This is a genomic window from Rhodococcus sp. NPDC004095, assembly GCF_053604015.1.
Genome location: NZ_JBSGGS010000018.1, coordinates 1 through 55709 on the forward strand (window position 1 = coordinate 1; position 55709 = coordinate 55709).

Below are 55709 nucleotides of genomic sequence, written 5' to 3' on the forward strand. Positions count from 1 at the left end.
TTTGAATCATCTGGTGTTTCATGCGCCGGGTCATGATCAGCGGCGGTTCCTGGAGTTGTTCGAGCGGGATCTGGCGCCGCGGCTGCGCGCCCTCGGCTGACCGGCCCGAAATCACGGTCGAAGGCGCCCATCCGGACGCGTAACCCTCACGAACGAAAGGATTTTCACCGATGGCAATGGCTCGGCTCGGTGTGGTGAGTGCGCTGCCCACGGCAACCGTCGAGGCATGGGACTGGCAGTTGCGTGCCCGATGCCGGGGTATGGACAGCGCGATGTTCTTCCATCCGGAGGGGGAGCGCGGTCCGGCTCGCGCCTGGCGCGTGCGAACCGCCAAGGCGCTGTGCGCGGAGTGCCCGGTGGTCCAGGAGTGCCGGCAGCACGCGCTGGGCATCGGTGAGCAGTACGGAATCTGGGGCGGGCTCTCGGAATCCGAGCGATACCGCGATGGAAGACCCGTCAGCCGAATGGCGCGGTGACCGATCCCTTCTCTCGGCGCCGGTATTGACAGCATGCTGTCGTCATGACGGTCTTCTGTCATGACTGAGACGGTGCACGTGGCAATCTATGACACGTTCGTCGACTGGGAGATCGGTTTCGCGATCGACCACATCAACAAGCCGATGCGGCACCGGGAGCCGGGCCGGTTCACCGTCGCCACCGTCGGTGCCGACGACCGCGCGACCCGGACGATGGGCGGCCTGCGCGTCCTCCCTGACGCGGCGTTGGGCGAGCTCCGGCCGCAGGAGAGTGCGATGCTCATCCTGGCGGGCAACGACATCTGGCACACCGAGCAGTTCACCCCCTTCGCGGCCAAGGCTCGCGAGTTCCTCGACGCCGGAGTGCCGGTGGCCGCCATCTGCGGTGCCACCGGCGGCCTGGCGATGGCCGGCCTGCTCGACGATCGACAGCACACGAGCAACGCCGCCGAGTTCCTCGCCGGCGTCGGCTACGCGGGCGGGCACCTGTACCGCGACGAGCCTGCCGTCACCGACCGAGACCTGATCACCGGGGCGGCCAACGCCCCGGTCCACTTCGCCCGCGAGATCCTCGAACGTCTCGACGTCTACGAACCGCACGTCCTGGCGTCGTGGTTCAAGCTGTACGGGCAGCGCGATCCGCAGGGCTTATACGAACTGATGGCGGAGTGAGCGTGCGCGACGACCAGGACCTGCTCAGCGGTCTGGCGCTGGGGACGTTCCGGCTCAACGGGCAGTTCCTCGCCGTCGCAGAGGATCTCGCCCGACCGGTCGGGTTGACCGCTGCGTGGTGGCAGGTTCTCGGTGCCGTCCTGACGCGGCCACTGTCCGTGGCCGACATCGCCCGCGAGATGGGTATCACCCGGCAGAGCGTCCAGCGGATCGCCGATCTGCTCGTCACCCGTGGACTCGCGGAATACCAGGAGAACCCGGCCCACCGGCCGGCGAAGCTCGTCTCGCCGACCCCGGACGGACGTCGGGCGGTGTCCGCGATCGATCCGGCGCACGCCGACTTCGCCGGCCGGCTCGTCGAGGCCTTCGGGCGTGAGGAACTGGCCGATGCGCTTGCCGCGCTGCGGAGGCTGTCGGCGGTCCTCGACGACCTCGCCGACGGCGACTGACCGGTTCGCGTGTCGGGGTGCCCCGTGCCCGCCCTCACCGAGCGGAGATCAGCACCTGGTGATAACTGTGCGCGATGCGCCTTCACCTGTTCGGCGTGCTGGGCTGCGTCGTTCGTGTGTGGCGCTGCCCTCGGCGCCGTACAGGTGGCCGGATGAACCGCCGGCCGCGGTGTGTGCTCGCTTCTCCGATCGGCTACCTGCTCCCGACGCTGTGCTCAGTCGAGCAGTTCGACCTCCCAGTTGGTTTGCTGGATCCGGGTGTCGACCTCGCGGATCGCGCGGGCCAGATCGTCCGCGGTGGCGCGCAGTTCGGACACCGGCACGGCGGCGATGTGGACCAGTTCCGAGCGCAACTGGCGGCCGTAGCCGCGATCCTCACGACCGGACGCGGCGTCGGCGGCCGCGGTCACGGCAGAGTGGCGCAGCCGCAACACATCTCGGCGGGCCAGTGCATCGGTGACGGTGCCGTCGCCGAGCGTGGCCCGGGCGTTCGTCCGATTGATGCGGCGGATGAGCTGCTCGAGTTCGTCGAGAGTCCGGTCGAGTTCGGCGAGGAGGGCGCCCGCGTCCTCCGCCGGTTGCTCGCCCTCCTGGTACCGGGCGTTGGCGACGATGCGCTCGCGCAGCTGGGCAACCTTGCGGACGACGTCGCCGCGCAGCGCCAACGCCTCTGCCAACTTCATCGAAAACAACTCCCGCCCGGTCGACAGCAACAGGTCTTCGACTCTATCGACCGGCACGTCGTCGGCCCGGGATGATTCACGGCGCGGCGACCGGAATGCCGGGAACGGGCCGGCGGTAGCCGTCGCTGTCCGTCACACACCGCCCGGCTGTTTCGTCAGAGATGCAGGGGAGACGTAATCCGGAATCGGGAAGGTGATGGTCATGCGGGTCTTCGTGGCAGGCGGGGCCGGGGTCCTCGGACGGCGGCTGGTGCCGCAACTGGTGGCGCGCGGGCACCACGTGACGGCGACGACGACGAGCCCGGACAAACTGGAGTTGGTGGAGCGGTTGGGCGCCGAGGCGCTCGTGATGGACGGGCTCGACGCCGGGTCGGTCGGTGCGGCGGTGGCACAGGCCAAACCCGATGCGATCGTGCACCAGATGACCGCGATCTCCCTCACGCACGGCGGCAAGCCCGACATGAAGCACATCGACCGCTGGTTCGCCACCACCAATCGGCTGCGCACGGAGGGGACCGATCATCTGCTGGCCGCCGCCGAGGCGAACGAGGTGTCCCACGTGGTCGCGCAGAGCTACGCCAGCTGGAACGGCATTCGCCGGGGCGGATGGGTGAAGACGGAGGAGGATCCGTTGGATCCCGAGACGGGGACGAAGGCGCGGCCGGGGATGGAGGCGATCCGCCACGTCGAGGAGGTGGTGGTCGCGGCCGGTGGCGCCGCCCTGCGGTACGGCGGGCTGTACGGGCCCGGTGCCAGCGACGATCAGGTCGAACTCATCCGCAAGCGGCAGTTCCCGCTCGTAGGGGGCGGCACCGGTTACAGCTCGTGGGTGCATCTCGACGACGCGGCGAGCGCCACCGTGCTGGCCGTCGAGCAGCAGGCGAAGGGGGTGTTCAACATCGTCGACGACGAGCCCGCCCCGGCGAGCGAGTGGCTGCCGTACCTGGCCGAGTGCGCGGGAGCGAAGCCGCCGATGCGGGTCCCGAAGTGGCTGGCGCGGCTGCTGGCAGGGGAGGTGGCGGTGACGATGATGACCGAGGGACGCGGGTTCTCCAACGCCAAGGCCAAACGGGAGCTCGGCTGGCAGTTGCGCTACCCGTCGTGGCGTCAGGGCTTCGAGGAAGGTTTGGCCTGAGTGGATTCTCTGCTCGACCGTGATGCGACGCAGCCGAGGGCCGCGACGATTCCGGTTGCGCCCAGTCCGATCCAGGCCAAGGCCCGGCGGGTGTCGAGCTCCTCGCCGCATGCCTCGAACCGATCCGCACCGATCACGCCCTGGGCATGGGGTGATGCCGGACTTCCACAGTTGACGCCGTCGGTCCGGAAGTCGGCGACCAGCAGAATCGCGCAGACAACGAGGCCGACCAGCGCCAGCGCGACCGTCACCCTCGCGGCCACGGACCGGCCGGAGGTCCCCGCGCCGACAGCGGCCCGCGGCCCATCCGGGACTCGGCCGCTGTCGGTGGCCGGAGTGCTCGGATCGGCATGCCGGCCCGCCTGCATGTCGGTCGTCATACTGTCGCATCCAACCAGACGGACCACGAATTTGCTGAATCGTTACCAGATCGACGGCGGCGCGAGGTGGGGGATCGACGCGTTCGTCCTGCGTCGGGGTGCGACGGCGACGCGGACGGAATACGGGCCGATCCGGTGCTTGCCTGTCGGTAGCTGAATGGGGAGAGGGGTCCGCGGCGGGATCGTCGAGCGGGCACGTCGGGTCGGCCGCACCGAAGGCGGTAGCCTGCATCGATGGCATCGGATGCGAGCCCCCGAATCGATCGGTTGCGAACGCTGATCGACCACCCGCGCACCGGCGACAGCGAACGGGCGGTGGCGCAACGGATGCTCGACCGGATCCTCGGGAGGACCGGCATTCGCGATCACTCCGGCGGACCCGACCGCGGTGCCGGGCACGGCCGGGTCGGGCGGCATGCGGGCCTGGCGCACATCGCGGACCTGATCCGTGGCGACATCGCGCTCGCCCGGTCGGTGTTCACGGCGAACACGCCGGACGGACTTCCGGCGGTCGCGGACCCCATCGGCAACGCCCCACCGGGAATCACCTTGGCCGTCGAGACGCCGCACGATGCGGGCATCGTCATCACGATCGACGGCGTTCCCGAGCACTGGGGCTGGGTGAACGACGGCGGCATCGAGACGGTCACGCCGGCGCTGCGCACCCTCGCCGACGAGCTGGCGTCGGTCATGAACGCGTACAACCGCGACGATGCGGAGGGCGGCAGGCGATTCTTCGGGAGGGTGCGGGTTCGGGACACCACCTTGGTGTGGTGACCGCGACCCAGTCGATCACGGCCGCGACAGATGGCTGTCCGGCGCGCGGGTGCGGGCTACGATGGCAGGGAGGTTTGCCCAGCTGGTGCCGCGCAGCCGGTGCGGCGCTCGGACTCTGGTGCCGAGGCGGTGTGACCGACGATGAGCGATCTGCGCGCGGGGTTCCTGCCGGCCCGGACCGCTCGCCTCGCCGTACTCGCGGCGTCCGGCGCACTCGTGATCGCGGGCTGCTCGACGAATTCCGAGCCGACGGTCGCTCCGACATCGGACGCAGCGATCGGCTCGACCACCGGGACCGTCTCCGCCCCAATGTCTTCCGCGCTCAAGTCCATCGATCCTGCGGCGTTCCAGGCGGCGGTCGACGCGGCCGCGAAGGAGTTGCTCGCTCCCGGGGCGGTGGTACGGCTGCGCACCCCGCAGGGGAGCTTCGAGGCGCTCGTGGGCACCACCGAGCGGGGCACGCAGGCGCCGCCGGCCATTGATACGCATTTCCGGATCGCCTCGAACACCAAGACGATGACGGCGGCGCTGACCGTCCTCCTCGTGCAGGACGGGAAGCTCCGCTTCGACGACCCGGTGTCCGCCTACGTCCCGGGCGTGCCGGGCGGCGAGAACATCACCATCGCTCAACTGCTGACGATGCGCAGCGGGCTCTACAACTACACGAATGCGCCCGAGCTGTCGGCCACCATGGACGCCGACCCGACGAAGTCATGGACACCCCAGGAGGTTCTGGACCTCGCGTTCGCGCACCCGCCGAATTTCCCGCCCGGAACGGAATACGAGTACAACAACACGAACTATGCACTGCTGGGGCTGGTCGCCGAGGCCGTCGGCGGGCGCCCGTTGGCGCAACAGTTCGAGGACCGGCTGCTCGGTCCGCACGGCCTGCGGCAGACCTCGCTTCCCGCCGCGGACGACACCACCCTGCCCGAGCCCTACTCGCACGGCTACATGTACGGCGGATCGGCGTACGCGATGGGTGACCAGGAGTACCCCGCCGACATGCAGGCCGCCGCCCGGAACGGCACCCTCCAGCCCCACGACTACACCAACCAGAACCCCTCCTACGCCACCGCCGCCGGCAGTGCCGTCTCCACGGCCGACGACATGGCGACGTGGATCCGGGCGCTGGTGTCGGGCAAGGTCTTCGATCCCACCTTTCAGCAGCAGTGGCTCGACAGTCCGCAACCCGAGGACCCGGGCAACCCAGACGGGCAGCGGTACGGCTACGGCATCAGCCATCAGCGATTCGGCCCGAACGCCGCGATGTATTACCACGGCGGTGAACTGCCCGGCTTCAACTCCTTCATCGGCTACGACCCGGACAACGACGTGACGCTCGTGGTCTGGACGAACCTGACCCTGTCGCCCGACGGCAAGACCACGGCAAACGCCCTGCTGCCGACGATCCTCGACCAGATCTACGCCGGGCTGTCCCTGGCGCCGGCGCCGACCCCGAGCCCCACCGGATAGCGGCACCACGTCACTCGCTTCCCTCCCGGCATGACCCGGGGCCCAGCCGTACCGTGTTGAGCTGCAACGTCTTCCCGAGTGAACGGATCGTCAGCGTGATTTCTGGGTGCCGGGACATGTCGGTTCCATGCTGTCCTGGCAGCTGAGCCGGGTCGAGTCGGCGATTGTCATCGTCTGCTGCTCGTTGCGTCGTCTCCGCGGGAACCCGGACCGCGGAGTGATGGCTGTCACATTTGTCCGGGTCGTCGTAAAGGTGTTCGCCGGCATCTCGGAGAATTAGCGGGTGAATCGCTGACTGGATGAATGCGTGGGCGAACGACGGTCGGCCCCGCATGTTCGGATTGGCGGCGGACGGGGCTCTGGGTGTTGGTGTACCGGCTGGGAGGCCGGTCGGCCCGGCGACCGGGATGAAGAGCGGGGTTGGGTTCAGTGCTTGATCTGTTCGGAGGTTGTCGGGCTGCGCTACCGAGTTCCCTGGTGTGGCGATGATGATGCATGACCACCTGTTCGGTCGACTGGACCGGGACGTGCGGCTGGTGGTGCTGCGAGCACCCCTCGGGTTCGGCAAGTCGGCATTGGTCGGCAACTGGCTACAGAGCCGCGAATCGGTGACCGAGTCGGTCGTCTGGATGGACAGGCCGACCCGTGACATCGATCCCGACGCATACTGGGCCTCGGTCCGGGCCAGGGCCGCGTGCCCGGAATGCGGGACGGCCGACGCGGGCTCCCGGCGCCGACGAGGGGGCCCGGTGCCGGACCGTCCCGCCTCGCCCCGGATACTTCTGATCCTCGATCGAGTCGACCTGCTGGGCAGCGACGAGGTCGAGGCCGGGATATTGCGGGCGCTCGGCGGATGCAGGCACCTGAAGGTCGTGGCGACGGTGTGCGACGGTGGCTGCCTCGCGGATCTCGCGGCACTCGGATGCAGTCACGACCTGATCACCGCGGACGATCTGCGGCTGAGTCCGGCCGCAGCCAGGTCGTTGGCCGAAGAGGCGTCGGTCCACCTGGAACCGGGTGAACTCGAGCAACTGCACGAGAAGGCGCGGGGGATGCCCGCCCTGCTGAGGGTCGCCGTGGCAGCCGCGCGGGGCATCCCGCGCGGCGCCGGGCGCGGAGCCCGTCTCGACTACGCGGTGGAACGCGCGCTTCGGCGACGGGTGCGAGACCTTTTCCTCGAACGTCCGGACATCGTCGATGTCGCACCCGAGGTGCTGCTTCGGTTGGCAACGGCACGCGAACTCACGCCGGCCGTCGCGTCGTTCCTGGTCGACGAGGGGAACCCGCAGGACCACCTGGAGCGGCTGGAGGCGGCCGGGGTACTGGGCCGCCACACGCAGTCCGAACACGAATGCTGGGAGTTCGCCCCCGCGGTCCGCTACGTGCTGCTCGGCATCGCGCAGGACAACGGGGTGGCCACAGCCCACAACATCGGGAGGCTCGCCCGGTTCCACGTCGACCGCGGTGAACCCTTCACCGCCCTGCGGCTGGCCCTCGATGCGCGGGACTGGGATCTGGCCGTCGATCTCGTCGAAGCCCACTGGGCGGACATGATCGCCGAGCAGATGAGCCTGCTGCGGGCAGCGCTGGAGTTGCTCCCCGCGGAGATGCTCGTGGACAAGCCCGCGATTCGCGCCGGACGCGAATTGTTCGTGTTCGCAGGCGGACAGGTGCCGGTGAACACGACGGTCCTGCCGTACGACGATCAGGCACTCCAGCAGCTCACGGCGCCCGACGCCACGGATCTCCTGACCGCCGGGTGCGTCCAGTCGCTGATGCTGCGGGTGTCCGGCGAGTTCCGGGCAGCTGCCGAATTCAGCCGCCGATTGGCGCACCTGAGCCGCAGTGTGGCCGAGACGCTGCCGGACGAGGTGACCGCACAGCTTCCGATCATGCGCCTGCAGTGGGGGATCACCTACCAACTCGCCGGGGATCTCGCCGAATCCAATGTCGAACTCACGGCGGCATACCGGGCCGCGGTCGCGGACGGGGTCGCGTTCATCGCCCGGAACGCCGCGGGCAGCTCGGCGTTGAACTGGGCCCTCGTGGGTGAGCCGCGACGCGCTCTCGAGTGGCTCGCGGACGAGCACACCCATGCCGAGCCCGTCGGCTGGCTGGAGCCCAAGGTGCGGGTGGCGGGCATGGTGGCGCGTGCCCTGATCTCACTGGACCAGCTCGACATTGCCGCGGCAGGCCGGACCCTGGGCGAACTGGGCGAGGTTGATCCGACCGAGGAACTGTGGGCGCTGGTGGCGTACGCGCGGTGCAGGCACGCGTTGCTCAGCGGCGATGCACACCGCGGTCTGGTCGACCTCCACCGGACCCTGCCGCTGCATCACGCGACCTTCCGGGACGGTATCGCGGTGCCGCTGCTGACCGCGGCCGAGATCGAGTTGCGGCTCGCCCTCGGCCAGGGCAACCGCGCGCTGGCGATCGTGGACACAGCCGACACCGACGACCCGTGGATCGCGGTGTCGGCCGCGCGGGCCCGGCTCCTGACCGGAGATCCGGCCGGTGCGCTGGCACTGTGCCGGCGGCTCGACGAGCCGGGTCGGCACCACCCGCGTGCGCATCTGGGATGCCGACTCGTCGAGGCCGCCGCGCACCTGGACCTCGATGAGCCCGGTGCGGCCGTCGTCGCATGGCAGCACGCGGGCAAGCTCGCGGAACTGACGGGACTTCGCGCACCGCTGGCCACCATTCCTCGCCGGGCGATCGACCGCCTCGTGACTCTCGGCGGCGCGCACGTCGGCGCGCAGTTGCAGGGCACGGACGTCCCCGCAGTTTTTCCGGGGCCGGTCGAGGTGGTGCGGCTCACCGAAAGGGAGCAGGCGGTCCTCACCGAACTCGCACACGGAAGTTCGGTGCGGGAAGCGGCGGCGAACCTGTTCGTTTCGGTGAACACCGTCAAGACGCAGCAGCGGACCCTGTATCGGAAGCTCGGGGCCCATTCGAAGGACGAGGCGCTCGGCGCCGCAACAAGACTGGGGCTCCTCGCCGAGGCCTACCCGGTCGGCGGGGACTGAGTCGGCGCCGGCCGCTGTCGCGCACCACCGCGCACACGCGGGCAGGCACTGCCCGCGGATCTATCTGACGTAGTGCAGCGTGTTGCCTCGTGGGACGTGGCTCAGGGTCAGCTCCTGCTCGGTGACCGAGAGCAGCACATACCGAACGGACAGATGGTCGGCGTCGTCGACGATCTCGAGGATCGTCGTGTCCGGTGCGGTCGACGGCGGAAGGTCGGGGGCGTCGTCCCGTCCCACGATCGCCCAGGTGCCGCTACGGGGCGGGACTCCGGTGTAGTCGCGGCTCGTTGTTCCATCCGGATTGAACGTCACGGATTCTGCAGGGTCGACCGCCGAGGTCCAACGGCCCGCGAGTTCGGCCGGTCGGTCGCCCGCCCGCAGCTGGAGGACGGCCCCGGATGCGGTCGCGGGGGACGGTGCCGACGCCGCGGTGACGGATGGCTGCGACGAGGACTCGGCGCAGCCCGACACACCCAGGGCCGCGACGGCCAGCGCCGCCGCAGCCGACGCCCTGTACCTGTCTGCCGTCATCCGGAAGGTCCCCTCGCGTGGTTCGACTACACGGTGACAGTAGGCCATCCGTTCGGTGAGGGCGGTGCCGGCCACTCGTCGCGCGCGGAGCCCGGTGTCGCACGCGTCGACGACGGTGTGGACAGGGTTGCCGGCGCCGGTGCGAGTTCGGCTGCCCGGGTGGGCCCGTCCGCGCGGTCGGCCACAGCAGCGGCGCGGGAATGGTTGTGGATTCCGAACGGGTCCAACAGATTCGGTCGATGCGCTCCGCCCGTGCTATTCCTCGGGCAGCGCGCGCAGTTCGTCGAACGCGGCCTCGAGGAGGTGTGCGTATGCGTCCGGGTCCCGCATCATCGCCGCGTCGGACGTGAACTCCACACTCAGCACGTCCCCGATCGACACCACACTGTGTGACAGACCGGCTCCCGGGTGGATCGGGGGGACATAGAACCCGTCCACGACGGGACTGCCGCCGAACATCAGGTCCGCGGCACCGCGCGGCATACTGGTGACCAGGGTGTTCGCCCATGTGACCGTGCTCTCCGTGCTTCTCGCTGCCGCGGCGGACTTTCGCTGGGAGAGGCGGAGGGCGATCCGGAGGTAGATCGCCGGCGCATGGTCGATCGGCGACTCGATGTCGATGGCCGATTGATGTTGCACCCGAGCCTTTTCGGCGATTGCCGATTCGTGGATGCGCCGCAGTCGTTCGATCGGTGTCGGTTCGTCGGTGTGAAGATCGACGAACATGGTGGTGATCTTGTTCGACGCGGCGACATGGGACCTGTCCCGGATCGAACGGGGGACCTGCGCGGCGAGGGCGCCATCGGGCGCTTCTCCGAGGCCGTCGAGATATGCGCCCAACCCGCCGCCGACGATCGCCAGGACGACGTCGTTGACCGACGTCCCGGTCGCTCTGGCGACCTCCCGGACATCCGACAGCGCGAACTTCGCTCGACCGAACGTCCGCTGCCCGCTCTGGTTGCCGTTGAACCGGGTGCGCGGGCGACGATGTCGGGGCGTGGACAGCGCGCCGGACTCGACCAGCGCGGTGAGGTCGCGCCGGGCCGCGGCGGACCTCACCAGGGACCTGCCCAAGCCGATGAACTGCGCCGGCAGGCGAAGCAGCGACGACACCGGACCGCGGATAGGTCCCCTCCTCCCTTCGAGGCAGGAGACGGCTTCCGGGTCGTCGAACAGTGCTCGGGCAACCTTGACGGCGCCCAGCCCGTCCGTGGCGCAGTGGTGAAACCTCAGCACGACCAAGGTCGCGTCGTCGGGGATCCCGGCAACACCGCGGATCTCCGTGAGCAGGTGCAATTCCCAGGGGCTGTGAGCGAGGTCAACCGGCTGCTTCGTCGTTTCGGCAAGATGATCGGACAGGGCCCGCCATGACGTTTCGCCGATGCGCTGAACGCGGATGTGGTGGTCCAGATCGACGTCGGGCGCGAAGCTCCAGTACGGGTGGTCGAGATCGCCGGGTACCCGGACCAGTCGTCGGCGGAGCACCTCGGCCCGATCCAGACGATCTCGCATCCAGGACGCGGCTGAGGCGTGGGTCCGAATGGGGTGAGGATCGTGACGGGTGTCGAAAACGTAGACCGTCGTGATGACGTCCGGCGAGTGCTGCCGATCTGTCAGTTCGGAGTAGACGAACCACGAGTCCCGCCCGGCCAGTTGTACCGGCTCCGTGCACTCGCCTGCGGTGATCGGTTGGTCGTCCAAGGCTGTCCATCCTCCCCAGAGGATCCCTCGCGAACCCCCGGTTGATGGATCGATTCAATCAGATCTGCCGAGACCTGCATTGTTAGTGATGCGTATGAATTGTCCCGCGTGTCGCGTCGGGATCGGTCGATGCGCCCGGAGAACCCGGTGGCATCCGCGCGCAGTGTCCGCCGGATCATCAAGGGGTGCAAGATGTTTGAGATTCTCGTGATACCCGGCGAGCGGTTAGTGCGGTGCATCGGTCCTCGGCTGGATGTGCCGGTCAGCGGGCTCGCCCGCGGGCCTGCTCGACGGCTGCCGAGATGGGCATGGACACCGCGGGCCCGTGTCCGGGGACCACCGTGTCGGCGTCGAGAACCGCGAGATGGTCGAGTGCGGCGACGGTGTCCGGCTTCCCGTGATCGAAGACCGGTGGGAGCAGTTGCGGGCCGATGATTTTCGACAGCGGGTGCGCCGTGACGAGAGCGTCGCCGGTGATGATCACCCCGTGCTGCGGCAGGTGGAACGCCGTGTGGCCGGAGGTGTGGCCGTGGGTCGCGACGGGCACCGGCGCGCCCGGCAGGTCGAGAGGGCCGCCCGACGTGAACGCGCGAGCGTCGCTCACGGAGAGCGACCTGGTGGCGCCGACCCGCGCGATCCGCAGCAGCCACGGCAGCACGCCGTGCCTGTGCACCATCGGGATGAAGTCCTTGCCGGTGGCCTGCTCGAGATGGTCGCGCCGTGCGTGGGCGACCTCGGTGGGGTCGGTGAACACGGGTGTCCCGTAGCGCTCGTGGAAGGCGACGATCGCACCCATGTGATCGATGTGGGCGTGGGTGAGCAGCATCCCCCGAATGTCCTCGGGACGTCGGCCGAGTGAGTGGATGGCGCGTTCCACCGCGCGGACGTCGCCGGGGTAGCCGCCGTCGATCAGGGTCAGGGCGTCGCCGTCGCGCAGGATCACCACGTTCACGTCCGTTCCGGTGGCACGGAACACGTGCGGTGCAACTTCCTCGAGTGTCGTCACGGTTCACCATTGTGCGGCATCGCGGTCCCCCGGATGCCGCTGCATCGGTCCGGACGCTCGACGGGTCGGTGGTCGCGCACCGCCGCATGCCCCAAGACGAATTTGGAACAGTTCCAACATTGTTCGTGGTCCAGAGTGGGATGCTCGGACATTCGGATCCCCTCTGTCCGGAGTTGAGGGGATAGGATTGTCTGACTTGCTTCCGTGTGGACCACAGGACGAAGGATGAGGCGATCCTGCGCCTTCGATGGCCGGTGCCCGCGTCTTTCACGTCGTCGACGTCACCGCATGTCTCGACGGCCGACCGAGTGTGTCCGCCTCGGGCCATCGCTTCAGAAAGCCGTCAACTCTCGGTGACGCGGATTCGTCAACTTGGAGCGGGCAGAACCCGGTACGACGAAAGGATTTCCGATGTTCACGTGCAAAGGCAAAGCTCTTGGTCGAACGGCGGGGCTGATCGCGGTGGTGGGCGCATTCTCGTTGGCGGCACCGCCGGCCGCGTCGGCCGCGCCCGCCGCTTTCGTACCGTCCTCGATATCGAGTTGCGCGCCCGGCGAATGGCTCACATTCACGGCCGAGCGGGTGGCACCCGACCGAATCAACTACACGACCACCGCGCCGCTGGCGAAGTGGAACGGAGCCATCGTCCAGTGGACCAACCTGACCACCGGCGCCCAGGGCTTCGCGTTCATGAATGCCGCGGTTCCGGCGAGCGTCGGGCTGGGTCCCGTCCTGAGCCAGGTGGCGGGTTTGCTGCCCTGCTATGTGTCTTCGGGTGTGGTGATGTCCTGATCGTGTTCAGCCGATGACGGCGGGCGCCTCGACTTCGACGAGTACGTCCGGCTCGACCAGGTGATCAACGCCGATGAGGGACACCTGCGGCGTCGGAAGCGGCGGTCGATCGGGTTCGGTGCCCTTGCCGGTCGCCGCCGGTCAGTCGGGCACCGTGCCGTCCGGCATGGTGGCGTCGGTGAGATCGGCACCGGCCAGGTCGACGGCGGCGAGGTTCGCGCCGGTCATGTACGCACCGGAGAGGTCTGCGCCGGTGAGATCCGCGTGCCCGAGATAGGTCGACGTCAGGTAGGCCATCGTCAGGTCGGCGTTCCGCAGGACGGCCCGGGTGAGATACGCGCCGGTGAAGTTGGCGTCATGGGCGACCGCCCCCGTGAGATCCGCCCTCGCCAGGTCGGTGCCGACCAACTCGGCGGAGGTCAGATCGGCCCCCGCGAGCGTGGCGTCCGTGAGGTCGGCTCCCGACAGGTCGGCGCCGGTGAGGTCCACGCCCGCGAGGTCGGCGTTCGCCAGGTTGGCGCCCGACAGATCGGCATCGACGAGGCTGACGCTCGAGTCGCGTTCGGCCCGTTGGGAATTCCAGGACGCAACGTCCGAGCGCAGCAGGTCCAGCGGATTCGCCTGCGATGTCGATGTCATTGAACCCCCAGGACGACAGCGGTGGTCGGCACCCGAGCCGGGCCGGCCGAATTTCCGAGTGATGCGGACGTCGCCCGCCGTGTTGACCGCGTAAAACTAGCAGCGACCGGGTGGCCTGCGGGCGGTCTCGCGCCCATTTGCCCGGCCGGGCCTAGCGGCCCGAATTCCGGACTGCCCGTGCCGGCGCAACGGCCCGGTCGCGCCTGCGCCCCCTTGGGTGTTGGGTGGATGCGAGCAGAAGGGGTGTCAACCATGATCCTTCCGAAGGTCCGAGACCCTCGGTTCGTGACGATCCGTCGCGGTGGGACGCTCACCGATTCGGATCACCATCTCCTCGCTCTGTGGGCGGCGTCGTGCGCGGAGCACGTCCTCGGGTACTTCGAGTCGGTTCGGCCCGAGGACCCGCGGCCGCGTCAGGCGATCGAGCATGCCCGTGCCTGGGCGCGTGGCGAGGTGACGATGACCCAGGCTCGCACCGCGGGTGGTCACGCGATGGGCGCGGCCAGGGACCTGCGTGGGGCGGCACGGCACGCCGCGTACGCCGCCGGTCAGGCCGGGGTCGTCGCACACGTCGCCGCGCACGAGCTCGGTGCGGCCGCCTATGCGATCAAGGCCGCGCGTGCTGCCGCGCCGGACGGCGAGGATGAGGCCGCAGGGCGATTCGAGTGCCGGTGGCAGCGGGGCCGGCTTCCGGAGGCGATTCGCGAGCTCGTCCTCGACGACCAGCAGCTGCGGAATGCCATCTGCTGGTCGGTGTTCGACTGCTGACCGCGCGCCGGGTGCGTGGACGGCATTGCCGAAAGGGCTTGACAATCTACAACCAAGCGGTTGTATGTTTGAACTGTGAATGGAGACGACGAGGACCGGGCGGACGCCCTGTTCCACGCGCTCGCCGACCGCACCCGGCGCGACATCATGCGCCGCGTGCTCGCCGGGGAGCACTCGGTTTCCGCGCTCGCGGCTGAGTACGACATGAGCTTCGCCGCGGTGCAGAAGCACGTCGCCGTGTTGGAGAAGGCCGGGCTGCTCGTCAAGCGACGCAGTGGTCGGGAGCAGCTGGCCAGCGGCGACGTGGCGGCGGTGCGATCGGTGGCGTCCATGCTCACCGAGTTGGAGCAGGTGTGGCGTGGGCGCATCGCACGCATCGACGAACTCATCGCATCAGACTCGACCAAGGAGGGCTGAGGAATGCCTGTGACCGACGTCAAGCAAGATCTCGACAACCTGACCCTGACCATCACGGCCGATTTCGCCGCACCGGTGGAGCGGATCTGGCAGATCTACGCCGACCCGCGCCAGCTCGAGAAGGTGTGGGGCCCGCCGAGCCACCCCGCGACCGTGGTCGACCACGACCTCACCCCGGGTGGCCGCACGACGTACTTCATGACCGGACCGGACGGCGACAAGTTCGCCGGATACTGGCAGATCACGGCGGTCGACGAGCCGACGAGCTTCTCCTTCGTCGACGGTTTCGCCGACACGGACTTCAACCCGAACCCCGCCCTGCCGGTCTCCCGGAACGTCTACACCTTCGCCGAGCATGACGGCGGCACTCGCGCAACCTACGTGAGCACCTTCGAGTCGGCCGAGGCGCTGCAGCAGGTCTTGGACATGGGAGTGATCGAGGGTTCCTCGCTGGCGATCAACCAGATCGACGACCTGATCGCCGCCTGAGAGCGCGCCGCGGCCGGACCGTCCCCGTCGGGGCGGCCGGCCGTTCCGCGGCGAGAACCGCCTGCCCTGGCCCGGTCGGGCGCCTGTTCGGGCGTTAGGGGATGAGAACGAGTCGTCCGCGCACGCCGCCTTCGGCCAACCGGGTGTGGGCTGCCGCTGCATCCTCGAGCGGGTAGGTCTGTGCGACGCGGGCCACGATTACCCCCTGGTCGGCGAGGCGGGAGAGCTCGGCGAGCTGGGCGCCGTCGGCCCGTACGTCCAGGGCGTCGACGCTGACGCCGCGCTCCGACTCCGGTTCCTGCCCCGGCCACAAGCCGACGTACGAGCCACCGTCGCGGACAGCGTCGATCGCCTCACGGCCCAGGCCCGCGGCGTCGAGCACGCCGTCGAAATCGGCAGACCCAAGGTCCGCTCCGCGGGACAGGAAGTGCCCGGCTCCGCGCGAGAGCAGGAAGGGCTCGTCACCGACAGAGGCCAGTGCTGTGACCTCCAGGCCCATCCGGTGAGCCAGCTCCACCGCGTGCCCTCCGACTGCGCCGGCCGCTCCCGTGACCAGTAGGCTCTGCCCCCGCCGCAGCGCCATCATGTCCAGGGCCTGAGCGGCGGACAGCGCGTTGAGGGGGAGCGCCGCGGCATGCACGTCGTCGAGGGATCCGGGCGACGGGGCAATGGCGGTCGCGTCGAGCACGACGTGATCGGCATGTGTGCCAAGCGGTTTCACGTGGCCGGTGGCCAGGCCCATGACCCGGTCCCCGACCGCCCAGTCGACCCCGGCGCCCACGGCATCGATCGTGCCGGCGACATCCCAGCCCAAACCGATCCGCTCCCCATCGTTGCCGAAGACTCCCGAACGCATGGCAACGTCCACCGGATTCAGCGCAGCCGCGCCGACCTTGATCCTCACCTGCCCGGGTCCCGGGACCGGTACCGGGACCTCGGTGATCTCCACTGACTCGGGCCCGCCGAAGCGGGAAACGGTTGCGGCGCGCATGAACATGGTCTTCCTTCGGGGAGGGGTGCGGGCGCGGGCTCCCGCATCGGCTGAAACTTCCGCTGCTGCTCGTGGGCGAAGCCCGACCGTCGAAACCGGCCGGAGGCGTGACAGCCCGGCGCGGGGGCCGCCGCCCGTGCAGGTGCCAGCGGGCTGCATCCAGGCGATCGACGCTGCGGAAGGTCGTTCGTCGACGGTGCCTGGTTACACAGCTCTGAACTGGTGCCTTACGAATAGTGCGTGACTCCATGATGGGGCAGTATCGAAGGCGATACAAAACGCACACGCGTGTGCGGAAGGCAGGTGCGCCATGGAACCCGATCCGAACACGGGGCACAACGGGGCGCTTCCCGGGCCGTGCTCCCGATGGCCGGCGGAGCAGGGGGAGACCATTCGGCAGATCATCGAGCGGGCCGGCAACAAGTGGGCCGTGCTCGTCGTCGGTTCGCTGCGGGGCGGGCCTCTGCGTTACACCGACCTGCTGCGCTCCATTCCCGGTCTCTCGCAGCGAATGCTCACGCACACCCTGCGCCAGCTGCGGCGTGACGGTCTCGTCACCAGAAGCGCCTATCCCGAAGTGCCGCCGCGCGTGGAGTATGCACTGACCGATCTGGGTGCCACCCTGCTCATCGCCATCACCACCCTGATCGATTGGGCCGGTACCCACCACGACGAGATCCAGGAGAACCGCGCGCGATTCGACAAGGCCGAGGCCACGACCTGAGGCAGGGCTCCACTTCACAACAGCGAGTGGAGAATTGACGTGGCACGATATCGATGGTGCCAGGCCGGTTTGCGGGTGCGGACGTCGCTGATCAGTCCAGCGATGACGTCGGCACGTGCGAGGTGGCCGCTGGAAAGAAAGTGGCTTTCGGCAACCGAACGGGTGGTCTTGACCGGACTGGGCAATTGGACCACGCTGAAACCATCAAACCTCGCCGGCGTGAAGTAGGTGGTCGGTGTGCCAGTCGAAGCGGACCGAGGCAAGCACCCGGTCAGCGCGGGGTTGGCCGGGCCGTACGGCCATCCGTTCCACCCGATCCTGGTGAACGTGCCGATCGGGGCATGGGTGGCGAGCTTGGTGTTCGACATTGGGTCGCGGGTCGTCGACGAGCCTGGCTTCCTCACCCAAGGATCGGTGTGGCTGATCGCGATCGGGGTCCTCGGGGCTCTGGCCGCGGCGATGATCGGCTTCCTCGACCTGTTCGCAATACCGCCGGGGACGCCGGCGTTCCGCACCGGCCTGGTGCACATGGCCCTCAATCTCGCGGTGACAGCGGCGTTCGCGGTCAACTTTCTCTGGCGTCAGTCGGAGTACGGGCAGCCACATCCGGTCAGTGTCGGGGAGATCGCGCTGTCGGTGGTGAGCGTGGTCGCCCTGTCCGTGTCCGGATATCTCGGTGGCAAGCTCGCGTTCCGTTACGGGGTTCGGGTAGCTGACGAGGAAACCCAGGCAGAGGGTTTCGGTCCGCCCCCCGGACACGAGCGGTCGGTGCAGTCGTAATCATCCGTCCTGTCCACCACTTGTTAGGAGATGACATGGGTGTCGCAGCGCTCGTGACGTGGCTACTGACGGCGGTCGGCGGTTTCTACATGCTGGCCACCTGGATCGCCAAAGGCGGGTCACGACAACCACATGGCAGCCACTTTCCGCCGGCACTGATATTCGGGCACTTCGCACTCGCCGTGATCGGTCTGATCGTGTGGATCGTCTACCTCGTCGCCGACAAGGACGCGGTTGCCTGGATTGCCTTCGTCCTGTTGATACCCGTCGCGCTCTTGGGATTTGCCATGTTGGTGCGATGGATACCGACCTACCGCGCCGCGGCCGGTGCTGTCGGCGCCCCGCCCGCCCCCGCAGCACCGGACCCGGCGGAGAAGCACTTCCCTGTTGCCGTCGTCGCGGGGCACGGCGTATTCGCCGTGGTGACCGTGGTGCTGGTGCTGCTGACCGCCCTCGGCGTGGGCGGCAGCTGACATGAAACCCTCTGCATCTCTGGGTGATGGGTCGAGTGGACCGGCTCGCGTGACGCGTCGACACGGCGCGGCGCGCTACCCCAGGACCCTCTCGGTCCTGGCACTCGTCGGAGTGTGTCTTCTCTCCCCGACAGCCGGCCGGACAGCGAGCGGCGCACCCGCGGCAGACGCGGTCGACACCGGGTTCGCGATCCCCTTCTCCGGGGCACCCGGCTACGAGCTCCTGGCACCGACGCAGACGACCGGTCCGGCTCAGCTCAATCAGCCACTCGGTCAGCAGGCGGCGGACGAGATCGCCGGTCGGATCGGGCTGAACCCAAGTGACGCGTTGTCCGAGCAGCAGTATCGCGACCTCGTCACCGGCGGCGGGGTGGGCGGCAGCCGCGAAGCGGCCGAGGTGATCGATGCATGCGCCCGGATCCTCACCAATACGAACGGCCGTCCTCTCTATTCCGACGTCGACGGCCACGCCATACCGTCGGTTCTGGCCAGCTACGGGCTCTACGTGAACACCAGCGGACTGCTGGAGAGTCCGGCCAACGCGGACGCGCCGACGCGGCAGGTGAACTCGTTGATCGCTCCCGGCGGGTTCGTGGGCACCTGGCTGCGGAACAACGGTGCGACACGAAGCCTGGTGGCGCTCTACCGGTCGGCCTACACGGTGCAGGCCGTCTATGGCTTCGCAGCGCAGCAGATTTCGGGCACAGCTCAACTGGTCACCAATACCAAGGCAGGTGTGAGTTCGCAGGTGGGCATGTCGATGGCGCCGCCGCTCTGGATGGTGAACTTCGCCCTGCTCTACATATTGAAGCCTTCCCTCGCGGCGGCGATGCCCGCCCACTGGGCTCCCATTCCTTCGGCGGTTGCCGACGCCGTCAGGTCGAGCCCCACCGGCCAGGTACCTTTCAGCGAATATGCCTCCCATTTCCGGTGATTCGAGTCAGTGCCCTGCGGGGTCTTGCTCGATGACGTGAGCGGCGGCGAGGTGCGGAACCCCGGGCCGTCACCCCCAGCGGTGGCGTCAGGGGACGACCACCTCCGTCGAAACAGGAATGCTCGGGTGGTCGGTCCGCAAGGTGAGCCGAACGCGTCCCGGGCCCGTACCCACATGCACGTTCATCGGCCGGGTGCTCGTGTTGCTCGCGGGAACGTACCGGCTCACCGTGCCACTTTGACCGGTGTCGAGGTTCTGCCACTCGACGATCGCAGTCACGTCGCACGCCAGGACGGTCGGCGCCCACTCGCCGAGCGGTGAGAAGCCTTGCGAGATTCTCAATTCGACGGAATGGACGGCCCCCGGAGCTGCGGAGTACTCCCACAGAGGTCCGTCGAACGCGTTCCCGGAAGCGACCAGCATGCCTGCACAGATGCCGTTTCCGAGCGTCCACACCGGGGCCATTCCGACGTCGGTCATGGCGCACGTTCGTGGTCCCACATTCGACCACCCGAGCTGACAAGAATCGGCAGCGCCGGCCACGCCCGGCGCCGCAACGAACATCGCAGTGCCCAGAAGCCCGGCGGCTGCGGCTGAAGCAAATCGATGTGAAATTTTCATGCTTCGAGCATCGTCCGGTTTGCCGTGTTCGTTACACCGCACAGTGTGCGTGGATCCGGATGCGCGGGAGTGGTTCTGGATTCCCCTCCTGTCCCGGCGAACGCGTCGGTCCTGTAATGGTGGTGCACAGGCAGCCGATGTTCTCGGTGTCGGGACACGCGCGGGTCGTGCGTGTCGGGGTTCGGGGTGGTCCGGAAACAAGGGGTGGGTATGAGAACAACCGCTGCAGTGTGGTTTGTTGCTTCGGGTCTGGTGGTCGCTGGTTGCGCTGATGGCGGCACGCCGGCCGACACGGGGGGTGAGTCCTCGGTGACCACCACGGTCGCGGCAGTCTCCCCAACGCCTTTCACGAGCGGTGCCCCGATTGCAGCTACCGCGCCGCAACCCGCGGACGCTGGGTCCAGCGGCTCGGCGGACGCTGACAGCGCAACCGCCGGACCGGACGAGGCTCACCCCGATTCGCACGCGGCGGAGGGAACTCAGTGGCCCGGCCCCAACAGGTCCGGGGCGGCGCCCTCGCCGGATTTCCCCACGACACTTCCGGAATGGACGCTGTCGCGGTCCTGGACGGGTACGGCCCGGGCATTCCCGGGACAGTGGACGGCGGCCCCGGGACCGGACAACATGCCGTACACCGCACCCCAGAATCACTGCGACAGTGGTCGCATCCTGGTTCGGTGGCGCGCACTGAATCCCAACGCGACCGTGATCGCGACGGACCAGGCTCCGCGGGACCCGTCCCTGGTCACGGCGAACGCCGGGTGGATGGACTTGGATGCCTGTCACGTTCCGGCGTTCCAGTTCGCCGCCAGCACTGATGCGAGCACTCTGACCGATGTCACGGTCGCGATTCAGCAGTGGTCACCGGCCCCCTAGCGACATTCGCGGGCTCGCACGGACCGCGACGAGGGTCTGGGCTACAAGCGGATTGACCGGGTTCGCATCGACCCGGCGTTGCGTTGATTCGGATGCACAGGAGATTTCGGATTTCCTTGCCGGGCCTGCCGGTTCGCCCCGCGAGCCCGACCGGCCTGTAATGCTGGTGCCGCAGTCGTCGATGTTCTCGGTGTTGACACGCGGGCTATCGACCGTGTCGGGGGTTCGGCGCGGTCCGGAAACTGGGGGTGGGGATGAGGACAACTGCTGCAGTGTGGTTGGTTGCTTTGGGGCTGGTGGTTGCCGGTTGTGCTGACGGGAGCACGCCGACCGATACGGGGGGTGCATCGTCTGCAACTCCGACTGTCGTGGCGGTCTCCCCAACGCCTTTCGTCAGCAGTGCTCCGGTGGCAGCCGCGACGCCGCCACCGGAGGAGACTGCGGCCGGCGGCTATTCGGATGTTGAGGACGCACCTGTGGAACCGGACGAGGCGCCACTCGATCCGCAAGTGACTTCTGACCAGCCGCTCGAGCCCATACGCGGACCCCAACAGATTTCGGGGTGTGGAACAGACAAGAATGTCCACAACCGAGGAACCACCTTTTATGTCGACGGTTCCTGGTCGCCGTGGACGCAGTACTGCGCCGACCAGTTCGACGCGGTGAACAATCCGCCCAACCCGCCGGGGACGATGGGAGGCGGAGGAGCTGTTGCGGGCCCCTGTGGCACGGGCGAAGAGGGAGTGATCACGTACACCCCGGATGGCCGAAAGCAGCAGTGCTCGGCTGGACACTGGGTTTACATTCGTTGATCGCGAAGGCATCCGTGGTGGCGAACGACCGACGCTGATCAGCAGCCGAAGATGGTCTCCAGGCGGCCGTCAGTTCGTTCGGCGACTGCCAGGTGGTTCCGGCGGCGCTCGTCCGATCGAAGAGGTTCCCGACCTCGGACGATTCCTCGGCACGGCCCGCCCGCGTCCGGTGCATGCGCCGGGCGGAGCCGGTGGTGTGGAGGATCCACGGTTGGGACGCGAGCCGTAACATCCAGTGTGATTTCAGGGCATCCTGCTACGCCGCGAGAACGCGCTGAAACCCCTGTACACGAGAATTCCTGTGCACGATCCGAAACAGCTGTTCCGTTCCATCCGCACGACATCAAGAGGAAGTGTTCATGAGCGTCCACAACTTCACCGTCGCGACCGCCGACGGCACCACCGAGGACCTGAGCGGCTACGCCGGCAAGTACCTGCTCATCGTCAACGTCGCCAGCAAGTGCGGCCTGACCCCCCAGTACGAGGGCCTCGAGGCACTGAACCGCAAGTCCGACGATCTCGGCCTGCAGATCATCGGCTTCCCGTGCAACCAGTTCGCGGGCCAGGAACCCGGCACCGACGCCGAGATCCAGGAGTTCTGCCGCGTCAACTACGACGTCACCTTCCCGGTGTACGGCAAGATCGACGTCAACGGCGACGACGCGCACCCGCTGTACCAGCACCTGCGCGCCGAGGCGCCCGGCGACTTCGGCCCGGACCACGGCTTCCTGTTCGAGCACGTCAGCAAGACGATGCCCGAGTCGATCGGCACCGACGCGGTCAAGTGGAACTTCACCAAGTTCCTCGTCGACCCCGAAGGCAAGGTCGTGCAGCGCTTCGAGCCGACCGTCCTGCCTGCGGAGATCGAGACGGCGCTCGCCGAGCTCGCCTAGCAGCGCCGAATCCAGCTCACCCGCCCCCGGGACCGGCCACACCGGTCTCCGGGGGCGGTCCCGTCGAGGGCGTCGCGCGGTCTGCGACCGGTCGGTCGCGCGAGTCCACCGCCGAGCGCGGCCAGGATCAGCGCGACCCATTTGTCGGAGATCCGGTCGAGTAGCCGGCGGCTGGGGCAGCTCGCCAGGAACGCGTCGTACTCCTGCCTTGCCTGTGCCCGTTTCTGGGCAGCCGTCGTGGTCGGCATCGCCCCGCTCCTTCTTCGCGGAGGGTGGCTTACGCACTTCGAAGTGCGTACTTCCCGCTGGGAAGCTACCCACCAATCATGAAGCGAGGGGGTCCCCACAGACAAGCAGGAGGAGCGACGTCATGAACACAGCGACCTTTCGCGCCGCCGTCGTCCGCACCCCCAGCGGACCCGGCTCGATCGAACTCATCAACGTTCCCGTCGTCGACGCCGGACCCGGCGAGGTGCGGGTCGCAATAGCCGCGGCGCCGGTCAACCCCGTCGACCTCGCCGTCGCCGAGGGCCGTTTCCACGCCGCGGGACTGATCGACCAACCCGAACACACCGGCCTGGGCTGGGACTTCGCCGGCACCGTCCTCGCCGCCGGACCGGGCGTGGACCTCGCCGTCGGGACCCGGGTCGCCGGTCTCGTCGGCGGCTTCGACCGCGACTTCGGCACCTACGCCGAGCAACTGGTCGTGCCGACCACCGACGTCGCCGTCGTGCCCGACGACATGGATCTGGTGACGGCCTCGACCGTGCCGCTCAACGGGTCGGCCGCGGCCGGGATCGTCGACCTGCTCGGCGACGCGCCCGCTGACGGCAACCGACTACTGGTGACCGGCGCGGCCGGGGCGGTCGGCGGATACCTCGCCATCCTCGCGCCGACCCGCGGCTGGCGGGTGACCGGGCTGGCCCGGGCGGACGACGAGAAGTTCGTCCGCAGCCTCGGTGCTGACTTCACCACCCGCGCCCAACCCGGGTGGGACGCCGTTGCGGACTGCGCGTCCATGCTCGAGCGGGGTCTCGCCCTGGTCCGTGACGGCGGCCGGTACGTCGGCGTCCGGCCGAACCTCGAACCGTCCACCGAGCGCGGCATCACCGTCGCCTCCGTGAACACCCAACCCGACGGTGTCCGCCTGGCCGCCTTGCTCGCCCGCGCCGCATCGGGTGAACTTCCGGCACGCGTGCACGCGGTCGTACCGCTGGACCGCGTCGCCGACGCCCACCGGGCCGTGGCCACGGGCGGGGTGCGCGGCCGCTACGTGCTCGCACCGTGACCTGCTCGCCCGCCCTCGGCGCGGCAGCTCTGCTTCGGCTCGGCATACCGCCACCACTGCGAGTCGGGCGCGGCGGGCACGCGAAAAATGTTGGGCACGAGGGTTATCGCGGGGTGTTGCCATGTCGGCGACAGATCAAGGTTCGTTGCGCAGGTTCGCAGTCTCGATCCGGGGCCGACCGCGGTACGCGTTGTCAGGCGAGAGGATTCGTCGAGTGTGGTCATCGACCACCCCGGACAGGTCGGATGTGTGGCACCCCTGTGGTTCCACCAGTATTGCCGATAGCATCTGATTGCACGAGGCGGTTCATGTCGGCGAGTGATCTGCTGGTTTCGGCTCCACGAAACTCACCATCGTCGACCGCATGTCGTGCCGCGCCGAACTCACATCGAGGTGAGGAAGCCGCGAAGAAGACGCTGAACGCACACCCCGGCACCACTGACAAGGGCATCACGATTCCCGAGATCGTCACGGGGCTCCGGGCGACCTACGCTGTCGGCCGCACCAGACCCGCATCATGGCGCATCGATCAACTGCGAGGAATCGAGCGGATGCTGGACGAGCGTGAGGCCGAGATCGCCCGGGCCCTGGCCGACGACCTCGGACGTGATGCCTTCGAGTCCTGGATGGTCGACATCCTCCCCAACAAGATCGAGGCCGCCCACGCACGCAAAAGGGTGCGCCGGTGGATGCGCAGCCGCCCGCGCCCGCTGCCGCTGCAGCAGATGCCCGCGCTCGGTTGGGTGCAGTACGAGCCGCTGGGGGTGGTGCTCGTCATCGGGGCGTGGAACGCACCTCTGTCGGTCACCCTGGGACCGCTGGTCGCCGCACTGTCGGCGGGGAACTGCGCGGTCGTCAAGCCATCGGAGCTCGCTCCCGCGACCTCGCGCCTGATGGCCCGGATTCTCCCCGAATACCTCGACGCCGACGCCATCGCCGTGGTCGAGGGTGACGGGCAGACCACCCAGAGCCTGCTCGCACAGGGCTTCGACCACGTGTTCTTCACCGGCGGCACCGAGATCGGCAGGAAGATCCTGGCGGGGGCCGCGCCGCACCTGACACCGGTGACGCTCGAACTCGGCGGTCGGAACCCGGCGATCGTGATGCGGGACGCGGACCTCGCCGTGACCGCCCGTCGCGTCGCCTGGACGAAGGTCGCCAACTCCGGCCAGTCCTGCCTCGCGGCGGACTACGTGCTGGTCGAACGCGCCGTCCGGGACGAACTGATCGACCAAATCATCGGCAGTCTCAACGAATTCCGGGCGGAAGAACCCACGCGCGGCGTGCGAATCGTCAATGAGCGCCAGTTCGACCGGTTGGCCGGGTACCTCGCGCACACCGCGTCGAGGGTTGCGCTCGGGGGCGGTTCCGATCCCACCACACTGACGATCGAACCCACCGTGCTGGTTGACCCGAGCCCCGAGGAACCGGTCATGAGCGAGGAGATCTTCGGGCCGATCCTGCCCGTGCTCTCCGTCGACTCACTGGACGAGGCCATCGCCTTCGTCAACGCACGGCCGAAACCCCTGGCCTCCTATGTCTTCACGCGTTCGGCGCGGGCTCGCCGTCGTGTGCTGTCCGAGGTCAGCTCCGGGGGAGCGGTGGTCAATCACCTCACCTACCAGCTCGTGGCGCCCCAGCTCCCCTTCGGTGGTGTCGGCTCCAGCGGGATGGGGCGGTACCACGGCAGATCGGGATTTGAAACCCTCAGCAACCGAAAGGCCGTGCTGCGCAAGCCGTTCACCCCCGATCTCCGGCTCACCTACCCGCCCTACACCGACCGGGCGATCAATGTGATCCGCAGGCTGTACCGGGCCTGACGTAGGTTGGTTTCGCGGTCGGCGGATCCGCTCACAGCAGCGTGGCGTTGCCCGCCGGACTTCCGGACCGCAGGGTTGGGGCATGTCCGAGAACACGATTGATCCCACCGCGGTCCTCGACCGCGACCTGAACCAACGCCTGTTCGCGCAGCGGATGATTCTGCTTGGCGACGCGCTCGAACAGTCCAACACGAACCGCATCTGCACCGCATTGCTGGTCCTCGCCGCCGAGGACCCGGAGTCGGACATCGCGCTGGTGATCAACTCGCCGGGCGGTTCGGTGCCGGGCATGCTGGCCATTCGCGACTGCATGCGCGCCGTGCCCAACGATGTCACGACCGTGAACCTCGGCATGGCCTACAGCGCGGGGCAGTTCCTGCTGTCGGCAGGAACCCACGGCAAGCGAGTGACCCTCCCACACGCGAAGGTGTTGCTGCATCAGGGGTCCGGCGGTATGGGAGGCTCCGCTCCCGACATCGCGATCCAGGCCGACGACATCCGCCACACCCGTGACACCGTCCTCGCGTGCATCGCCGAGGACACCGGCAGATCTCTCGCTCAGGTCACCGAGGATTCGGTGCGGGACCGCTGGTTCACCGCGGACCAGGCGCTCGACTACGGCTTCGTCGACCGGATCGTGACCACCCTCGACGAGGTCGTCCCGCGTCGGCTCCCGCGGTCCTTCGGTCTGGGGGTGGCCAGGTGAGCACCTACACCATCCCCTACGTCACGCTGACGACCTCGACGGGTGAACGCACGGTCGACGTCTACAGTCGGTTGCTCGCCGAGCGGATCGTGTACCTGGGCACCGCAGTCGATCAGGGAGTTGCGAACGCCGTCATCGCGCAACTACTTCACCTGGAGAGCGAGGCACCGGACCGGCCGATCTCGCTGTACATCAACTCTCCGGGTGGTGCCGTCCCTGCGGTCCTGGCCGTGTACGACGCGATGCAGTTCGTCCGCGCGCCGATCGAGACGACCTGTGTGGGCGAGGCGGTGGGCAGCGTGGCGCTGCTGTTGGCCGGGGGTGCCCCGGGCCGGCGGGCGATCCTGCGCCACGGGCGAGTTGTCCTGCATCCACCGATGACCGAGGGTGGTCGTGCGGCCATCCCCGACCTCGTCCTCGAGGCCGAGGAGATCGAACGGGTCCGCAGGCTGCAGGAACAGATCCTTGCGGACAGCACCGGACGCGAGGCCGAACAGGTACGCCGCGACATCGAGCGGCAACTCGTTCTCGCCCCCGAAGCGGCGATCGACTACGGCATCGTCGACACCGTCGTCGCCGACCGCGAGATGGCCTGACGATGCCTCGGCACGGGCGACGGTGCGCCAGCCGCACCGCCGCGGAATCTTCAGGCCGCCAGGCACACCGGGCCCTGTAGTGCCCGTCGTCCGGTGGCTGCACGCGGTGCGGCACCCAGCGGCACGACCGGGGTGAGACGGTACGCCCGCTGAGCCAAACCCTCGACGGTGGTGCCGAGCGCGCCGGCGACCGCGGCAAGCAACTCGGACGACGGATCCTTCACGCCGCGCTCGATCTCCGACAGGTACTGCGGCGAGACGCCGGCCCGCTGCGCGACGTCCGTCAAACGCTCGGCGCGCTCGGTGCGGATCCGGCGGATCTGCTCTCCGACAACCTCACGCCACAGCCGCTCCGGCGCGCCGGTGGTTTGCTTCGTCGGGGTGACGGGCTCGGCAGGGCCGGCCGCCGGCCGGGTGCCCCGGTGAGTGGCGTGACGCCCATTCGGTCCCGAAGGAGCCGGTGCGATCCTGGCGATCCGCACGGGCTTGTCACCCTCGACCGCGGCGTCGCGGGATCCGGCCACATGGTGGGAAGTCCGCTGAACGACCATGGCAGTAGGCTACCCGCTGCTCCCTCGGGCGGCGGTTGTCCAGCACTCCGATTCTGTGCGGCTTCCCGGCCCGCACGGCCGGCTGCTGCGATCATCACTCGATGCGATTCTCCCGGTTGTTGCCCGTTCTCGCCGCCGCATCCGTCTTGGCAGGGTGCGCGGACGACTCGCGACCTTCGCCCGTGATCGTGTCCTTCGACGACGGGTGGGGGCAGGTTTTCGTGGCGAACATCGACGGCAGCGGTCTGCGGCAGGTCACCCCGACCGTGGCCGACGACATGTCCGATGGCCGATACGGCACCTACGCCGCGCTGTCACCGGACGGCGCGCTGCTGGCCTACACCCGGGGCGGGAGGTTCATCGAGGTGGTGGATCTCGAATCGGGTGAGACGAGAACTGTTCACGAGGGTGGCTATCAGCCGGCCTTCTCGCCGGACGGGTCGTCCATCGCGTTCGCGAGCGGCGGCAGTATCAGCATCATGAACACCGACGGTTCCGACGTGCGGGTCATCGCCGAGGAGGAGTCCGCTTCCGGGCCGACGTTCACGCCCGACGGGTCGCGGGTGGTCTTCAACGTCGGCGGATACATCGTCGAGGTGCCGACGGCGGGTGGGGAATCGAAGGTGATTCTGCGGGACCAGTTCTGGAACGCGGACCCTGCATACTCACCTGACGGCTCCACCCTGGTCTTCTCGAGCAACCGTGGCGGCAACAACGGCTCCGAGATCTACTCGATGCCCGCCGGTGGTGGAGACATCACGCCGTTGACCGACACGTACGCGGTTCATCCGGAGTTCACCCCCGACGGTTCTCGCATCCTCTACACCAGGGCGACGACGCAGTCGGGGGATCCGGTGACCGATGTGTCCACCTCGAGCCGTCCGGAGCTCGCCTCGATGAATCCGGACGGCTCCGATCAGAAGAGGTTGACGCCCCGTTCCATCACGGCACAGGGCCCGAGTATCGGTGGGGGACACTGATGTCGGCCGCTCAGGCTCGTCGCTCCGGTCGGAGCGCCCGTCGGGCCATCCGGACGACGAACGACTGCGGGGGCTGCCAGACGTCGCGGTCCTCGAATGACCATGCGTAGGTTGGGGCTCCGTCGCGGATACAGTCCAGCAGGCCGGGCGCTGCGAGCTCGTGAGACGACCACTCGTAGAGCTGCTGCAGCCGTGGGATGATCACCCCGTAGTCCAGGGCCCGGCCGAATCCGAGCTCGGCATCGAGGTAGGAACGTACCCCCTCGCCGAGTGGGTACTCGTCCGGAAGCACCCGCGACAGCTGCAGGAAGATTCCGGTCATCCCCAGTCTCGGGTCACCGAGGAACGGGGCGAGGGGGCGTAGCCATCCCAGCGAGATTCGGGGGGCTGCGACGAGGGCGTGGCTGTACAGCACTCGGCAGAGCACGACGTTCATGAAGAAGCGCTCGGCCTCGTTCTCGTCGCCCGCCAGGTCGCGGTGCTCGAGGTAGGCAGCGACGACGCTCCCGTTGTGCGCCCGATACCAGGCCCTAGCGGTCGGGTAGTCGGCGAAGGACATCCAGAAGTCGACCGTCTGCGAGGAGGTCGGCCCGGTGAAGTCCCCGCTCAGGGCCACGGCCTCACATCCGTCACGAATGATCCGCTCGTTCACCGCACGCCACCACGGGCTACCGGGATGGTCGCTGGACAGTGGTTGCAGCAAACCTCGCCGGAATTGCCATCGCATGAACGACATCGCGGCCCGGCGGAACGGGAGATGCCGCGGGGCCTGGCCGTACGGGCCGTGGTAGCAGCGGTGCATGAGCGCGATCCGGCCAGCCGGATCGTCGCGCACAGAAGCGATCTGCTGCTCGGCCCACGCCGCGGCAGTAGCCCCAGCACCCACGTCAACATGATCGCACGCGCTGTGAGGGTCCAGACCGGGTCCGTGGTCAGCAGGCTTGTGTTGGCCCTGCCTACCGCGGGCCGTCGAGCGCGACGGACAGCGTGTCGGACCAGTAGCCGAGATCGAGCCCGCATGCTGGTCTGCCCTCGAGTGGGCCGTGGTTGTTCATGCGATCGCCGGTGTCCGCCGTGGCGCGGGCGGTTTCGAACGGCCTGAGCGGGCAATCAGAATCGCACGGTGAACACCACGTGCCGGTCGTCGCGGTCCGCGCGCTGGAAGAAGTCCTTCACTTCCTGCAGCCAACCCCAGGCATATGCGCGCTCGTCCGCGCCGTACTCGGGGTTGCGATCGTCGAGCGGCATCGCGTCGTAGCCTGCGCCGAAATCGGATTCGGTGATGCCGGTCAGGTACCCGGCGACTTCGCCGACCCGGTCGGGTGCCAGGTAGGTGATCAGTTGGTCGTCGGTGTCCGTGTTGAGGTCCTCGTCCCCCAGGATCACGCCGTACGCCGGCCAGTTCTCGGGCACGCGCTGGTACCCGGCGCTGGAGAGGGCACACAGGATCGGGTCCCACGCCTTGTCCGTGTCGCACGAGAACTCGGCGCGTCCTGTCTCCTCGATGTCCTCGACGACCCCGCCGAGCCTGCCGTCGTCGCCACGCGCGTCGAGAAGCTCCGCTGCCAGGCGGTCGGAAAGCGCGAAGTGCACTCCAAGTTCCATGGCGTCAACGCTAACGGCTGCGCCTGCGCATCCGGCCACGCCACCTCGCGTCGGACGCGCCCGCTGGACGCTTTCGCCGACGAGCAGGTGGGGGACGCACTGTGTGGCAGTGGCGAACGGATATCGGTCGATTCCTGGACACGAAACCGGAGACGATGCGGTGATCGGCGAACAGCGGGACGAAGCGTCCGCTGTTCTCACGGTAGGGCGATCAGGCGTCCTGGGATGTCGAGGGGTTTGGGGTGACCGTGCGGCCGCACCAGTAGACGTCATGAGTTGCAAAATGATGGCCGCAGCTCCGGTTCGGGTATTTCCCGTGGGATAGCCGGTGGGTTGTGTTCGGGGCCTCAACTGGTGGGGCTCGTGTCCGTCTCGGGCTGGCGTTCATCGTTCGCCACGAGTGGTCATCTACTCGAATCGGCGCCTTCGGGCGTGTTCAGAGGACGGCGACCGTACGGCGGAGGACCAGGGGGCCTCTTCGATTCGTGCATCTTCGTGCGAAACCGGTCCCTCTTTGTCGGAAACCTGTGTCACGCGCCAGCTGTTCGCTGGGGTGGTCCCCATCGGCCAGGTCCGCATCGTATCGAGCAGCACTCCGCGAACAAAGGAATTCGTTAGCTTTGCTATCCATGTTTGCCGCGTCCTGGGCTAGCGTTAAACACCAAGCGGCCCGGCCGAATCAGGAAGGATCGGGTAATCGAGGCCGAAGTACACATATGAGATTCGGCCAGCTATATTCCCCCGATGTTTAAAGTGCGCCTCGGCATCCGAGCCCGGATCCTGGCCATCGCATTGGTTCCCAGCCTGGCGTTGCTCGGAATCGGTGTAGGCACAGCTGGCTACCTGATCCGTGAAGGCCGACAGTCCGAACAGTGGGCGGAAGCGAACCGGGATGCCGTGAGCCGCGCTCGCGACGTGGTTGCCGGTGTGGAACAGGAGCGGATGCTGTCGCTGTGGCACCTCTCCGGTGAACAGAGCGATCCGGCCGCGCTGGGCGTAGCACGGACCACGCTCGACGCCGCGTTCGCGGAGCTGGCCCCCTACGCAGCAAAGCTGCAGAGCGTGTCGCAAGGCGCCATGGGTGCCGACACGGGTGGGTTCGACACCTTGGCCGCCGCCCTGCCTCAGATTCGCGGTCAGATCGACGCAGGACGAATGTCGATCGTCGACACGTACTCCATCTACAACCAAATTCTCGACGCGGTTGCGCTCGGCACCAACCTCATCACCACCAACGCGCCCAGCGCCGAGGTCGGCGTCGCACTCATCAATGGCGTGCGCATCCTGCACGCGATGGAGGGAATGTCGCGCTCCGCCGCGCTCACCGCTGCCGAACTGCAAGGACAGCTCAGCAGCGGTCCGCTGCGCAACGACTATCGAAATCTGGTCGGGTCCTACCGGGTCGCACTTCCACAGCTCGCCGCCGACCTGGGTACCGATCCTGCTGCCGAGAAGATCCAGGCGGCACTGGCATCCCCCGGCTGGCAGCAGGTGGCCGCGATGGAGGATTACCTCATCAATCCCCCGGAGCCGGACAAGGACGGTGACGTCGCCCCACCGCCCATGACCTTCGCCGAGTGGCACACCGCGCAGGAACAGATGTCCGAAGGCGTGATCGACGCGTGGAACGGCCTGAACGACCAGGCGAACCGGATTGCTGCCGACGAGGGCAAACGCACCGCGATGAACTCACTGTTGGTGGGTGCGGCCGTGCTGGCGCTCGCGCTCGTGGCGTTCCTGCTGTCGCTGTGGCTGGCCAACCGACTGATCGGGCGGCTCAAGCGCCTGCGCAAGGAAACACTGGACCTGGCAGAGGTCGAACTGCCCGAAACCATGCGAAAGCTGGGTGCGGGTGAGCAGATCGATCCCAGTGCTGCGCGCCTGGACTTCGGTGACGACGAGATCGGCTCGGTGGCGCAGGCCTTCAACCGCGCGCACGAAGCGGCCGTGTCCGCCGCGGTCGCCGAGGCTCGCACCCGCGAGGGGGTGCGCGCGGTGTTCCTCAACATCGCCCACCGAAGCCAGATGGTGGTGCACCGGCAACTCGAGGTCCTGGACGAGGCCGAACAGCGCCAAGAGGATCCCGCCATGCTGGAGACCTTCTTCCGACTCGACCACCTGGCGACCCGCGAACGCCGCAATGCCGAGAACCTCATCATTCTCGGCGGCGGCGAGCCCGGCCGCCAGTGGCGGAGTCCGGTGCCACTCGTCGATCTGGTGCGGAGCGCGATCGGTGAGAGCCTCGACTACACGCGGGTCCACACCCGCCGCATGCCTCAGGTGTACATCGTCGGCAACGTGGTCGCCGACCTCATCCACCTGCTCGCCGAACTGGTCGACAATGCGACGGCGTTCTCGCCGCCGCAGTCACGCGTCGAAGTGAGCGGCAACGTGGTCGGCAAGGGAGTCGCGATCGAGATCATCGATCAGGGCATGGGAATGTCCGCGGAAGAGCTCGACCGCGTCAACGAGACGCTGCGCAATCCCCCGGATTTCGGTGTCGACAGCCTCTCGGCGACTTCACGCCTGGGCGTGTTCATCGTCTCGCAGCTGGGGGCACGGCACGGAATCTCGGTTCAGCTGACCGAATCCGTGTACGGCGGCATTCGCGCCATCGTGCTGGTGCCGAACTCGGTGGTCGCCGCCGACGCGGCACCCATGGCCGACCACCAGCCCGATCGATTCGGCGGACGTCGCACCGAGAGGATGATGGCCACCGCGATGCCGGCTCTCGAGTCGACCGAATCTGCATCGGCTGCAACGGGTGTCGCAACACTGGCACCGCCCATTTCGGAGCTTCCCCCCGAACAGCCCGTGCGGTCGGTGGAACCGTCGCAGGAGTGGGCGATCGTCGAGCAGACCGACAACGCGCCGTACGCCGAGTACACGGAGCATGATGTGACGACGCCGTGGCACGAGCTGCCGACAGCAGCTGTCGAACCGGAGTACCGCACCCCGCAACCGTTGCCCGACAACGGTGGTGACGGTCGCCCAGGCCTTCCTCGCCGTCGTCGGCAGGCCAGTCTGGCGCCGGAACTGGCGCACGATCCTGAATTCGAGATGGAAGCGCAGCAGCCGTCACGATCGGCGGAACAGGCGCGAGATCTGTTCTCCGCGATCGCGTACGGTACCGAGCAGGCTCGGCATTCGGCACCCCCGCCCGGGTATACAACCGGGGACGAAATGGAAGGTGAAGGAAGGTGAAGGTGACGACTTCTAACTCAGGTGATCTGAACTGGCTTCTCGACGATCTGGTCAATCGTCTTGCCGGGGTGCGCTACGCGGTCGTGCTTTCCACCGATGGGCTGTTGCTGGGCCGGTCCACGTCCATGAGCCGTGAGGACGCCGAGCACTTCTGCGCCATGTCGGCCACTCTGTACGGGCTGGCACGCAGCGCGGGACGTCGCTTTCAGGGCGGCGGTGTTCGCCAGGCCGTCATCGAACTGGAGAACGCGGTGCTGTTCGTGACGGCGGCCGGTAGCAACGCATGTATCGCATTGCAGGCCGCCGACACCGCGAATCTGGGTATGGTCGCGTACGAAATGAACCTGACCGTGCAGCGAGTCGGTAGCCATCTGTCCGCCGATCCTCGTATCGGCGCGGCCGAGCATGGAGCGTAGGTTGCCGTGACAGGTATGGGGCAAGCGTGGTTCGACGATGCGGCGGGTCCTCTGGTTCGCCCGTACGCCGTCACACGGGGCCGCACGATGGGCGCGGGACACGATCTCGACATGCTCACGCTGGTCGTGACCGTGTCCCCCGCTCCGCGGCTGCAGCACGTCGAAACGGAGTACGAGGAGATCGTTCAGTTGTGCCGCACTGCGCAGTCGGTGGCCGAGGTCTCGGCACACCTGAATCTGCCTCTGGCGGTTACCAAAATCCTGGTCGGTGATCTCATCGCCGAGGGAATGCTGAACTTCCGGACTCCCGCCGGCAACGACTCCGTCAACGACATTGCCGGGATCGGCGACCTGAACATTCTGCAAGCAGTGCTCGATGGAATCCGAAAGCTGTAGACAACCATGCATGACAATGCGTCCTCAGCCGACCTGGCTGCTTCGGTCAAAATCCTCGTAGCCGGCGGCTTTGGAGTCGGTAAGACCACGATGGTGTCCGCAGTCAGCGAGATCGCACCACTGCGCACCGAGGAAACGATCACCGAATTGTCCACCGGCATCGACGATTTGTCGGGCGTGGAGGGCAAAACCACGACCACGGTGGCGCTGGACTTCGGTCGTATCACCATCGATGAAAGGCTGGTTCTGTACCTGTTCGGTACGCCTGGACAGGACCGGTTCTGGTTCCTTTGGGACGAACTGGTGCGCGGAGCCCTCGGTGCCGTCGTTCTGGCGGACACCCGTCGGTTGGAGAACTCGTTCGCCGCCATCGACTTCTTCGAACGGCGCGGAGTCTCGTTCGCGGTCGCGGTGAACTGCTTCGACAGCGCCCAGGCCTACACAACCGACGAGGTTCGCGAGGCACTCGACCTCGACACCAGTACCCCCGTCGTGCTGTGCGACGCGCGTGATCGCGAGTCGTGCAAATCCGTACTGATAACGCTCGTCGAACACCTCATCGCTCAGGCCACCACCTCGGTGGCCTGAGCAATCCGGTGTTTCGTGGTCGCGGCCCGAGCAGTCTCCGGACTCGCGGGGGCGGTTCACACAGCTCAGCGCCTCCACTGATCCACCGGCTGCGGCCTGCTGGTGGGACACGGCGCAAGTCGAAGAAGCCGACGGGCCGGTTGATCTGGCGAGCCGCGCGGCAACATGCTGCGCGGCTCGCTTACTCGTATTGAACAGCGCCTGCGGCGATATGTTGTGGCGCATTCGGATTCACCACCAGGTCGCGCCGGCAGTCCCAACCTGGCCCGCGACCGGCACGTGACGAACTCCCCAAGGATCCGGCAAACGTCCGAATTCTGTCTCCGGAGCTCAACGTGTCCGATTCTTCCCGAGAATCGATGTCCGCGGCTGCGAGCGACGTATGACGATCGAGCGAGAGGATGGAATCGCGTAGCGGCTCACGCTCCCGGTCGACTGCGATGCGCTGCTTCACGCCGTCGCAGTGCCTGCGATGTGGGTATTGAACGGGAGGAACGGGGTGTGAACCCGGTAGCGGTCCATGGTGACGCTCTCGAACCCGGCGGTGTGCATGGAATGCTCCAGGTCTCGTTCGCATGAGCAGCCCTCGAAGGTCCAGGCCCACGGACGGCGAAGGATCCGTTGCGCGGCACGGGTCGGTGTGCCGCTCCTGGCCACCACGTGTTCGACGAATCGGAAGGTGCCGCCGGGGCGCAGGATGCGCCGGATCTCGGTGAGCACGGCCACTGGATCCTGCACCGAGCAGAGCACGAGCGAGGAGATGACGCTGTCGACACTGTGGTCGGGGAGGCCCGTCTGCTCGGCCGTGCGCTCGCGCAGGTCGAGCTGAACGCCGTGGCGGCGCGCTGCGGCGTGCAGCCGGCCGTGCATGTACCTGTTCGGTTCGACGGCGACGAGGGCGCCGCCGGGCGGGAGATATCGGAGGTTGGCGCCGACACCCGGGCCGATCTCGACGACCTCGCGCGGAAGCCCGCTGAACACGCGTCGTTTGCGCGGGCGGAGGTTCCACTCCAGATACGGACCCATGACCTGGAAGAACGCGGCATTGAAGCGGCCCCGACCGCCGTGCGGCTCGAAGCCGGTCGCTGACGGGGTGGTGGTAGTCGTGTCGATCATCTCTGCTCCAGCGGTGTCTCGTTGTTTGTCGATCTCACAACGATGCGCGACACCGTGAGGCGTGTCAGGCGTGGAACTACCTCACCCCGCCGATTCCGGCCGGTCGCGCCCTGCGGCGTACCACGCAGCAATCTGGGCTCGCGAGCGGAATCCGAGGCGCAGGCGGATCCGTTCGACATGACCCTCGGCGGACCGTTCATCGATGCCCAGCCGCGCGGCGAGTTCGCGGTTCGTGTACCCCTCGCTGATCAGCGCCGCGACCTCGCGCTGCCGGGCCGTCAACGTTCGGGTGCCCCGCCGTGAGACGCGCAGGCCGAGGAACCGGCGAACCGTCCCCACCAGTGCGTCCGCGTCACCCACGTACGGCAGATGCGAGCGGCCGGGCAGCACGATGAGCTGCGCGCCGGCGATGCCCTCGGCGAGTGCTGCGGCCTGCTCGACGGGAGCGGCCCGGTCGTGGGCTCGGTGCACCACCAACGTCGGGGCGCGCACCTGAGCGAGAAGGGCGCTGACGTCGAGCTCGTAGCTCATCGCCAAGAGCGCCCGGGCAGTGGCGGCGGTGGAGCAGGCCCTCTGGTAGCGACCGACCACCTCGCGCATCGTGGCACCGGCGTCGGGAGCGAAGATCTCGGTGAGCACGTCCGAGCCGAGTCCCCAATGCGACTCGACCAGTCCGAGGACGTGTTCCCGCACGCTGGGCGGGGAAATGTTCGCGCCGGACACCCAGCCGCCGTAGAGCACCAACCGCCGGACGGTGTCCGGGTGCGCTGCCGACCACGCCACCGCGACCGGCGCGCCCATCGAGGTGCCGATCAGGTCGAAGGGCTCCGGACCGACGGCCGCGGCGACCGCGTCGAGCTGGTCGAGCTCATGCGCCAGCGACGGCGACCGCGCCGACGGTGCCGACAGCCCACAACCAGCTCGGTCGTAACGCACGAGCCGACAGCCCTGCGCCAGACCCTCGTAGAACGCCCGCTCCTCCGGCAGCTCCCAGCTCAGCTGCAGGTGACTGAGCCAGCCGGAGACGTAGACGAGGGGCCGGCCGGCGCCGATCGTGGCGTACGCCAGGGTGCTGCCGTCGGTCGTCGTCAACCGACCAATGCGCTGCTGCACGCCCCCAATTCTGCTAGGTCACGTCGGTGTCGGCAGGTGCCCGTTCGTCGATTTTCGATGGATACCCCGAGATCGACCGTCACGGTATTCTTCGGAGCAAGGTAGCCCTGCGCCCGATGGCGTCGCCCATCGGATCGTCGAGTGCGTGGGGTTTTGACGATGACTGCCGAAACGGCTGATCGCACTCTTGCTGTGTTCGTCCCGGGATGGGTTCTCGATGATCGCGCGCTCGCACCCCCCGCTCGCGGTGACGTCGTCGAAGTCGTGCTGACCTTCGACCTCACCGGCCCAACGCCCTCACCCTTTGGGCAGTCCGTGCGGGCAACCGTACGGCCGGTGTTCGGGCACACCCCCTACAACCACCCGGAGGGTGGACTGCGGTGGCCGCTCGAGGTGATCGGTGACGGCTGGTCCGCCGAGTGGTTGTCCGACCGGCCCCTGGCGGGGCGAGTCGAGCTCACCGGAAGACTCTTCGCCGGTATCCGTTGGGCAGGGTCCGACCATCCTGTTCGGGTTCGCGGCAGGGTTCGACGGGTCCAGCTTGTCGAACAGCGCATCGAACACGCCGGCAGGGGGTTGCGCGTCGTGGACGGCACCGAGCGGCTGACCGAGGTCGAGTCAACCCCGCATCGCCACTGGTCGAATTGGGACATGCCCTCGACCGAGGACCACTTCCAGGGGACCGGAGTGCTGGTCGACCTGGACCTCGACGACGTACCGGCCACCAAAGGGGAGTTCGTCGCCGGCGCGGTCTCCGTCGACGGGCCCGACGTGTGGGTGATGGACCGGTCGAATCCTGTTCTACTGCATGTTGATACGGGTTACGCACCGCCGCGAACAGTCGAGTATCTGTTGCCGCTGACGATCGAGCCGCCGACGGACCAGTGGACCCGCAAGGTCCACGCCGACCGCGACGGATGCTGGATTACGTCCCGATATGAGGTGTTCCGGTGTGATCGTGCCGGGGACGGGACGCTGACCATTGAACGGGTCTGTGCCGAGGGCGGTAGCAGCGTCGTCGTCGATGGACGCCTATTCCTTGTCGGCCCAACGTATCCGATGCTGAGCAATGATCGCAGGTACGGTGTGGTGCGTGTCGATCCCGATGCTCACCCGGTGCGGATGCTCGATGACGAGCGGCAGTTCATCCCGGTCGATGATCCGGCCACCGTTGCCCGTGTGATGGCCCAGTCGCGACGTGCCGACAAAGCGTGCAGCGCCGACGGCACGGAATGGGTCGCCGTCGTCGGCCTCACCGCGAAGTCTCCGGACGATACGCGCCGGAGGGTCGATCTCGATCCGCGGAGCCGTGGCACGGTGCACTGGATTCAGCCGGATCCGTATGCCGATCCAGCGAACGCGGACATCGTGGCGCGGATCTCGGTGCCGATGCCCCGAACGCGTTGATCCGAACACTCGCATTGCCTGGCAGCGGTGCGGTCGCCCGGGGCATCGTCGAGACCGGCAACAATAGTGCGGTCGCTCGACTGCCGGCGATCGCGCAGAAAACGCGCGCAGGACACGATGTCGCATAGTTGACGAGACGGGTCAGGGGACGTGCATCAGCTTCCCGGCGAGGCCGAACAGCCGACCGGCGAGCCTGATGACGGGGAGCCCCAGCGGAATCAGGATCAGCGTCACGCACAGCAATCCGCCGACGAGCCACAGCAGGGCCGCGACGATCCCGAGCACGGTGCCGAGCACGGCCGTGAGAAGTCCCAGGACCACGTCGAGCAGGCCCCGTAAGGCGCGCATGATGACCTCCTGGCTCCAGTATGCGCGCCCGCGGACCGGCAATCGCCTGTCCGGTTTCTCGCGGATGAACGCGGTGACATTCGGATTCCGGATCACCCCGTCGCGGATCTCGACCGCGCGTGATGACCGGTCGTCGGCCCGGTTTCCGGGCCGGAACAGGACCGTCCTCGTAGTCTCGGTGTGAAACCCGAACCGATGAGTTCGGGGCGCACCGGAGGTCTAACCGATCATGAGGAAACTGATCTACGGGTACGGCGTGACCCTCGACGGCTACATCAACGACCGCGACGGCAACATCGACTGGACCGAACCCGACGACGAACTGCACCAGTTCCACAACGACAGATACCGCCAGCTCGAGATCGCGCTGCACGGCCGCCGACTGTACGAGCTGATGGCCGAGTACTGGCCGCACGTGCCCGACAACGCGTCGAGCATCGAACGCGAGTTCGCTGAGCTCTGGACGCAGAAGCCCAAGGTCGTCTTCTCCCGCACACTGACCGAGGTCCACTGGAACAGCCGACTGGTCAGTGACAACGCAGTCGAGGAGGTTCGCAAGCTCAAGGCCGCGGGCGATGGCGTCATGGAGGTCGGTGGCGCGAACCTCGCAGCGTCGCTGATCCCACACGGCCTCATCGACGAGTACCAGCTGTTCCTCTCGCCCATGGTGCTCGGCGGCGGCACACCGATGTTCCCGACATCGGACAAGCGTCTGCCGCTCCGATTGGTCGAAACGAGGCACTTCGCCACCGTGGTGATGCTGCGCTACCTCGCAGAGTGAGGGTCGTTCAGGTGCGAGGTGTCCAGGTGTGGCCGTGCGCTTGCTGATCGGGGGTGCCCCTACTGGGCGTCGGTGGCCGGGCCGTAGAGCCTTGCGACATCTGGGGAGTCGAGCCACTTGGAATAGGTAGGCGATTTGGGCCAACCCTCCGGAGAGTCCTGCCATTCCTCCTGGCGGCCCCACGGAAGGATGTCGATCAGGGCGAAGGTGTAGCTGAGCTGTTCGGTTCCGCGGCCGGCGGTGTGCCAGGTGCGGTAGACCTTGTCGCCGTCGCGAAGGAACACATTGACGGCGAAGCCGCCGCCGGGCGGCGCGTCGACGTCGGCGCCGAACGAACTCTCCGCGGACGAGTACCAGTCCATCTTGTTGCCGACCTTGGCCTTGTAGGCCAGTGCTTCTTCGATGGGCCCGTTGGTGACGATGACCATGCGGGCGTCGTAGTTGTCGAGGATGCCCAGCCGGGTCCACTGCGACGTGAGACCGGTACAGCCGCCACACTGCCACTCCGCGCCGTCGGACCACATGTGGTGGTAGACGATGAGCTGCGAGCGGTCCTGGAACACATCGGCGAGTCGAATCGGGCCGTTCGGGCCGATCAGCGTGTAGTCGGGCAGCTCGACCATCGGCAGCCTGCGGCGCTGCGCTGCGATGGCGTCGAGTTCGCGGGTGGCGGCCTTCTCCCGTCTCCGCAAGTCGTCGAGCGCTGCCCGCCAGGTCTGCTGGCCGACGATCGGAGGTAGGGCATTGGCGGTCTGTCGGGTCATGGCCTCTCCCGGAGTCGAAGGGATCTCTACTACCAGTGTCGACCCGATTCGGGCCCGGAAGTCATCGCTTTCGCCTGCTGGACTTACCAGCACAGTGCGGGTGATCGGTTCACACTGGCCCAATGGCGTACGACGAGGAATTGGCCGACCGCATCCGGGATCCGATCGAATCGGGGCCGACCATTGCCGAACGAAAGATGTTCGGCGGGTTGTCCTTCGTGGTGAGCGGCAACCTGGCCCTCGCGGCCAGTGGTGACGGGGGTCTGCTTGTGCGCGTCGGACCCGAACTGCGCGACCGGCTCGTCGACGATCTCTCGGTCCTGCCGGCGAGGATGGGCGAGCGTGAAATGACCGGCTGGGTGAGGGTCACGGCCGCAGGCGTCGAGGACGATGCAGATCCGCGCGAGTGGCTCACCCGCGGAGTCGAATTCGCTCGCTCGCTTCCGCCGAAGAGTTGACGGGTCCCACGTTCGCCGACCGCCTGCTGGTCGACGAATCGGCCGGGCGTCCGCCGGCAACCGCGCCGATGCGCTCGGCGCCGGCCGTGGGCGGGTGTCATTTCAGTCGTCCTGTGGGGGGATGGGACGACTTCACCTCCGACCGTCGCCCGATTCCGAGCTGAACGATCAGGTCATACAACAACGTGATTCGTGATGATGCTCTCGCGGTTACCATTTGCATCGATCGAGAAGCGGCCCGTGGATTCGCCTGCGTAGGTCTCGGTGGACATCCACTCGATGATGGCGTCAGCGGTCGCTTTGTGCGGTCCTTCCCAGGTTGGCGCCGTTTCGTATTGCATCATGTGGCTGGCGCATCGGATCTCGAGGAGAACCTTCTTTTCGGTGGTCAGCGCGTCGTAGAGGTGGTGTGCGTTCTCGACAGGGGCTATTCCGTCTATCGAGCCGTGGAGAACAAGCGTCGGCAACCTGAGGTCCGCTGCGACCTCCTTGTTCCACCCGGAGACCGTGAATGTAGGTGTACGGATGAGACCTGTGGGGCCGTACGGATCCGAGCCGCCCCATTTGGCGCCGATCGGGTCGAGTGCTTGTTCCTGTTTGGCCAGTGCCTCGGGTGCGTCCGGAGGAACCCGTCCGGTGCATTGGCCGTCCGCCCCCACCCTGCCCTTGTCCCAAAGGCTGCGGGTTTGGGTGAGCGTCAATGGGAACGTCGTCGATCTCTCGTTTTCGTCCAGTTCATGCTCTTCTGTCGGATAGAACACAGAGGTCGGGGGTTGGCCAGGCGCGCCGGGGAGCGCGTCGAACAGTGACGACATGAAGATGACTTCGCTGATCTTCCCATGCGCGCTCGCGCCTAGCTTGTAGAGAGCCCGGCCGACACGTGGCCCCCCGAATGAGTAGCCGAGCAGGGCGACCTTCTGATGCGTTTTGTCTCTCGCATCATCGATGACCTGCAGAATATCGCGTGCCCATACATCGGTATTGGCGAAGTATTTGGAACTGATGTGCGGCCGGGGGCCGTCACTGAGGGGATTGACCCCGAGTCCATCGGCGGGCGGTGAGATGTTGTCGCCCAGGTACCTCGTTTGCTGTCTGAGGGGGAATACCCTTTCGCTGCGAGTTTTGTCGTAGCCCGGCTCGCGGCTGGCGTTCGCGGGGTTGTCGAGGCCGTCGGCGAAGCGCGTCGACAACCCGTACCCAAGGAGGTCGGGAGCAAACGTATCGATGCCGGCGCGGGCGAGAGCTTCCTGAAGGCTGAGCGAGGCACCTGTAGAGGAAGTGTGCTGAAAATCGAACGAAGTCGACCCTGCCAGGGTCTTGCCGTGCACGAGCACGATCGCCATCCGCGCCTTGCAGAAGCTGGAATCGTAGGTGGGACTGACGCGGTGCACTCGCAGGGAAGCGTCGTAACCTTTGAACGCGGCGTCGTCCGGCATGAGTCCTTTCGGCACCTTGAACTGAAGCGTGTAGTCCGATGTAGTGATGCCGGTCTGAGTGCAGGGCGGAATCGGATCGTTCGGTGCCCCAGACATTTCCGGCGGCCTTGGACTCATCTGCGACCACAACCTTCCGCAGGGGGATGTCCTACCGGAATTGTCCGCGCATCCATCATCATTCGTCAACCCGCCTCGGTGACCGACGGGCCCCGGCGATCCGTGAAGGCTTGAGTGCCGTCGTGGGCTTTGTGAGTGGCCCTGAATTGAGCAACTTTACGCATCTGTGATCTGGTGTCGTATTCCGTTCCGTCGCAGGAATAGAGGCTAACTAACTAGCCCTTTCACTCCCTCGAAACGGAAGGTCCCTGATCGGCGCATCGCGCAATCGAGGCACCCGTCTGGGCTTCGTGGGTCAACCCGCTGGGCTGGGTCCAGGAGGCCGGCGTGATTGCCGGAATTGCGTTCGCATTGCAGTCCTCTCGCGACTTCGGATGGGACTGATCGCGCCGCTTCCCCGGGATGGATCGTGGAACTGCCTGCACTGCACTGGCATTGGCGACCCGATTCAACCAGGCGCCGGTCATCTACTGGGCGTGTGCGTTCGTCGGTCTGGTGTCATCTTCGGTAACTTCGGGGGCCCGGCCATCGACCTGTTCTCCGCCCGCCCGGCGTTGGCGGTGATATCTGCGTCCGGCGCCGCCACAGCAGCCGATTTCGTCGCCGCCTTCCTGGCCACGAGTCTCAGCATGGTCGGGCACGTCGCGTCGATCGCCGGCGTGCAGATCGTCAACGGCGTCCGCAGCGAAGAACTCGACAATCGCGTCGAACTGGTGCTCGCCATGGAACTCCCGTCGGCCCGTCGGACAGTTCCGCGGAGCTGTGGGGTGAACGCACAACGGTCCCTGGCGGTGAACGAACAGGGAGTGGAGAGCCGATGAGCGAATTGACCCGGATCAACGCACCGAGAGCGACGACCGGACCCGGCCGACCATGAGATACACAGCGATCATCAGCAATCCGACGTAGACGTCGTTCTCGAACCAGCCGAACACGGTCTGTTTTTCCGCGGTGAACGTGGTCGGGTAGTAGAAGACGCTGATCGCCAACAGCACGACGAGGTAGGCGAGCACGCCGATCTGGGCCCAGGCCTCCTGTCGGCGCGCGAGCCACACCGAGCCGAACCCGACGGCGTAGAAGAGCCAGGCGGCAGGTGTCGTCACGGTGAAGGTCGGGTCTTCGATGCCTGCGATCGCTGCGTACACGGTGTGGACTGCGGACAGTGTGAACGCGGCGGCGAGCACCCACGGGACGGCGCTGGTGGTCACGGTTGCGGGGGATGTGGTGGTGGCGGTTGCCATGGACGGCTCCTCGTGTCGGGCGGCCCTTGCGGTCGCCGTGTGCATTGACACTCGGTCGAACGGCCGGCGGGTAACAGCCACAGCGGCGAGCTGTGGGGCCAGTGTGGGGGTCGCGTGGCTGGGAGCCGGGCGCGGCGCAGCAGAGGCTGGACACGTACCGAACACACCCACCCCGGAGGCCCACATGAACGTCATCAGCCCCGCCGCCCCGTCCCGCCCCGACGTCAACGAAATGGTTGTCATCCACCGCGTCTTCCGGCGCGAGTTCACCGCGCTGCCGACGCTGATCCGGGCGGTCGCCGAGGGCGACGCCGCGCGGGCAAGGCTGGTCGCGGAGCACCTCGCACTGATCCTCGACGGGCTGCACATGCATCACACCGGCGAGGACGCGGTGCTGTGGCCGCTGCTGCAGGTGCGTGCAGCCCCGTCGACGGCACTCGTCGAGACGATGCAGCACCAGCACGGGATCGTCGACAGCCGCACCGAGGAGGTCCGGACGCAGAGTGCGATCTGGGCGCAGGCGCCGACACCGATCGGTGGCGAGCAGCTCGCCCGGACGGTCGAAGGCCTGGCGGCCGCGCTCTTCGAACACCTCGAGCTCGAGGAGCGGGAGATCCTGCCGCTCGTGTTGTGTCACATCACCGTCGAGGAGTGGCAGAGCCTCGGAGACCACGGTCGTGACGCGATGTCCGCCCGGCAGCTCCCGCTGATGTTCGGTGCCATCCTCGAGGAGGCCGACGCCGACGAACGGGGCCGGATGCTGGCACAGCTCCCGATCCCCGTGCGCTTGTTCCTGCGCACTGTCGGTGCCCGCCGGTATCGGCGCTACATCACGCGCGTGCGCGCCGCGTGAGCCCGTCCACCAGGTCGGCGAGCTCGGGCGCTGTCGCGGCGCGACCGGCGTTCCAGGCTTCCTGGAAGGCATCGTCGCCGAGGAGACTGCGCGCGGTGGCCAGGTCCTGCGCGGCGAGCTCGCGTGACACCGGGAATCGGGGGTCGACCGCGTCGGCCACCGACAGGGACGCCGACGCAGCGAGGAGTGTGGCAGCGGCGCGCGGCTCGTCCAGCCGCACGGCGACCCCGGCCAGGGCGGGCAACGCATAACTCAGGGGCCAGCTGAGGCGGGCATCGAGAGACCGTGTGATGGACTCCGCGAGCAGGGCAGCCGTGCCGGCCGTGTCACCCCGGAGAGCTGTGACCGTGGCCCGGCGATTCAGGCTGGTGGTTAGGGTGAAGTCGTTTCCGACGCTCCGCGCGATCTCGAGCGCACGGCCGAGCACCCCGTCGGCCTCGTCGAGGTCGCCGCGGACCAGCGCGAGTTGTCCGAGCGCGACCAGCGTGTGCGCCTCTTCCCACCTCAACCCGGCTCCCGACGCGCCTGCCAGCGCCTCGTCGAGCAGGTCGCGGGCTCGGTCGAGGTCACCGACGAAGACCGCGGCGTGCCCGGCCAGCGTCGCCGCCTCGGTTGCGAGGCCGACGTCGCCGACACGACGGGCGATCGGGACCGCGGCGCGGGCCACCTCCCGCATGCGGGCGATGTCGCCGCTGGCGAACAGCAGGCCCATCCGGCCGACCAGGGCTCGGGCACGGACTGCGTCGGATCTCTGGACGGTCGCCCGGTCCAACCACTCGAGGCCTTCACGGGCATGCCCGCGAAGGGCGAGGTAGAGCCACACGGTGGCAGCCAACTCTGCGGCGTCGTCGCCGCGCTCCAATTCGAGCAGGCGCAGGAACGCCGAGCGCAGGTTGGCATGGTCTGCTTCCAGGCGATCGAGTTCGGTGCGCAGAGCCGGACCGCGTAGCCGCGGGCCCGCGGCGAGGGCGCAGGATCGGTACCACCGAGCGTGGCGATCGGCCGCAGCGACGGCACCTCCGGCGGCGATGAGTCGGTGTCCGGCGTACTGGCGCACCGGCTCGAGCAACCGGAAGCGTGGTTGATCATCGGTCGCCGCGCTGCGGGCGACCAGTGAGTGATCGACCAGCACGGTGAGCGGGTCAAGGACGTCGGTGATCCCGGTCACCGCGGCCGCGGCGTCGAGGGTGAAGCCGCCGGAGAAGACCGCGAGCTGCTCGAACACCGCGGCGTTGGGGGAGGTGACGAGGTCGACGCTCCAGTCGAGCGTGGCCGTCATCGTGCGCTGGCGCTCCGCCAGGTCACGCGGCCCCGGGGGCGCCTCGTGGACCTCGAGGCGAGCGAGCAGCGCTGCCGGGGGCAGCAGGCGCGCGCCCGCGGCGGCGAGCTCGAGCGCCAGTGGCAGCCCGTCGAGGCGACGACAGATGGCCGCCAGGACCGGAGCATTGTCGGCGTCGAGCGCCAGATCGGCTCCCGCCGCGGTGGCGCGGTCGAGAAGGAGCTGCACCGCCGCGGAAGTTCGCACGTCGGCGTAACGGTCGCTCTGGGGGAGGGGCAGCGGGCCGAGACCGACTTCGTACTCGGCCCGGACGCGCAACGCCGCACGACTCGTCACCAGCAGCACGAGCCCGGGGCACCGGGTCAGCAGGTCAGCCACCTCGGGGGCTGCGTCGAGGAGGTGCTCGAAGTTGTCCAGGAAGACCAACGCACGGCGACCCGCGAACGAGGCGACCAGCCGGTCGGTGACGCCGCCTGCGCCGCGCTCGGGAAGGTCGACCGCGGCAGCGAGCTGCGGCAGGGCCTGTGCCGGATCGCGGACGGGGGCCAGGTCCACCGCGACGGCGACGTCGAACGAAGGAGCCAGCCGCTCCAGCACCGCACACGCCACCCGGGTCTTGCCGACGCCGCCCGTCCCGGTGACCGTGATCAGGCGCCTGCCCGACGACACCAGTGCCGCGATGCGCTCGATGTCACCGTCCCTACCGATCAGGTCGGTGGCCGGCGCGGTCACCGACCAGGTGCCTGTGCTGCGAGGCGCGGGACGCGCGGAGGCGGGAATCGCAGCGCTGAGATGGTCGCGGTCGGCGTCGTCGAGGTCGAGCGCGTCGGCCAGTGCGCGGACCGTGTGCGGGTAGGGACGCTGCCGCTCCCCACGCTCGAGCGCGCTCACGGCCTTGACCGAGAGACCGGCTCGCTCGGCGAGCTCCTCCTGGGTCAGGCTGCGGGATCTGCGCAGACGCCGCAGGACGGCACCGAAACTGTTCTCGTTCGCCTGCGCCACGGCAGGGACGCTAGTCGACTGGCGGCACCATCACACGCTTCAGGGAAAAGTGGGGCGTGGGGAGAAGCGCATTTCGAAGTCGGTGCGCAGGCGTCGGTTCCAACGGGTGGACACGGTTCCGAACCATGGGTCTCAACGGCGAAACCGGAACTTTGACGACGCGGGATGGCGTCGCCTTTCCCATCATGGATCACAGATTGTCTGGAATGCAGGCTTGTAGCGGCTCGCCGGTGAACGCCCAGCACAGCAACCTGAACGGCGCCAGGAACACAATGTTGCTGAGGTCGGTGGATCCGGAGTTCTGGCCGTCGTGCGGGTAGAAGAAGTCGCTGCTGCCGGAACTGCTGCCGGCCCAGGGGACAGGGAGAGCCGGATCGTCGAGGTCTGCGGGTGCGGCAGACGCCGAAGCCACGGTGCTGAGGGTGATGGTTGCGCCGGCCAATGCAACGATGATCGATCGCTTCAAGATGGATCCTCTGCGCTAGTGCTGTTCGACGCCGAGCGACGTCGTGGAGGACGATATATATCGCTCGTCGAGTCGGTGGCTGGTTTTGATCATGTTGACTGCATCGAGAATTCTGTTGTGCTGGTGTCGATTTGTGCACAGCGCTCGCCGATGGGGTTCGACCCGTTCCGTCCGACGAGTCGGCCTCGAGGGTGTCCCGTGGTTCCACTGGACCTCGAAACGACTCGAGTGAGCGGAGAATGCCCGACGCAAGTTTCTCGAACTGGGTTGCTAGTGGTCTGTGTCGGTGAAGACCAGATCCATCTGGCAACTCCCATTCCCCTGTCGCCCAGCGCGATCCCGGTGACGAGGACGCAGGCTGCGAGGAGCTTGGGTACTTGGTGCCCGGACCACCGGCCACCACGCTGCTCAGGACGTTCGACGATTCGTGTGTGCTCGCCCGTCGAGACCGTTGCCGCCCTCGGCAACCGGGCGAATGATACGCCGACCGCCCCTTCGACACGAGGCGAATGGGATTACCGCCGGCAGCACATCTTTCGACCGCTCGAGTTCCGATCAGAGTGCGATTCGCCCGCTCGAATCCGGGAAGCGATACCCTTGCTCCCTCAGGTGCCCAGGGTAGTGGCGCCGCGATCACGAAGGGATGTCCCCGATGTCGTCGGCGGTGCGCGAACGGATCGGTAATCTCCCGCACGAGCTCACCAACTTCGTCGGCCGTCGCCGCGAGTTGGCGGAGGTTCGTCAGCTGTTGACCGAGTCGCGTCTGGTGACCCTGACCGGCATGGGTGGTGTCGGCAAGACCCGGCTCGCGCTGCGGGCCGCCGCGAGCCTGCAGCAGGACTTCGAGGACGGGGTCTGGCTGGTCGAACTCGGTGCGCTCGCCGAGCCGCACCTGCTGGCGGACACGGTCGTGGCCGCACTCGGGCTTCGGGAACGGGCGGCACGCTCCCCGCTCCCACTACTCATCGACTTCCTGGCCGGCCGGCGCGCGCTGATCGTTCTCGACAACTGCGAGCACCTGGTGGCGGAGGTCGCCGAGTTCACGGCGGCGGTATTGAGCGCATGCCCCGAGGTGCGGATCGTGGCGACCAGTCGGGAGGCTCTGGCCTCCGGGGAGGAGGCGGTGCTGCGGGTTCCGCCACTGACGGTTCCGGATCCGGATACAGCGGCGCTGCGGGGTCTGGGCCATTACGAGGGCGTCGTCATGTTCGAAGCTCGTGCCCGCTCCGCGGTTCCCGGGTTCAGCCTGACCGTGGACAACCAGGTCACGGTCGCGGAGATTTGCCAGCGGCTCGAGGGTCTGCCGTTGGCGATCGAGCTGGCCGCGGCCAGGTTGCGCGCACTGTCGCTGAAGGAGATCCTCCTGCGGCTCACCGACCGGTACCGGCTGCTGACGTCCGGCAACCGCGTCGCTCCGTCGCGGCAGCAGACGCTGCAGCTGTGCATCGACTGGAGTCACGACCTGCTGAGCGACCGCGAGCGGACGCTGTGGCGTCGGCTGGCGGTGTTCGCCGGCGGCTTCGAGCTCGACGCCGCAGCGGAGGTCAGCGGCTTCGCCGACGACGTGCTGATCGACGTGTTGGACTCGCTGGTCGACAAGTCGATCCTGATCCGGCAGGAGACGGGCGAGGTCGCCCGGTACCGGATGCTCGAGACGATTCGCGAGTACGGGCTCGAGAAGTTGACAGAGGCGGGCGAGTCGGCGCTCCTGCGGCAACGTCACCATGACTGGTGCGTTCGGTTGACGCTGCAGGCCGAGGCCGAGTGGATGGGGAAGCGGCAGCTCGAGTGGATCGCTCGATTCGATCGCACCGGAGCGGATCTGCGTGGGGCGCTGGAGTTCAGCGTCACTGCCGCGGCCGACACGGACGCGGCGCTGCGGATGGTCGCTGCGATCTATCCGTACTGGGTTTCCCGCGGGTTGCACAGCGAGGGGCGGTACTGGATCGAGCGGGCGCTGGCCCGTGCCGGCGAGGCTCCGGCCGCGTCACGGGTGACGGCGATGTGCTTCGGCGGCATGCTGGCGTCGATGCAGGGCGATGTCGAGGCGGCCCAGGTGTGGACCGACGGTGCATGCGCCCTGGCGCAGTCGGAGGGGGATCCCGCGGTGCGTGCGGTCGCGGTCTCCGCGACCGGCTACCTCGCCACGTTCACCGCTGACTTCGCCCGTGCGACAGAATGTTTCGAGGAAGCGCTGCTGACACTCCGTGTCGAGGGGCCTCCGCTGTCACGCGTCGGGACTCTCGTCGGACTCGCGATGGCATGCGGGCTCGCGGGCGACGCTCAGCGCGCGATCGCCTGCCACGAGGAGGTCGTCGAACTCACCGAGTCGCTCGGCGAGTCCATGTACCGGTCGTACTCGCTGGGCATGCTGGGCCTGGCGCTGTGGGAGCAGGGCGACACCACGCGCGCGACGAAGCTGATCGAGGAGGGGGTGCGGCTCACCCGCGTCGTCGACGATCCGCTCGGCCTCGCGATGTGTCTCGAGATCCTGGCCTGGATCGGCGCGGACCGTCCCGAGCGGGTCGCCGTACTGATGGGCGCGTCGGCATGGGTGGGCGAGGCTGCCGGTAGCCCCACGATCGTGGTCCGCGACCTGTTCGGTCATCACGATCGAATCGTTCGCGAGTCGACAGATGCCATCGGCCAGAAAGCGTTCGAGGCCGCCTTCGCGCGCGGGCGCGCCCTCCGCGTGGACGCGGCCATCGCCTACGCACTCGGCGACCAGACGTCCGCCGAGCCGAGTGCGAGCGCGCCGACGGAGCGGCTCACCCGACGGCAGCGAGAGATCGCCGAACTCGTCGCACAGGGGATGACCAACAAGGCCATTGCGCAGCAGTTGGTGATCTCACAGCGGACCGCGGAGGGGCACGTGGAGAACGTCCTCACCAAGCTGGGCTTCACGACCCGCGCGCAGATCGCAGCGTGGGTCGTCGGGGGCGCTGGTCAGGAGGTCTGACGACGGGAAGAACCCCCGGTGGCTCTGGAGCGCCGCACCGATTGGGAGACATGCGCTGGGCGGCGCGGTCGAGAAGCCCAGAAACGGGTGCGAGAGCGCGGTCGACGACCGCACGCAGGGTATGGCTGGAGAGAAGAGAGATTGAGAGGGAGATGGAGGGGTGTTCACTGATGACGGTTCGCACTGGGCTACATGTGGATTGGATAGGTTGACCAGTCGGTGATCACACTTGACGAGGGCTCCACAAATCTGGATGAGTTTCAGAGTCGTCGCGCGACTGCCAGCTGTGCGGTCGAAGTGCCTTTGAGCGATTGGTGCCGTGTCAACCAAACCGGGGGTGTCCCTATGTTCTCGTCAACCCTTGAGGCTGCGAGTCAGGATGCCTGCTCGGGTCGCTGACGGGTCACCCTGACAGGTGTCGAACTCGGACAGGATCAACGCCGTCGGCGAGGTGACCCGGTCGAGGCGTGTGAGCGGCCCGTCCCGGAGAAACGCCAGTTGGATCGGCAGGTAAATGAGGCAATGAGACAACGTCCTCTATCCGAGTGTGAGCATCGCCTCGGTGACCTCGCCGATCGCCGCATCGGGGATGGCAGTGGCGGCCTCTTCGAGGACGAGCAGCCGTGCCCGGGGGATCTCGCGTGCGATCGCCTGACCGTTGCCGAGGGGGAAGAACCGGTTGCGGCGGCCGTGGACGACGAGCGTGGGAACCTCGATCTCGGGCAGGCGCTCGCGCCAGCGGGGTTTGCAGTCGAGCCTGGAAAACACCACGCCCAGCTGGTTGGCCATCTGGACCGGGGGTGCGGTGCCGGGCGTGCGGTCCCAGATGCGCGCAGCTGTTGCGCGCGCGGCGACGGGGTCGTCGCCGAGGATCTCCGCGCCGGCGGCGGCGAACTCTGCGACCGCCTCGCGGTCGCTCCAATCGGGCATCGGGCGCGTGAACAGTCGGCTCATCGTCGCTTGGTCATGGTCGGGGAGGTCATCGTCGGGCTGGCCAGGGGCAACCGGGCGGGTGCCGACCAGGGTGAGCGCCGAGAAGACGCCCGGATGATCGAGCATGGCCACCTGCGCGACCATCCCGCCGACGCCGATTCCTGCGAGGTGTGCAGGCCCGCCGCCGAGCGCGTCAACAAGGGCAGCGGCGTCGGCGGCGAGGCTGCGCAAGGTGTAGGCGGGCGCCTCCGGATCCGTCGTCGTGGACTTCCCGCTATCGCGCAGGTCGTAGCGCACCACACGGCGCCCGCCCGCGACGAGGCGCTCGCACAGAGCGTTCGGCCAGGAGAGCATCGTCGTTCCGCCCGCGAGTACAACGAGTGGCGCGTCGTCGTCACCGAACGACTCGATGCCCAAGGTGATCCCATTGGCATTGGTAGTGGTCATCGGATCACCCGAAGTTGTTGTAGGTCAGGTGTATCGCGGTCGATGTCAAGCTGGAAGTCGCGGCCGAGGACGACGGCGCCCGAGCGGTTGGTCCCTTCACACAGGACCCCGCGGTCGTCGGGGTAGTCGGAAAATGCCCACATGTGCAGGGACTCGCACCGCCGGTGCCCAGACCGTTGTCCGGGCTGGTGCCGGGCCCGGTGACGACGCCGTCGAGGGAGACCGAGATGTCGGCAACAATTCGAGTCATGCCAGGGCAGACCCGATCCACCGCCCAAACTCATCGCTGACGCATGAAGCGCATGGAGGATGAAACTCGATAGCACGAGGCGGGGCGGCACCTCGGATGTATACCGGACGATCGCCTGTGACCACCTCAGAGGCGCATATGTACAGGGAGAGGGAAGAGAGATGGAATGGAGAGAATTGATTGATTGACTCGGAGAACATGGAGAGATGGATGGAAAGGTGTTCACCAATGGCGGTCCGCGCAGGGCTGCATCGGAACCGGAATGGTTGACCGGTTGGTAATCACACCTGGCGGTGGCTCGAAATCACACCCGGCCCGCTTCGGAATTCGTGCGGAAGCAGATGCTGCGTCCAGGCTCACTGGTCGTGAATGGGGCCTCGTCGGCGTTGCCGAAGAGAGTGCTGCTGCCCGGGCATCCTGGCTGCAGCGCTCAAGGAGCGGCCGAATCGAACTGAGGTGCAGCTCGCGCTAGTCGCCGATGTAGCCGGTCTCAGGGTTGATCTGGCCGAGGAAGTTGCGGATTGATTCTCGGTGCTCATCCACCGTGACCGGCTCGATCGCGGACGGGGTCGATGCTCGGTCCTGGATGCTGCCGAACGCCGTGCCCTGGAAGCTGGAGAATCCGTAGTCCTTGTTCGGTCCCGATACCCATTCATAGTCGCAAGCACCGGGTTCTCCTGGGCGCAGTCTCACAGTGAAGGTTTCCCCGTCGACTATGAGAGTGAACGGGCCATCGTCAGCGGTCGGGTGCCAGTCGCCTGCAGGTTCATCGTCTCTACCGCCAGCCATACAGTGATCCTGTCACTACTTCCGCGGTTTCAGGGTCAGCCGCTACACCCTGCTCGTCGGGTTCACCCTCGCAGCACAGAACTTGCTCAATCTGCACGACTTGTATTCCAAGCGCGAGCGCCTCGATCCGTGCGATTCCTCGGCGAGCCGGAACCGGCGCGCACAACCTGTAAGCCGCTGCGTCGCGTTGTCTCTCGGCGCTCCGAAGAACCCTCCGTGTCCACTCGAGTCGGCAGATAGCCACCCCGCACCGCGGCGAAGTCCACGGATTCCGCTGCTCGACCTCGACCCCGTCACGAAAATTGTCCGGTCAAGACGGCCGTGAGGGTGCACGAGGTTCGCCCACACTGAATTCAGGCCGGAGATCGGCCGAATTTGTCGAGGTGGGCCGGGTTTTGAGGGAAATCGGATGCCGATTCCGTCTGCAGAGTCAATAGGTGAACACAACGGCACTCAATGGGTGCACACCCTGCCAGTGGATGAACGGAGGGGTGTTCACCTATTGCGGGTTGTGATGCGTTGGTAGCGGAGTGGCTGGGCTGACCAGTCGGTAATCACACCTGGCGGTGGCTCCAGATCACACACAGCCATCGGCTGGTCGCCTCGCATGTCCGGATGGCTCTGGTACTGCAGGTCTCGAGGAGAGGGCCTGAATTGGCCTTGCTGGCGGCCTGGGGATTCCGTCTGACGCGATCGGCAGCCAGATGTGTTGGTGGAGGTCGGTTCAGGGTCGAGGTCGTGGGACACTCGTGGGGTGAATCCGATTGTCCGTGAAGCGGTGTCCGTGCTCGAGCAAGGGGGTGTGGAGCTTGCTCCCGGCTTGACGGACGCCGAGATGGATGCGGTGCGTGAGCGGTTCGGATTCGACTTCGGCCCGGACCATCGAGGGCTTCTGTCCGCTGTGCTGCCAATGGGCGATCGATGGCCCGACTGGCGAGACGGTGACGAAGCCGAACTTCGGCGGATGCTCGACTGGCCGATCGCAGGTTTCGTGTTCGACGCAGTAGAGCAGGATCCGCCGTTCTGGCCAACGTCGTGGGGTGTGCGCCCGACGGATGCTCACGCGATCGAGCGGGTCGTTCGCGCCCGACTCGCGCAGTGGCCCCTTTTGGTGCCCGTCTACGGTCACCGGTACACACCGGCTGCGCCGGCTCCGTCAGGTGCACCGGTGTTCTCGGTATATCAGACCGACATCATTTACTACGGTCCGGATCTCGTCGGATACCTCAGAAGCGAACTTGGGATCGGGGCCGTACCGCGCAGCGACTGGACGTTAGCGGTGACGGTTCCGCACTGGTCGAGATTCGTCGAGTCCGGGAACTCCGCCGAATCCATCTGACATGCGGTGTGTTACTCGGCTCGAGCGGTGTTGGGTGCGCCGGTGAAGATGCGGCGGAACTATTCAATCGGTGAACCCAAAGGGCCTCGATGGGTGAATACCCTCAAGAACTGAGAGACAAGAGAGAGGCCGTGGAGATGGGTGGATGGTGGATTGACTCCACTGGTCGGTTTCGGCCATCCAATGGCAGTAGATGCCGGGTGGCGCCGCCCACCCAGCGGCGCCACCCGGGTTCGCCGCTCAGCTGCCGAAGCGCGCGCCAAGAGCCCGGTAACCTCATTGCGACGCTCGTTGCCTCCTCGCACATGGCACGACGACCGAGTTCATTTCTTCGATGCCGGACGGGTCAGACTCCGACCGCGCGCCGACCTGCTGTCGCAGCTCCATCGACGACGAGATCGTGACCGGTGACATAGTTGCCTTCGTCCGAGCCAAGGAAGAGGACCCCTGCCGCCATCTGGGACGTACTCGCCGCGTACCCGATTGGCTGGAGTTTGTCGAGATATCGACAATTCCTTCCACATCAGGCACCGTGCCGGTGAGCATCGTTCCAGGCGAGATCGTGTTCACCCGTGGGCCTTTGGGTGCCAACTCGATTGCGCATGTCTTCGACAGTGCTACCACCGCTGCCTTCGTGCCGCAATAGACAGCCATTCCTTCATACTCATCTTTCAGCACTTCCGCGTTGTCCTGCCGAGCCGCCGATTTCGACGACTGCATCGCGATGGAGGTTCTCGCATCGTTCTTTCAGCGCCACAGCGGTGTCGTCGAATGCACGCTTCACCCACTCGCCACTGTCCGCCATGATCTGGTGAGCGACCTCGCCGAGGAACGCATCCGTGGAGTAGTAGCGACACCGATTCTCGGCGATGTTCTCGATGACCTGATCGCGTCGGGCGGCATCACGGCAGTCCGGTGTCGGTCGCAGCTCCCACGACAGCAGACGCTCCGGCACGACGGCGCAGACGTACTCGGTGTACGGGAAGGTCCCGTCGCCACCGGTGTAGTCCGTCAGCGTCATCTCGACGGGCGCACCGATTTTCAGCGTCGATCTCACCGCGACGCAGAAGGGATTCCAGAGCGGATAGTTGTCGAAGTCCGTGAGAACCTGCCACACGACGCGCGTGGGCGCCTCGATCTCGACCACGATGGATCGAACCAGTGTGGCCGGGTCATAACTCGGGATTGGCAGTTCAGGCATTCAATCTCCAATAGTGATAGATGTTGACGTGTTCGCCGCGTGCGCGGTCGCCCGTTGCAGTCAGTGCCGCAACGGAGGCCACGGCGGTCAGCGGATGAGCGTCCCCATGTCGACCGGGATCTGCGCCCCGGTGATGTGACGAGCTTCCTCGGACGCCAACCACGCGACCGTCGCTGCGATGTCCTCGGGTTCGCTCTCGGAGTCAGGCAGGGCATTCATGAAGATCGGGCCCAGGGTTGCAGCATGTTCGGCGATCATCCGCTGCATTTCGACGGGCTGCATATCGGTACTCACCCCGGCGGGGTGGACGGTGTTGACTCGGATCCGGTGCTGTCCGAGTTCATTCGCCAGGGTCTTGCACAGCCCGACCACTCCGTGTTTGCTGGCCGAATAGCCGGCCACGAATGGCAATCCGCGCAGTCCGGCAACAGAACTCGTCATCACGATGGCTCCACCGCGCCCCTGCTCCAGCAGGATCGGCACGGCTGCCTTCGCCGTGTGGAAGACCCCCGTCAAGTTGACGTCGATGATCTCCTGCCACTGATCCAGCGCGTGCTCCCATGTTGTAGCCGCACTGCAGATGCCGGCATTCGCGATGACAACATCGAGACCGCCGAGTTCTGTGACGCCCTCGGAGAGCGCCTGCTGGAGCGCGTCGAAGTCACGAACGTCTACCTCTCGGGCCACGATACGTCGGCCGAGGGATTCGACCTCTTTCACGGTCACCGCGAGGTCGTCC

Annotated in this window: 56 protein-coding genes and 1 pseudogene (1 of these 57 running past the window's edge); 32 read left to right on the forward strand and 25 right to left on the reverse strand. The window is 67.2% G+C overall.

Features of this window, described 5'->3' with window-relative positions; translation table 11 throughout:
* Positions 1 to 170 precede the first annotated feature (170 nt).
* From ACWEPG_RS25210 to ACWEPG_RS25220, 3 genes are read left to right on the forward strand one after another with little or no spacing between them, the layout of a single operon-like run.
* Entirely contained in the window at positions 171 to 476 is a 306-nt protein-coding gene (locus ACWEPG_RS25210; protein ID WP_450114045.1) for a WhiB family transcriptional regulator, read from the forward strand.
* A gap of 60 nt (positions 477 to 536) precedes the next feature.
* Positions 537 to 1148 carry a DJ-1/PfpI family protein gene (locus ACWEPG_RS25215; protein ID WP_450114044.1) on the forward strand — a complete coding sequence of 204 codons (612 nt, stop codon included), beginning with the start codon at positions 537 to 539 and terminating at the stop codon, positions 1146 to 1148.
* Positions 1145 to 1597: a MarR family winged helix-turn-helix transcriptional regulator gene (locus ACWEPG_RS25220; protein WP_450114043.1), complete on the forward strand. Its 453-nt coding sequence runs from the start codon at positions 1145 to 1147 to the stop codon at positions 1595 to 1597. The genes ACWEPG_RS25215 and ACWEPG_RS25220 overlap by 4 nt, the downstream gene beginning before the upstream one ends.
* A 215-nt stretch (positions 1598 to 1812) precedes the next feature.
* Here the strand turns inward: ACWEPG_RS25220 and ACWEPG_RS25225 are convergent, their stop codons facing one another.
* Complete coding sequence (locus ACWEPG_RS25225; RefSeq protein WP_450114042.1) at positions 1813 to 2280, reverse strand: DIP1984 family protein; 468 nt, start codon at positions 2278 to 2280, stop codon at positions 1813 to 1815.
* 202 nt (positions 2281 to 2482) lie between these two features.
* On the opposite strand from ACWEPG_RS25225, the gene ACWEPG_RS25230 reads away from it, so the two are divergent.
* Complete coding sequence (locus ACWEPG_RS25230; protein ID WP_452595605.1) at positions 2483 to 3415, forward strand: NAD-dependent epimerase/dehydratase family protein; 933 nt, start codon at positions 2483 to 2485, stop codon at positions 3413 to 3415.
* Here ACWEPG_RS25230 and ACWEPG_RS25235 read toward each other — a convergent pair.
* Entirely contained in the window at positions 3388 to 3795 is a 408-nt protein-coding gene (locus ACWEPG_RS25235) for a hypothetical protein (protein ID WP_452595606.1), read from the reverse strand. The genes ACWEPG_RS25230 and ACWEPG_RS25235 overlap by 28 nt on opposite strands.
* A 234-nt stretch (positions 3796 to 4029) precedes the next feature.
* On the opposite strand from ACWEPG_RS25235, the gene ACWEPG_RS25240 reads away from it, so the two are divergent.
* The 3 genes from ACWEPG_RS25240 to ACWEPG_RS25250 all read left to right on the forward strand — a co-directional run bounded on the left by ACWEPG_RS25240 (position 4030) and on the right by ACWEPG_RS25250 (position 9074).
* Positions 4030 to 4572: a hypothetical protein gene (locus ACWEPG_RS25240; protein ID WP_450114039.1), complete on the forward strand. Its 543-nt coding sequence runs from the start codon at positions 4030 to 4032 to the stop codon at positions 4570 to 4572.
* A gap of 309 nt (positions 4573 to 4881) precedes the next feature.
* A complete protein-coding gene (locus tag ACWEPG_RS25245) occupies positions 4882 to 6048 on the forward strand; it encodes a serine hydrolase domain-containing protein (RefSeq protein WP_452595658.1) in 1167 nt (388 codons plus the stop codon).
* 485 nt (positions 6049 to 6533) lie between these two features.
* Positions 6534 to 9074: a LuxR C-terminal-related transcriptional regulator gene (locus ACWEPG_RS25250; RefSeq protein WP_450114038.1), complete on the forward strand. Its 2541-nt coding sequence runs from the start codon at positions 6534 to 6536 to the stop codon at positions 9072 to 9074.
* Positions 9075 to 9134: 60 nt separating this feature from the next.
* Here the strand turns inward: ACWEPG_RS25250 and ACWEPG_RS25255 are convergent, their stop codons facing one another.
* The 3 genes from ACWEPG_RS25255 to ACWEPG_RS25265 form a co-directional block, all read right to left on the reverse strand.
* Entirely contained in the window at positions 9135 to 9605 is a 471-nt protein-coding gene (locus ACWEPG_RS25255; RefSeq protein WP_450114037.1) for a hypothetical protein, read from the reverse strand.
* Positions 9606 to 9860: 255 nt separating this feature from the next.
* Positions 9861 to 11306, reverse strand: coding sequence for a wax ester/triacylglycerol synthase domain-containing protein (locus ACWEPG_RS25260; protein ID WP_452595607.1), 1446 nt, complete (start codon positions 11304 to 11306; stop codon positions 9861 to 9863).
* 262 nt (positions 11307 to 11568) lie between these two features.
* A complete protein-coding gene (locus ACWEPG_RS25265; RefSeq protein WP_452595608.1) occupies positions 11569 to 12312 on the reverse strand; it encodes an MBL fold metallo-hydrolase in 744 nt (247 codons plus the stop codon).
* 372 nt (positions 12313 to 12684) lie between these two features.
* Here ACWEPG_RS25265 and ACWEPG_RS25270 point away from each other — a divergent pair, with 372 nt between their 5' ends.
* Complete coding sequence (locus ACWEPG_RS25270; RefSeq protein WP_450114021.1) at positions 12685 to 13104, forward strand: hypothetical protein; 420 nt, start codon at positions 12685 to 12687, stop codon at positions 13102 to 13104.
* 141 nt (positions 13105 to 13245) lie between these two features.
* Here ACWEPG_RS25270 and ACWEPG_RS25275 read toward each other — a convergent pair whose 3' ends face one another.
* Positions 13246 to 13743 carry a pentapeptide repeat-containing protein gene (locus ACWEPG_RS25275; RefSeq protein WP_452595609.1) on the reverse strand — a complete coding sequence of 166 codons (498 nt, stop codon included), beginning with the start codon at positions 13741 to 13743 and terminating at the stop codon, positions 13246 to 13248.
* A 252-nt stretch (positions 13744 to 13995) separates the two neighbouring features.
* Between ACWEPG_RS25275 and ACWEPG_RS25280 the strand changes: the two genes are divergently transcribed.
* From ACWEPG_RS25280 to ACWEPG_RS25290, 3 genes are all read left to right on the forward strand, one after another.
* The gene (locus ACWEPG_RS25280) at positions 13996 to 14511 is read left to right on the forward strand and encodes a putative immunity protein (protein ID WP_450114019.1); all 516 of its coding nucleotides are present in this window, start codon (positions 13996 to 13998) and stop codon (positions 14509 to 14511) included.
* Positions 14512 to 14586: 75 nt separating this feature from the next.
* A complete protein-coding gene (locus ACWEPG_RS25285; protein WP_450114018.1) occupies positions 14587 to 14928 on the forward strand; it encodes an ArsR/SmtB family transcription factor in 342 nt (113 codons plus the stop codon).
* Between the two features lie 3 nt (positions 14929 to 14931).
* Positions 14932 to 15417, forward strand: coding sequence for an SRPBCC family protein (locus ACWEPG_RS25290; RefSeq protein ID WP_450114017.1), 486 nt, complete (start codon positions 14932 to 14934; stop codon positions 15415 to 15417).
* Positions 15418 to 15511: 94 nt separating this feature from the next.
* On the opposite strand, the gene ACWEPG_RS25295 is transcribed toward ACWEPG_RS25290, so the two are convergent.
* Positions 15512 to 16408 (reverse strand): NADP-dependent oxidoreductase, encoded by an 897-nt coding sequence (locus ACWEPG_RS25295; protein WP_452595610.1) that lies wholly within the window; start codon positions 16406 to 16408, stop codon positions 15512 to 15514.
* 310 nt (positions 16409 to 16718) lie between these two features.
* Here ACWEPG_RS25295 and ACWEPG_RS25300 point away from each other — a divergent pair, with 310 nt between their 5' ends.
* From ACWEPG_RS25300 to ACWEPG_RS25315, 4 genes are all read left to right on the forward strand, one after another.
* Entirely contained in the window at positions 16719 to 17132 is a 414-nt protein-coding gene (locus ACWEPG_RS25300) for a winged helix-turn-helix transcriptional regulator (RefSeq protein ID WP_450114015.1), read from the forward strand.
* 237 nt (positions 17133 to 17369) lie between these two features.
* Complete coding sequence (locus tag ACWEPG_RS25305) at positions 17370 to 17912, forward strand: DUF2231 domain-containing protein (RefSeq protein ID WP_450114014.1); 543 nt, start codon at positions 17370 to 17372, stop codon at positions 17910 to 17912.
* Between the two features lie 35 nt (positions 17913 to 17947).
* A complete protein-coding gene (locus tag ACWEPG_RS25310) occupies positions 17948 to 18385 on the forward strand; it encodes a hypothetical protein (protein WP_450114013.1) in 438 nt (145 codons plus the stop codon).
* A gap of 1 nt (position 18386) precedes the next feature.
* On the forward strand, positions 18387 to 19319 hold the full coding sequence (locus ACWEPG_RS25315) for a hypothetical protein (protein ID WP_450114012.1): 933 nt from the start codon (positions 18387 to 18389) through the stop codon (positions 19317 to 19319).
* Positions 19320 to 19406: 87 nt separating this feature from the next.
* On the opposite strand, the gene ACWEPG_RS25320 is transcribed toward ACWEPG_RS25315, so the two are convergent.
* On the reverse strand, positions 19407 to 19799 hold the full coding sequence (locus tag ACWEPG_RS25320; RefSeq protein WP_450114011.1) for a hypothetical protein: 393 nt from the start codon (positions 19797 to 19799) through the stop codon (positions 19407 to 19409).
* Between the two features lie 2188 nt (positions 19800 to 21987).
* Between ACWEPG_RS25320 and ACWEPG_RS25325 the strand changes: the two genes are divergently transcribed.
* Positions 21988 to 22521 (forward strand): glutathione peroxidase, encoded by a 534-nt coding sequence (locus tag ACWEPG_RS25325; RefSeq protein ID WP_450114010.1) that lies wholly within the window; start codon positions 21988 to 21990, stop codon positions 22519 to 22521.
* Between the two features lie 86 nt (positions 22522 to 22607).
* Here the strand turns inward: ACWEPG_RS25325 and ACWEPG_RS25330 are convergent.
* Positions 22608 to 22769, reverse strand: a pseudogene (locus ACWEPG_RS25330) (winged helix-turn-helix transcriptional regulator); the annotation flags it as partial.
* 122 nt (positions 22770 to 22891) lie between these two features.
* Between ACWEPG_RS25330 and ACWEPG_RS25335 the strand changes: the two are divergent.
* The 4 genes from ACWEPG_RS25335 (at position 22892) to ACWEPG_RS25350 (ending at position 26931) form a co-directional block, all read left to right on the forward strand.
* Positions 22892 to 23809, forward strand: a complete 918-nt coding sequence (locus ACWEPG_RS25335; RefSeq protein ID WP_450114009.1) for an NADP-dependent oxidoreductase — start codon at positions 22892 to 22894, stop codon at positions 23807 to 23809.
* A gap of 416 nt (positions 23810 to 24225) precedes the next feature.
* On the forward strand, positions 24226 to 25629 hold the full coding sequence (locus tag ACWEPG_RS25340) for an aldehyde dehydrogenase family protein (RefSeq protein WP_452595659.1): 1404 nt from the start codon (positions 24226 to 24228) through the stop codon (positions 25627 to 25629).
* Positions 25630 to 25711: 82 nt separating this feature from the next.
* Positions 25712 to 26335 carry a ClpP family protease gene (locus tag ACWEPG_RS25345; RefSeq protein WP_450114008.1) on the forward strand — a complete coding sequence of 208 codons (624 nt, stop codon included), beginning with the start codon at positions 25712 to 25714 and terminating at the stop codon, positions 26333 to 26335.
* Positions 26332 to 26931, forward strand: a complete 600-nt coding sequence (locus ACWEPG_RS25350) for a ClpP family protease (protein WP_450114007.1) — start codon at positions 26332 to 26334, stop codon at positions 26929 to 26931. Before ACWEPG_RS25345 ends, ACWEPG_RS25350 begins: the two co-directional genes overlap by 4 nt.
* Positions 26932 to 26981: 50 nt before the next feature.
* Here ACWEPG_RS25350 and ACWEPG_RS25355 read toward each other — a convergent pair whose 3' ends face one another.
* Positions 26982 to 27482, reverse strand: coding sequence for a helix-turn-helix domain-containing protein (locus ACWEPG_RS25355; protein ID WP_450114006.1), 501 nt, complete (start codon positions 27480 to 27482; stop codon positions 26982 to 26984).
* 182 nt (positions 27483 to 27664) lie between these two features.
* Between ACWEPG_RS25355 and ACWEPG_RS25360 the strand changes: the two genes are divergently transcribed.
* Positions 27665 to 28462 carry a TolB family protein gene (locus ACWEPG_RS25360; protein WP_450114005.1) on the forward strand — a complete coding sequence of 266 codons (798 nt, stop codon included), beginning with the start codon at positions 27665 to 27667 and terminating at the stop codon, positions 28460 to 28462.
* A 10-nt stretch (positions 28463 to 28472) separates the two neighbouring features.
* Here ACWEPG_RS25360 and ACWEPG_RS25365 read toward each other — a convergent pair whose 3' ends face one another.
* Positions 28473 to 29348, reverse strand: a complete 876-nt coding sequence (locus ACWEPG_RS25365) for a hypothetical protein (protein ID WP_450114004.1) — start codon at positions 29346 to 29348, stop codon at positions 28473 to 28475.
* Between the two features lie 224 nt (positions 29349 to 29572).
* Positions 29573 to 30067: a DUF1877 family protein gene (locus tag ACWEPG_RS25370; RefSeq protein ID WP_450114003.1), complete on the reverse strand. Its 495-nt coding sequence runs from the start codon at positions 30065 to 30067 to the stop codon at positions 29573 to 29575.
* A gap of 744 nt (positions 30068 to 30811) precedes the next feature.
* On the opposite strand from ACWEPG_RS25370, the gene ACWEPG_RS25375 reads away from it, so the two are divergent.
* The 4 genes from ACWEPG_RS25375 to ACWEPG_RS25390 are packed head-to-tail and all read left to right on the forward strand — an operon-like array spanning position 30812 to position 34671.
* A complete protein-coding gene (locus tag ACWEPG_RS25375; RefSeq protein WP_450114002.1) occupies positions 30812 to 33271 on the forward strand; it encodes a sensor histidine kinase in 2460 nt (819 codons plus the stop codon).
* 2 nt (positions 33272 to 33273) lie between these two features.
* Positions 33274 to 33687, forward strand: a complete 414-nt coding sequence (locus ACWEPG_RS25380; RefSeq protein ID WP_450114051.1) for a roadblock/LC7 domain-containing protein — start codon at positions 33274 to 33276, stop codon at positions 33685 to 33687.
* Between the two features lie 6 nt (positions 33688 to 33693).
* Complete coding sequence (locus ACWEPG_RS25385) at positions 33694 to 34083, forward strand: DUF742 domain-containing protein (protein ID WP_450114001.1); 390 nt, start codon at positions 33694 to 33696, stop codon at positions 34081 to 34083.
* A 6-nt stretch (positions 34084 to 34089) separates the two neighbouring features.
* On the forward strand, positions 34090 to 34671 hold the full coding sequence (locus tag ACWEPG_RS25390; protein WP_450114000.1) for a GTP-binding protein: 582 nt from the start codon (positions 34090 to 34092) through the stop codon (positions 34669 to 34671).
* A gap of 450 nt (positions 34672 to 35121) precedes the next feature.
* Here ACWEPG_RS25390 and ACWEPG_RS25395 read toward each other — a convergent pair whose 3' ends face one another.
* Both ACWEPG_RS25395 and ACWEPG_RS25400 read right to left on the reverse strand, forming a co-directional pair.
* On the reverse strand, positions 35122 to 35787 hold the full coding sequence (locus ACWEPG_RS25395; RefSeq protein ID WP_452595611.1) for a methyltransferase domain-containing protein: 666 nt from the start codon (positions 35785 to 35787) through the stop codon (positions 35122 to 35124).
* An 81-nt stretch (positions 35788 to 35868) separates the two neighbouring features.
* The gene (locus ACWEPG_RS25400; RefSeq protein WP_452595612.1) at positions 35869 to 36900 is read right to left on the reverse strand and encodes an alpha/beta fold hydrolase; all 1032 of its coding nucleotides are present in this window, start codon (positions 36898 to 36900) and stop codon (positions 35869 to 35871) included.
* Positions 36901 to 37293: 393 nt separating this feature from the next.
* On the opposite strand from ACWEPG_RS25400, the gene ACWEPG_RS25405 reads away from it, so the two are divergent.
* Positions 37294 to 38307 (forward strand): hypothetical protein, encoded by a 1014-nt coding sequence (locus ACWEPG_RS25405; protein WP_452595613.1) that lies wholly within the window; start codon positions 37294 to 37296, stop codon positions 38305 to 38307.
* Between the two features lie 141 nt (positions 38308 to 38448).
* Here ACWEPG_RS25405 and ACWEPG_RS25410 read toward each other — a convergent pair whose 3' ends face one another.
* Positions 38449 to 38655 carry a hypothetical protein gene (locus ACWEPG_RS25410; protein WP_450113996.1) on the reverse strand — a complete coding sequence of 69 codons (207 nt, stop codon included), beginning with the start codon at positions 38653 to 38655 and terminating at the stop codon, positions 38449 to 38451.
* A 229-nt stretch (positions 38656 to 38884) separates the two neighbouring features.
* On the opposite strand from ACWEPG_RS25410, the gene ACWEPG_RS25415 reads away from it, so the two are divergent.
* Positions 38885 to 39436, forward strand: coding sequence for a dihydrofolate reductase family protein (locus ACWEPG_RS25415; protein ID WP_450136085.1), 552 nt, complete (start codon positions 38885 to 38887; stop codon positions 39434 to 39436).
* Between the two features lie 59 nt (positions 39437 to 39495).
* Here ACWEPG_RS25415 and ACWEPG_RS25420 read toward each other — a convergent pair whose 3' ends face one another.
* Positions 39496 to 40200: a DUF899 domain-containing protein gene (locus tag ACWEPG_RS25420; RefSeq protein ID WP_452595614.1), complete on the reverse strand. Its 705-nt coding sequence runs from the start codon at positions 40198 to 40200 to the stop codon at positions 39496 to 39498.
* A 122-nt stretch (positions 40201 to 40322) separates the two neighbouring features.
* Here ACWEPG_RS25420 and ACWEPG_RS25425 point away from each other — a divergent pair, with 122 nt between their 5' ends.
* A complete protein-coding gene (locus ACWEPG_RS25425) occupies positions 40323 to 40658 on the forward strand; it encodes a TfoX/Sxy family protein (RefSeq protein WP_452595615.1) in 336 nt (111 codons plus the stop codon).
* Positions 40659 to 40831: 173 nt separating this feature from the next.
* Here ACWEPG_RS25425 and ACWEPG_RS25430 read toward each other — a convergent pair whose 3' ends face one another.
* Positions 40832 to 42094: an alpha/beta hydrolase gene (locus ACWEPG_RS25430; RefSeq protein WP_452595616.1), complete on the reverse strand. Its 1263-nt coding sequence runs from the start codon at positions 42092 to 42094 to the stop codon at positions 40832 to 40834.
* A 491-nt stretch (positions 42095 to 42585) separates the two neighbouring features.
* On the opposite strand from ACWEPG_RS25430, the gene ACWEPG_RS25435 reads away from it, so the two are divergent.
* The gene (locus ACWEPG_RS25435; protein WP_452595617.1) at positions 42586 to 43032 is read left to right on the forward strand and encodes a hypothetical protein; all 447 of its coding nucleotides are present in this window, start codon (positions 42586 to 42588) and stop codon (positions 43030 to 43032) included.
* Between the two features lie 15 nt (positions 43033 to 43047).
* Here the strand turns inward: ACWEPG_RS25435 and ACWEPG_RS25440 are convergent, their stop codons facing one another.
* Positions 43048 to 43452, reverse strand: a complete 405-nt coding sequence (locus ACWEPG_RS25440) for a hypothetical protein (RefSeq protein ID WP_452595618.1) — start codon at positions 43450 to 43452, stop codon at positions 43048 to 43050.
* A gap of 184 nt (positions 43453 to 43636) precedes the next feature.
* On the opposite strand from ACWEPG_RS25440, the gene ACWEPG_RS25445 reads away from it, so the two are divergent.
* Entirely contained in the window at positions 43637 to 44305 is a 669-nt protein-coding gene (locus ACWEPG_RS25445; RefSeq protein WP_452595619.1) for a hemerythrin domain-containing protein, read from the forward strand.
* On the opposite strand, the gene ACWEPG_RS25450 is transcribed toward ACWEPG_RS25445, so the two are convergent.
* Both ACWEPG_RS25450 and ACWEPG_RS25455 read right to left on the reverse strand, forming a co-directional pair.
* Complete coding sequence (locus ACWEPG_RS25450) at positions 44283 to 46586, reverse strand: ATP-binding protein (RefSeq protein WP_452595620.1); 2304 nt, start codon at positions 46584 to 46586, stop codon at positions 44283 to 44285. The two genes, ACWEPG_RS25445 and ACWEPG_RS25450, sit on opposite strands and share 23 nt — an antisense overlap.
* Before the next feature lie 190 nt (positions 46587 to 46776).
* The gene (locus ACWEPG_RS25455; protein ID WP_452595621.1) at positions 46777 to 47052 is read right to left on the reverse strand and encodes a hypothetical protein; all 276 of its coding nucleotides are present in this window, start codon (positions 47050 to 47052) and stop codon (positions 46777 to 46779) included.
* 652 nt (positions 47053 to 47704) lie between these two features.
* On the opposite strand from ACWEPG_RS25455, the gene ACWEPG_RS25460 reads away from it, so the two are divergent.
* The gene (locus tag ACWEPG_RS25460; RefSeq protein ID WP_452595622.1) at positions 47705 to 50011 is read left to right on the forward strand and encodes an ATP-binding protein; all 2307 of its coding nucleotides are present in this window, start codon (positions 47705 to 47707) and stop codon (positions 50009 to 50011) included.
* Between the two features lie 537 nt (positions 50012 to 50548).
* Here ACWEPG_RS25460 and ACWEPG_RS25465 read toward each other — a convergent pair.
* Both ACWEPG_RS25465 and ACWEPG_RS25470 read right to left on the reverse strand, forming a co-directional pair.
* Positions 50549 to 51391 (reverse strand): alpha/beta fold hydrolase, encoded by an 843-nt coding sequence (locus tag ACWEPG_RS25465; protein WP_452595623.1) that lies wholly within the window; start codon positions 51389 to 51391, stop codon positions 50549 to 50551.
* Positions 51392 to 52109: 718 nt separating this feature from the next.
* Positions 52110 to 52430 (reverse strand): hypothetical protein, encoded by a 321-nt coding sequence (locus ACWEPG_RS25470; protein WP_452595624.1) that lies wholly within the window; start codon positions 52428 to 52430, stop codon positions 52110 to 52112.
* 754 nt (positions 52431 to 53184) lie between these two features.
* Between ACWEPG_RS25470 and ACWEPG_RS25475 the strand changes: the two genes are divergently transcribed.
* Positions 53185 to 53769, forward strand: a complete 585-nt coding sequence (locus tag ACWEPG_RS25475; RefSeq protein ID WP_452595625.1) for a hypothetical protein — start codon at positions 53185 to 53187, stop codon at positions 53767 to 53769.
* Positions 53770 to 54045: 276 nt separating this feature from the next.
* Here the strand turns inward: ACWEPG_RS25475 and ACWEPG_RS25480 are convergent, their stop codons facing one another.
* From ACWEPG_RS25480 to ACWEPG_RS25490, 3 genes are all read right to left on the reverse strand, one after another.
* Positions 54046 to 54489, reverse strand: a complete 444-nt coding sequence (locus ACWEPG_RS25480; RefSeq protein ID WP_452595626.1) for an SDR family oxidoreductase — start codon at positions 54487 to 54489, stop codon at positions 54046 to 54048.
* On the reverse strand, positions 54434 to 54970 hold the full coding sequence (locus ACWEPG_RS25485; RefSeq protein ID WP_452595627.1) for an SRPBCC domain-containing protein: 537 nt from the start codon (positions 54968 to 54970) through the stop codon (positions 54434 to 54436). Before ACWEPG_RS25485 ends, ACWEPG_RS25480 begins: the two co-directional genes overlap by 56 nt.
* Positions 54971 to 55057: 87 nt before the next feature.
* Positions 55058 to 55709 carry the 3' portion of a mycofactocin-coupled SDR family oxidoreductase gene (locus ACWEPG_RS25490; protein WP_452595628.1) on the reverse strand. It continues 164 nt past the right edge of the window, so the window shows 652 of its 816 coding nt (coding positions 165–816); the start codon falls outside the window, past its right edge; the stop codon is at positions 55058 to 55060.

Excerpts from the sequence above, each read along its gene's own strand:
- ACWEPG_RS25420 (WP_452595614.1), bottom strand. The coding sequence starts at position 40,200 with ATGACCCGACAGACCGCCAATGCCCTACCTCCGATCGTCGGCCAGCAG.
- ACWEPG_RS25230 (WP_452595605.1), top strand. The coding sequence starts at position 2,483 with ATGCGGGTCTTCGTGGCAGGCGGGGCCGGGGTCCTCGGACGGCGGCTG.
- ACWEPG_RS25430 (WP_452595616.1), bottom strand. The coding sequence starts at position 42,094 with ATGCCGGACGACGCCGCGTTCAAAGGTTACGACGCTTCCCTGCGAGTG.
- ACWEPG_RS25245 (WP_452595658.1), top strand. The coding sequence starts at position 4,882 with ATGTCTTCCGCGCTCAAGTCCATCGATCCTGCGGCGTTCCAGGCGGCG.
- ACWEPG_RS25445 (WP_452595619.1), top strand. The coding sequence starts at position 43,637 with ATGAACGTCATCAGCCCCGCCGCCCCGTCCCGCCCCGACGTCAACGAA.
- ACWEPG_RS25300 (WP_450114015.1), top strand. The coding sequence starts at position 16,719 with ATGGAACCCGATCCGAACACGGGGCACAACGGGGCGCTTCCCGGGCCG.
- ACWEPG_RS25335 (WP_450114009.1), top strand. The coding sequence starts at position 22,892 with ATGAACACAGCGACCTTTCGCGCCGCCGTCGTCCGCACCCCCAGCGGA.
- ACWEPG_RS25470 (WP_452595624.1), bottom strand. The coding sequence starts at position 52,430 with ATGGCTGGCGGTAGAGACGATGAACCTGCAGGCGACTGGCACCCGACC.
- ACWEPG_RS25240 (WP_450114039.1), top strand. The coding sequence starts at position 4,030 with ATGGCATCGGATGCGAGCCCCCGAATCGATCGGTTGCGAACGCTGATC.
- ACWEPG_RS25320 (WP_450114011.1), bottom strand. The coding sequence starts at position 19,799 with ATGACCGACGTCGGAATGGCCCCGGTGTGGACGCTCGGAAACGGCATC.
- ACWEPG_RS25235 (WP_452595606.1), bottom strand. The coding sequence starts at position 3,795 with ATGACGACCGACATGCAGGCGGGCCGGCATGCCGATCCGAGCACTCCG.
- ACWEPG_RS25225 (WP_450114042.1), bottom strand. The coding sequence starts at position 2,280 with ATGAAGTTGGCAGAGGCGTTGGCGCTGCGCGGCGACGTCGTCCGCAAG.
- ACWEPG_RS25435 (WP_452595617.1), top strand. The coding sequence starts at position 42,586 with ATGGGACTGATCGCGCCGCTTCCCCGGGATGGATCGTGGAACTGCCTG.
- ACWEPG_RS25250 (WP_450114038.1), top strand. The coding sequence starts at position 6,534 with ATGATGATGCATGACCACCTGTTCGGTCGACTGGACCGGGACGTGCGG.
- ACWEPG_RS25210 (WP_450114045.1), top strand. The coding sequence starts at position 171 with ATGGCAATGGCTCGGCTCGGTGTGGTGAGTGCGCTGCCCACGGCAACC.
- ACWEPG_RS25280 (WP_450114019.1), top strand. The coding sequence starts at position 13,996 with ATGATCCTTCCGAAGGTCCGAGACCCTCGGTTCGTGACGATCCGTCGC.
- ACWEPG_RS25390 (WP_450114000.1), top strand. The coding sequence starts at position 34,090 with ATGCATGACAATGCGTCCTCAGCCGACCTGGCTGCTTCGGTCAAAATC.
- ACWEPG_RS25215 (WP_450114044.1), top strand. The coding sequence starts at position 537 with ATGACTGAGACGGTGCACGTGGCAATCTATGACACGTTCGTCGACTGG.
- ACWEPG_RS25355 (WP_450114006.1), bottom strand. The coding sequence starts at position 27,482 with ATGGTCGTTCAGCGGACTTCCCACCATGTGGCCGGATCCCGCGACGCC.
- ACWEPG_RS25310 (WP_450114013.1), top strand. The coding sequence starts at position 17,948 with ATGGGTGTCGCAGCGCTCGTGACGTGGCTACTGACGGCGGTCGGCGGT.
- ACWEPG_RS25465 (WP_452595623.1), bottom strand. The coding sequence starts at position 51,391 with ATGACCACTACCAATGCCAATGGGATCACCTTGGGCATCGAGTCGTTC.
- ACWEPG_RS25315 (WP_450114012.1), top strand. The coding sequence starts at position 18,387 with ATGAAACCCTCTGCATCTCTGGGTGATGGGTCGAGTGGACCGGCTCGC.
- ACWEPG_RS25290 (WP_450114017.1), top strand. The coding sequence starts at position 14,932 with ATGCCTGTGACCGACGTCAAGCAAGATCTCGACAACCTGACCCTGACC.
- ACWEPG_RS25325 (WP_450114010.1), top strand. The coding sequence starts at position 21,988 with ATGAGCGTCCACAACTTCACCGTCGCGACCGCCGACGGCACCACCGAG.
- ACWEPG_RS25255 (WP_450114037.1), bottom strand. The coding sequence starts at position 9,605 with ATGACGGCAGACAGGTACAGGGCGTCGGCTGCGGCGGCGCTGGCCGTC.
- ACWEPG_RS25480 (WP_452595626.1), bottom strand. The coding sequence starts at position 54,489 with ATGCAGTCGTCGAAATCGGCGGCTCGGCAGGACAACGCGGAAGTGCTG.
- ACWEPG_RS25440 (WP_452595618.1), bottom strand. The coding sequence starts at position 43,452 with ATGGCAACCGCCACCACCACATCCCCCGCAACCGTGACCACCAGCGCC.
- ACWEPG_RS25295 (WP_452595610.1), bottom strand. The coding sequence starts at position 16,408 with ATGCGCGCCGCAACCGTTTCCCGCTTCGGCGGGCCCGAGTCAGTGGAG.
- ACWEPG_RS25375 (WP_450114002.1), top strand. The coding sequence starts at position 30,812 with ATGTTTAAAGTGCGCCTCGGCATCCGAGCCCGGATCCTGGCCATCGCA.
- ACWEPG_RS25460 (WP_452595622.1), top strand. The coding sequence starts at position 47,705 with ATGTCGTCGGCGGTGCGCGAACGGATCGGTAATCTCCCGCACGAGCTC.
- ACWEPG_RS25275 (WP_452595609.1), bottom strand. The coding sequence starts at position 13,743 with ATGACATCGACATCGCAGGCGAATCCGCTGGACCTGCTGCGCTCGGAC.
- ACWEPG_RS25415 (WP_450136085.1), top strand. The coding sequence starts at position 38,885 with ATGAGGAAACTGATCTACGGGTACGGCGTGACCCTCGACGGCTACATC.
- ACWEPG_RS25395 (WP_452595611.1), bottom strand. The coding sequence starts at position 35,787 with ATGATCGACACGACTACCACCACCCCGTCAGCGACCGGCTTCGAGCCG.
- ACWEPG_RS25410 (WP_450113996.1), bottom strand. The coding sequence starts at position 38,655 with ATGCGCGCCTTACGGGGCCTGCTCGACGTGGTCCTGGGACTTCTCACG.
- ACWEPG_RS25370 (WP_450114003.1), bottom strand. The coding sequence starts at position 30,067 with ATGGAACTTGGAGTGCACTTCGCGCTTTCCGACCGCCTGGCAGCGGAG.
- ACWEPG_RS25345 (WP_450114008.1), top strand. The coding sequence starts at position 25,712 with ATGTCCGAGAACACGATTGATCCCACCGCGGTCCTCGACCGCGACCTG.
- ACWEPG_RS25425 (WP_452595615.1), top strand. The coding sequence starts at position 40,323 with ATGGCGTACGACGAGGAATTGGCCGACCGCATCCGGGATCCGATCGAA.
- ACWEPG_RS25485 (WP_452595627.1), bottom strand. The coding sequence starts at position 54,970 with ATGCCTGAACTGCCAATCCCGAGTTATGACCCGGCCACACTGGTTCGA.